This is a genomic window from Micromonospora trifolii (assembly GCF_022229005.1).
In the GTDB taxonomy this organism is placed as follows: Bacteria; Actinomycetota; Actinomycetes; order Mycobacteriales; family Micromonosporaceae; genus Micromonospora; species Micromonospora trifolii.
On sequence record NZ_JAKKFD010000077.1, the window covers coordinates 1 to 57,116 of the forward strand.

A 57,116-nucleotide genomic window follows, 5' to 3' on the forward strand; every position below is an offset into this window, starting at 1 on the left:
CACGACGTTGCCGCCGTCGGCGGTGGAGGCACCCTGCACCTCGACGGCCTTGTTGCTGTTGCGGTTGATCAGCCGCACGTAACCACCGTCGGAGTCGGCCAACCGGAACTGCTGGTTCGTCCCGTTGAGATCGGCCCACTGCACTATCGCACCGCCGTCAGCGGTGGAGAAACCGCTGACGTCGAGCACCTTGCCCGAGTGCCGCGACTTGACCCGGTAGTAACCACCCCCGGAATCCACGAACTGCCACTGCTGGTTGACGCCGTTGTTCCGCGTCCACTGGCTGATCCGCGCCCCGTCATTGGTGGCCGACGCGTACAGGTCCAACGCCTTACCACTGTTACGGTTCACCAGCACGTACCAGGCGTTGGTGTCGACAGTCGCCGCTGACGCGGCGGTCGGCGCGACAGCCGCCAGAGCGCCGCCGACCACCACCGCGATCGCGGCGGCGACGAGTCGCGACAGCCGACCACGCCCCCGCGCTGGTCTCGTCCAGGGAACCCGACCGATGGCAACCATGATCCTCCTCTGACAATGCGTTCCGAACGGCCCGGGTCGTCATCCACGGCACTGGGCGGTGTGCCGAGCTGGCCCGATCGCACAATGTGATCGCTAACATCACTCACCGTGGTCCAGGGCACTGATTTACCGAACACGGGGAGAGAGATGATCGCGGCCGGGCCAGCCACAGACATCGACCGTCTTGGTTATAGACTGTGAGCGATAACACGGCCTTAGTCAAGACGTAACCCAATCAGCTCGTGACCGTGCTAACGGATACGCAAACGGGCGGCCCGCCCCTGCCCGAGGGATGTCAGGCAGGGACGGGCCACCCGTCCGAGGTGCGGCAGAGCCGCGCGAATCAGAAGCCGCGGGCCAGCCGGTAGTAGGCCTGGTTCCAGCGCAGTTCGTCGGCGAAGCGGCGAGGCTCAGTGGCGGCGTCGATGACGACGAGCTCGGTGCGGCTCATCTCCGCGAGGTCGTGCAGCTCCTCCACGCCCACCGCCTGCGACAGCACCGTGTGGTGCGGGGCGCCCGCGGTGATCCACGCCTCGGCCGAGACCGGCAGGTCGGGACGCGGACGCCAGACGGCCCGGGCGACCGGCAACCGGCGCAGCGGTTGCGGCGGGGCCACCACGTCGATCTCGTTGGCCACCAGCCGGAAACGCTCCCCCATGTCGGACAGCCCGAGCACCACCGCCGGGCCGGGCGCGGCGTCGAACACCAGCCGGACCGGGTCCTCCCGGCCACCGATGCTCAGCGGGTGGATCTCCACGTTGGGCACGTCGGAGGCGATGGTCGGGCAGACCTCCAGCATGTGGGCGCCGAGGACCAACTCGTTGCCCGGGGTGAGGTCGTAGGTGTAGTCCTCCATGAACGACGTGCCGCCGCTCACGCCCACCGACATCGCCTTGAGGGTGCGGACCAGGACCGAGGTCTTCCAGTCGCCCTCGCCGCCGAAGCCGTAGCCGTCCGCCATCAGCCGCTGCACGGCGATGCCCGGCAGCTGACGCAGCCCCCCGAGGTCCTCGAAGTTCGTCGTGAAGGCCCGGAACCCGCCCGCGTCCAGGAAGGCACGCATGCCCAACTCCACGCGCGCGGCGTACCGCAGCGAGTCGTGCTGCTCACCGCCGGGCAGCAGCTCGCCGACGATGCGGTAGGTGTCCTCGTACTCCTTGACCAGGTCATCCACCTGCGCGTCGGTGACCTCGCCGACCACCTCGACCAGGTCGTTGACGCCGTAGGTGTTGACCGAGACCCCGAACCGCAGCTCGGCCTCGACCTTGTCGCCCTCGGTCACCGCGACGTCGCGCATGTTGTCACCGAAGCGGGCCAGGCGCAGCGACCGCATCGCCGACCAGCCCAGCGCGGCGCGGGCCCACGCCCCGATCCGAGTCGTCACCCGCGGGTCGCTGACGTGCCCGGCCACCGTCTTACGGGCCACACCGAGACGCGTCTGGATGTACCCGAACTCACGGTCGCCGTGGGCGGCCTGGTTCAGGTTCATGAAGTCCATGTCGATGTCGTTCCACGGCAGCAGAACGTTGGCCTGGGTGTGCAGGTGCAGCAGCGGCGTCTGCAACGCGTCCAGACCGGAGATCCACATCTTGGCCGGCGAGAACGTGTGCATCCAGGCGATGACCCCGACGGCACCCTGAGCGGCAGCGTCCCGGCAGACCTGCAGAATCTCACCGCTGTTGGTCAGGACGGGCTTCCAGACCACGCGGGCGGGAATCTGCGGCGAGTCGTCGAGCGCGGCCGCGATCTGGCGAGACTGCTCGGCCACCTGGCGGAGCGTCTCCTCGCCGTACATGCCTTGGCTGCCGGTGAGGAACCAGATCTCGGGTTCGGTGTGTGGTGCCATGGAGTTGCCTTCCGCGAGAGGGGCGGTCACTTGTAACGGATTCCGATGAGGCGCTGAAGAAGGATGAACGCGAAGAGCAGACCGCCAATCACGATCTTGGTCCACCAGGAGCTGAGGCTCCCGTCGAAGGTGATGAGAGTCTGGATCACGCCGAGAACCAGCACGCCGAGCACCGTGCCGAAAACGTAACCCGCGCCACCGGTGAGCACCGTGCCACCGATGACGACGGCGGCGATGACGTCCAGCTCCATCCCCACGGCGATCAGCGGCGCGCCGGAGAGGGTGTAGAACGACAGCAGGATCCCGCCGATGGCCGAGCACAGACCACTGATCGTGTAGACGGCGATCCGGGTCCGCCCCACCGGCAGGCCCATCAGCAGTGCCGACTGCGGGTTACCGCCGATGGCGTACACGTTGCGTCCCAGCCGGGTGTAGGCCAGCGTGTACGCGGCGATGCAGACCACCACGAAGGCGATCAGCACGCTGATCGACACGAAGTTGCCCTGCGGATTACCGATCCGTTCCTGCGACATCCTCGTCCAGAAACCGTCGGTGATCGGAATCGACGCACCCGAGATGAACGTGCACATACCCCGGGCGAAGAACATTCCGGCGAGCGTGACGATGAACGGCTGGATCTCGAAGAAGTGGATGGCGCAGCCCATCAGCAGGCCGAGCGTCGGACCGATGAGCAGGGCGATGACGAGCACCAGTGGCGCCGGCATCCCGTCCTGGAGCAGCGCGGCCGACACCATCGCCGTCATGGCGACAACGGACCCGACCGAGAGGTCGATGCCGCCGGTGAGGATCACGAAGGTCATGCCCACAGCGACGACGAGCAGGAAGCCGTTGTCGATGAAGACGTTGAAGATGACCTGCACGTTGGAGAACGCCGTGTACTGCGAGACGCCGATGGCGTACATGACGAGCAGCAGGGCGAGCGTCGCCAGGACCGGTATCTGCTTTCGCGGCAGCCGGAACCGGGTACGACCGGCGGTCAGCGATCCAGTGGTCATGCCGGCACCTGCTCCTTCGGCTTGTCGGCGATGGTGGCGGGCGGCGGGACGTTGCGCCTACGCCGGCGGAACCGAGCCCGGAAGGCCGGTGCCTGGATGAGGCAGACGGCGATGACGACGACCGCTTTGAACAGCAGCGAGGTCTGCGGTGAGATGTCCATGGCGTACACAGTGGTGGTCAGGGTCTGGATGATCAGCGCGCCGATGATCGTGCCACCGAGGAAGAACCGGCCGCCCGCGAGCGACGTACCGCCGATGACGACCGCGAGGATCGCGTCCAGTTCCACCCAGAGGCCGACCGCGTTGCCGTCGGCGCTGGAGACGTTGGCCGTCATCATGAAACCCGCGATCGCGGCGCAACCGGCGCTGAGCACGTAGGTGAGGAAGACGACCCGGCCGGACCGGATGCCCGCGAGCCGGCTCGCCTCGGCGTTACCGCCCACCGACTCGACGATCATGCCGAGCGCGGTGCGACGGGTGAACGCGGCTACGAGCAGGGCCGCGGCGAGCGCGATGAAGATGGCCAGTGGCAGGGTCAACAGGTGACCCAGCCCGATCGCGCGGAACGGCTCCGAGTTGATGGTGATGATCTGCCCCTGGGTGATCAGCTGGGCGAGGCCCCGGCCGGCCACCATCAGGATCAGGGTGGCGATGATCGGTTGAATGCCGATCACGGCCACCAGCACCCCGTTCCAGGCACCGAGCACCAGCGCGATCCCCATCGCCATCGCGAGGGCGGTCAGCACCACGCCGAGGCTGTTCTGGTCGGGCTGCTTGCTGATGTACATGCAGGCGATCGCGCCGCTGATCGCGCAGAGCGAACCGACCGACAGGTCGATGCCGCCGGTCGAGATGACCAGGGTCATGCCCAACGCGACGAGGATCAGCGGTGCGCTCAGCCGCAGGATGTCGATCGGCGTGCCGTACAGGTGCCCGTCCTTGAGCTCGATGGACAGGAACCCGGGCCGGTAGATCGTGTTCGCCGCGAGCATGACGAACAGCACGGCGGCGGGCCAGAACAGCCGGTGACCGATCATCGTCCGGTAGCGGCTCGTGGTGTCGTTCATCGGTCTGCCTCCTCCCGGTGAGATCCGCTGGCGATGGTCTGCATGATGCGGTCGGCGTCGAGGCTCTCGTCGTTGGCGAGCTGCGCGACCATCTGTCGGTCCCGCATCACGGCCACCTTGTGGCTGAGACGCAGCACCTCCTCCAGCTCGGCGGAGATGAACAGCACCGCCATGCCACCGTCGGACAGCTGCGCGACGAGCTTCTGGATCTCGGTCTTCGCGCCGATGTCGATGCCCCGGGTCGGCTCGTCGAGGATCAACAGACGTGGCTCAGTGATCAGCCACCGGGCCAGGAGCACCTTCTGCTGGTTGCCACCGGAGAGGTTGCGGACCGGCACCTCCGGGTCCGCGGGCCGGATGTTGAGTGCCTTGACGTACTTGTCGACCAGCTCGTCCTGGCGGCGACGCGGAATGGGCCGCAGCCAGCCACGGGCCGCCTGCATGGCGAGGATCATGTTCTCGCGGACCGACAGGTCGGCGACGATACCCTCGGCCCGCCGGTTCTCGGAACAGAAGCCGACGCCGTGGTCGATGGCCTGGGCGGGGGTCCGCAGACTGCTCGCCGTGCCGTCGACGGCGACCTCACCGCCGTCGGCCCGGTCGGCCCCGAACAGCAACCGCGCGACCTCGGTACGCCCCGAGCCCAGCAGACCGGCCAGGCCCACCACCTCGCCGGAGTGGATGGTCAGGCTGAACGGCTCGACGGCGCCCGACCGACCGAAGTTCGACACCGCCACCAGAGGGGTGCCCTCCTCCAGCGCGGTCAGGTCCCGCCGGGAGTGCTCCTCGATGCCCTCAAGGACGTCGAGTTCCTTGCCGATCATCCTCTCGACCAGGGAGAGCTGGGGCAGCTCGGTGGTGAGGTACTCGCCGACGAGTCCGCCGTTGCGCAGCACTGTGATCCGGTCGGCGATCTCGTAGACCTGGTCGAGGAAGTGGGTCACGAACAGGATCGCGATGCCCTCGTCGCGTAGTTGCCGCATGATGCGGAACAGCTGCGCCACCTCGCCGGCGTCGAGGCTGGACGTCGGCTCGTCCAGGATCAGCACCCGGGCCTTGATGTCGATCGCACGGGCGATGGCGACCATCTGCTGGATCGCCAGCGAGTACGAGCCGAGCGGCGCGCTGACGTCGAGGTCGAGGTCGAGGCGGGCCAGCAGGGCTCGGGCGCGGCGGCGGACCTCACCCCAGCGGACGGCGCCGAAGACCCGAGGCTCACGGCCGATGAAGATGTTCTCCGCCACCGAGAGGTTGGTACAGAGGTTGACTTCCTGGAAAACGGTGCTCACACCGGCGGCGGTCGCCTGCATCGGCCCGGTGAACGACACGGGCTCGCCATCGAGGGTGATCGCGCCCCCGTCGGTGTCGTAGACGCCGGTGAGCACCTTGATGAGGGTCGACTTGCCGGCGCCGTTCTCGCCCATCAGGGCGTGCACCTCGCCGGGGAAGAGCCGGAAGTTGACGTCGTGGAGTGCGCGCACCCCGGGGAAGGACTTGCTGATCCCGGTCATCGTCAGGACCGGACGGCTATCCGTCATCCCATCAGACCTCTTCTGGGTTGTCGACACGGAAGGGCCGCTACGCTCCCGCCACGCCCGCCCGGTCGTCCCTGCGGGTCGCTCGGGCGGGCGTGGTTCGGGGGTCGTCGCGGGCCAAGCCCGGTCCGTTTCGGGTAGGGAAGCGACGCGGCGGGGCCGCCACGCGAACGCGGCGACCCCGTCGTCGATCAGTACTTACGGTTGGGCAGAGCTTCCTTGGCCTGCTCGGTCGTGAAGGTGGTCTCCTCGGTCTCGATCCGAGGCGGCACCTCCTCGCCCGCGTGGACCTTCTTGGCCAGGTCCATCAGCTGCGGGCCGAGCAGCGGGCTGCACTCCGCGATGAAGTTGAACTTTCCGTCGGCGAGAGCCTGCATGCCGTCCTTGACCGCGTCGACGGTGATGATGGTGATGTCCTTGCCGGGCACCTTGCCGGCGGCGGTGATCGCCTCGATCGCACCCAGGCCCATGTCGTCGTTGTGCGCGAACAGCACGTCGATCTTCGGGTTGGCCTTGAGGAACTGCTCCATGACCTGCTTGCCGCCCGCGCGGGTGAAGTCACCCGGCTGGGAAGCGATGATCTTCAGGTTCGGGTTGGCGGCGATCGCCTCGCCGAAGCCCTTCTTCCGGTCGTTGGCCGGCGCCGCACCGGTGTTGCCCTGCAGCTCGACGATGTTCACAGTGCCCGTGGCGCTCTTCTTCTGCTCGACCAGCCACTCACCGGCGAGCTTGCCCTCCTTGACGAAGTCCGAGCCGAGGAAGGTCTTGTACAGCGTCTTGTCGGCCGAGTCCACCGAGCGGTCGGTCAGGATGACCGGGATCTTGGCGTCCTTGGCCTCCTTGAGGACTGTGTCCCACCCGGATTCCACCACCGGCGAGAAGGCGATCACGTCGACCTTCTGCTGGATGTAGTTGCGGATCGCCTTGATCTGGTTTTCCTGCTTCTGCTGGGCGTCGTCGAACTTCAGCTCGACACCCGCCGCAGCCGCGGACTCCTTGATCGAGGTGGTGTTCGCGGTACGCCACCCGCTCTCCGCGCCGACCTGGGAGAAGCCCATCGTGATCTTGCCGTCGTCCTTGGTGCCGCCGCCGCCGCCCGTGTCGCTATTGCCGCAGGCCGCCACGCCGCCGACCAGCAGCACGCTGGCGAGGACCGCGGCAGCGCGCCACGGAGCGGACTGCGTTCGCATCTTTCCCATCGAATCTCCTTGGCTGGATGTGGTGGGTAACCGCGCCAACCGCCGAGGTGCGAAAGAGCGGCGTACGCGGGTGGTGCGTGCTGGTGCGTCGTGGTGCAGACCGACGGGTCTCGGATGATCGGTGCAGGGGTCAGGAACCCGCCGGTGCGACTGGTTGTTGACCGTAGACGTTCTGGTAACGGTCATAAAGAGCATCAATGTCTGCCTGGGCCATCGGGACCGGCTGCCCAAGGGTGTGGGCCAGGTGCGCGGTACGGGCCACGTCCTCGCACATGACCGCCGCCTTGACCGCCGCGCGGGCGTCGCGGCCGATGGTGAACACGCCGTGGTTGCGCATCAGCACCGCGGGCGAGCGGTGCCCGGCGAGCGTGGCGACGATGCCCTTGCCGATGTCGTCACCGCCGATCAGCGCGAACGGGCCGATGGGGATCTCCCCACCGAACTCGTCGGCCTGCGCGGTGAGGTGGCAGGGGATCGACTCCCCACACGCGGCCCAGGCGGTCGCGTACGAGCTGTGCGTGTGCACGACCCCGCCGACCTCGGGCATGGCCCGGTAGACGTAGGCGTGGGCCGCGGTGTCGCTGGACGGGGCGAAGTCGCCCTCGACGAGAACGCCGTCGAGGTCGCACACCACCATCGTGGCCGCGGTGAGATCGTCGTAGCTCACCCCGCTCGGCTTGATCACCATCAGATCCTGGCCGGGGACCCGCGCGGAGACGTTGCCCGACGTCCAGGCGACCAGGTTGTACCGGGTCAGCTCGGCGTGCAGGCGGGCGACGGTCTCGCGCAGCTCGCCGATCTGTCGGGTCACCTCGGCGTTCACGCCACCACCTCCAGCGGGGCCTCGTGGGTGGTCGCGGCGGTCTCGACCGCCGCGTTGCGGATCGCCCGCAGGCGGAGCATGACGTCGTTGCCGCCACGACCGAAGTGGTCGTGCAGCGTCCGGTACTCGGCGTAGAGGGCGTCGTAGGCGCGGGCCCGCTCGGGGTCCGGACGGTAGACGGCCTCGTGCACCCGGCCCATCGCCTGCGACGCCTCGTGGATCGAGGGGAACTCACCGGCGGCGACGGCGGCGTGGATCGCCGAGCCCAGCGCCGGCCCCTGCGCCGAGGCGATGATGTTCAGCGGTCGCCTGGTCACGTCGGCGTAGATCTGCATCAGGAGCGCGTTGTTGGTGAGACCACCGGCGATCACCAGGTCGTTCACCGGGACTCCGGCGTCGACGAACGCCTCGATGATCATCCGGGTGCCGTACGCGGTGGACTCCAGCAGGGCCCGGTAGATGTCCGCCGGCCGGGTGGCCAGCGTCATGCCGACGATCATCCCGCTGAGGTCGTGGTTGACCAGCAGGGAACGGTTGCCGTTCCACCAGTCCAGCGCGATCAGGCCGTGCGCGCCGACGGGCTGACTCGCGGCCAGCTCGGTGAGGCGTTCGTGCGAGTCGACGCCGGCCGGGGCCGCGTGGTCGACGAACCAGCCGAAGATGTCGCCGACGCCGCTCTGCCCAGCCTCGTAACCCCACGCGCCGGGGCTGATGCCGCCGTCCACCACACCGCACATGCCGGCCACCTCGGCGACCTCCGCGCCGTTGACGACGTGGCAGGTCGAGGTGCCCATGATGGCGACCAGCCGACCGGGCTGCACCGCCTGCGCGGACGCCGCGGTGACGTGCGCGTCGACGTTGCCGACGGCCACCGCGATCCCCTCCGGCAGGCCGGTCCAGGCGGCGGCCTGGGCGGTGAGCGAGCCGGCCCGGGCGCCGAGGGGCAGCAACGGGCCGTCCAGCTTGGCCACGAAGTCGCCGAAGTCGGGGTTGAGCGCGGTCAGGAAGCCCTCGGAGGGGTAGTGACCGTCCTGAAGGATGCCCTTGTAGCCGGCCGTGCAGACGTTGCGGGTCTCGGTGCCGCAGAGCTGCCAGACGATCCAGTCGGCCGCCTCGATGAAGCGCTCGGCCCGGTCGTAGACCTCCGGATCCTCCTCCAGGATCTGCAGGCCCTTGGCGTACTGCCACTCGGCGGAGATCTTGCCGCCGTACCGGCCGATCCACGGCTCGGCCCGCTCGTGGGCCAGCGCGTTGATCCGGTCGGCGTGCGGCTGCGCGGCGTGGTGCTTCCACAGCTTGACCCAGGCGTGCGGTCGGTCGCGCAGCTCGGGGGTCTCGCACAGCGGGGTGCCGTCGGCGAGCGTCGGCAGCACGGTGCAGGCGGTGAAGTCGATGCCGATGCCGACCACCGCCGCCGGGTCCACCCCCGCGGCGGACACCGCCGCCGGGACGGCGTACCGCAGCACGTCGCGGTAGTCCTGTGGGTTCTGCAGGGCCCAGTCCGGGGGCAGGGTTCGACCTCCCGGAAGCGCCGTGCTGATCACGCCATCGCCGTACTCGTGCACCGCGGTCCCCAACTCGGCACCATCGCCGACACGGACCACCAGAGCTCGCCCGGACAGGGTGCCGTAGTCGACACCGACGACGTAGCGGTCGTCAGCTCCGTCCACACGGTTCATGTTCACCTCCACCGTTAACGGGGATAGTGTTAACGCTCACATCCAGGCTCGTCAAGACATCTAGCCGCAACAGCTCCGTAACGGAACGCGGAAGGCGGACCGACTCGGGAGGGTAGATAGCGGACCGGGGCAAACAGTCTTATTCCGGCGTCAACTGCGGCAGCCATCCGACGAATGGGGCCGGCGTCCGGAACGAGAACCGCCCGGAGAGCCGTCGACAGGCGGCGCGGCGGGTCCAGTGCGTCGCACATTGCGGCATCACCGTCCGATACCGACCACTTCTCCCCTCGGCGATGATGGCAGCGATAACATTCCCGGGGCGTCGCGGTCGCGTGCTCGACTCCGCCCGACAGCCATCGACGACCATGCGGGCTCATGGGTGAGCGCTCCGGAGGGCGACCCGCCCGGCACGAAGCCGAACGGCCGCCCGGTGTTATCGATAACATTCAACGTCTTGGTGTGCCCGCGTCGTCCGGGCGGCCCGTGCGCCCGACGGCGCGTCGGGCGGCCCCGAAAGCAAGACCCACTCGTGATCCTTGAAGTCGCGGGGTAGGCGGCGGCGTAATCGGCCGACTTCACCAAAGCCGAGTCGATCACGCGCCCGCGCCGGCAATCCGCCGCCCTTTCACGCACTCGCGCCACCGAGCCGCCGCACGACCACGCACTCGCGCCACCGAGCCGCCGCACGACCACGCGCTCGCGCCGCCGGTCCCACGACGTCACGAGCCGGCGGCCCGACCCCTGTGGGCCGAGCCGCCGGCTCTTTGCCTTGCGATGGCGAGACCGAGCGCGCCGGTCGGATCAGGCCGTCCGGTTGCGGTTGTACAGGGCCTTGGCCCAGAAGAAGCAGCCCACGCTGATCACGGCGCACCAGATGACCGCGATGATCCCGTTGGCGCCGATCCCGGTGCCCAGCAGCAGGCCGCGAAGGGTCTCCATGACGGGCGTGAAGGGCTGGTAGTCCGCGAACAGCCGCACGGCGGTCGGCATGGAGTCGGTGGGGACGAACCCGCTGCCGAGGAACGGCAGGAGGATCAGCGGCATGGGCAGGTTGCTGGCCGTCTCGACACTGTCACTGACCAGACCGAGGGCGACGGACAGCCAGGTCAGCGCAAAGGTGATCATGGCGAGGACGCCGACCGCCGCGAGCCACTCGACCGCGTTGGCAGTGGGCCGGAACCCGACCAGCAGCGCCACGACGGTGACGGCCGCGAGGCTGAGCATGGTCTGGACCAGGCTGCCCAGTACGTGACCCGTCAGGACCGACGGTCGGAAGATCGACATCGTGCGGAACCGGGCGATGATCCCCTCGGTCATGTCCATCGCGACCGAGATGGCGGTGCCCTGCGCGGCGCTGACCACTGTGATGAGCAGGATGCCGGGGGTGACGTAGTTGGCGTACTGGGAGCGGTCGCCGGACGGGCCGAGGCCGGCGCCGAGCGTGCCGCCGAAGACGTAGACGAAGAGCAGCAGGATGATGATCGGGATGCCGATGAGCAGGAACGTCATCGACGGGTACCGCCGCATGTGCAGCAGGTTGCGCCGCAGCATGGTGCTCGAGTCGCGGACGGCGAGGGAGAGGGTGCTCATCGCGCGGGAGCCCTTTCGTGGTCGGGTCGGCTGGCCCGGGTGTCGGGCTGACCGGTGAGGGTGAGGAAGACGTCGTCGAGGTCGGGGGTGTGTACGGAGAGCGCCGCCACGCTGATCGAGGCGCTGTCGAGCTGGTCGAGCAGGGATCGCAGCGACCCGACCCCGCCGTCACTCGGCACCTGGAGGGTGAGCGCCGCGTCGTCCCGGGTGGCGGCGTCGAACGTCCGGGCCGCCAGGTCGAGCCCCTCCTGGTCGGCGAACTGCAACACGACGTGGCCACCCGGGATGAGCCGCTTGAGCTCGCGCGGCGTCCCCTCGGCGATCAGCCGGCCGTGGTCGAGGAACGCCACCCGGTCGGCGAGTTGGTCGGCCTCCTCCAGGTACTGCGTGGTGAGCAGGATGGTCACGCCCTCGGCGGCGAGTGCGCGGATGATGTGCCACATGGCCCGGCGGCTGCGCGGGTCGAGGCCGGTGGTCGGCTCGTCGAGGAAGATGACGCGGGGCTCGCCGACCAGGGTCATCGCGAGGTCGAGCCGCCGGCGCATGCCGCCGGAGTACGTCGACACCGGCTTGCCCGCCGCGTCGGTCAGGTCGAACTGGTCGAGCAGGTCGGCGATCCGCCGCCGACCGGCGGCCTTGTCCAGGTGGCACAGGTCGGCCATGAGGGTCAGGTTCTCCCGACCGGTGAGCAGGTTGTCGACGGCGGAGAACTGGCCGGTGACGCCGATGAGCGCGCGTACCGCGTCGGGTTCCCGGGCCAGGTCGTGGCCGAAGACGCGGGCGTTGCCGCCGTCGGCGTCGATCAGGGTGGAGAGGATCTGCACCGTGGTGGTCTTGCCGGCGCCGTTCGGACCGAGCAACGCGAAGATGGTGCCCTCGGTGATCATCAGGTCGATGCCGTCCAGCACGACCTTGTCGCCGTAGGACTTGCGCAGATCGGTGGCGACGATCGCGGGGTTCATGGAGCTGGTCATGGTCTCCTCATTTGTGGTCGGCGGGGCGGTGGGTCAGGCGCGGCGGATCATGATGTCGCCGTAGGAGGTGTTCGCCCGGACCTCGACCGTCTCGTCGGTCTGCGCCGGGCTGTCGGTCGACTCCAGCGCGTTGTGCACGCGGCCGTGCCTGGAACTGACGTCGAGCCAGGCGGCTGTCCCGCGACGGATGCCGACCTCGATCGCGCCGAAGGAGGTCTGGACGTCGACCGCGCCGCGGGTGACCTCACCCAACCGGAGGTTGCCGTAGGCGGTGCGCGCCGTCACCGAGGCCTGCGACGCGTCCACTGTGATGTCGCCGTAGGCCGTGTTGATCCGGACGTCGCCAGCGCTGCGGCCGATCCAGCAGTCGCCGGACGAGTTCTTGATCTCGGCGGTGCCGTCGACAGCGCCGATGCGCACCTTGCCGGACGAGGCCTTCACCCGGGCGGAGCCCAGCACACGCTCCACAGCGACCTCGCCGTGACTACTATCGATCTCCAACGGCCCGGTCTCGTCGAGTCGGATGCCGCTGCCGGTCTTGATCCGGCACTCGCCGAGCCGGCCCTCGCAGCGGAACGCCGCCCACGCCGCCTCGGCGTACACCCGTGACCCGGTCGGCACCTCGATCTGGACGTCGACCGAGGGCCCGGAGCCGAACCCGTAGCGGCGCCAGGTCTTCGGCACCCGGATCACCAGTCGCCCGGCGGCGAACTCGACGGTGCTCTGTTCGGCGGCGCTCACGTCGGCCTTGCTCGACGGGTCGCGGGGCCGCACCGTCACCACCGTGTCGGTGCGGTCGCTCGCGGCGATCCAGGCGTCGCCGATCGGCAGCTCGATCTGGACGGTGATCGGTTCCGGCGTTTCGAAAACAGGCATGGTGGTCTCCCGAAATGTGGTCGGCGAAGGTCGCCGCTGGTCAGCGGCGTGGTGGAAGGGGTACGGGAAGTTAGCGGGCCCAGCCGGTGAAGTGCTGGCCGGAGCGCGGCTCCGGCCTGCGGGGTGGACGACGTTCCGTATCGCCCGCCCCGATGGCACTGGCGACGGCGCGCACCAGCCAGGCGTTGACCGAGAGCCCGGCGCGGCCGGCGGCGTCCTCGACGCTGGCCTTCAGGTGGTCGGGGAGCCGCAGGTTGATCCGCGAGGTGCCGCCCTCGTCACCGTCGGGCGCGGACACCGGCACCGACAGCGGCGGCGGCCCGCTGGGCTCACTCGCCACCTCGACCGGCAGGCTGGCCGGCGTCACCACGAAGTCGGGCTCACGCCCGCGCAACCGAACGTGCACCGAACCCGGTGCGAGGTCGCGGGTGATCTCGTCGGCCGCGTCCGACAACGCTTCGAGCAGAGTGAGACGGGTGGCCGCCTCCAGCTGCGCGAAGAGTCGTTCGGCCAGCGCCCGGGCCTCCGGGTCCACGCCCTCCGCGGCCACGGCGAACTCGTTACGCAGGTTCTCGACGTATGACCTCAGCTCCATGGCACCATCATGGCACCACTTTGGCTCAGAGTGCAACAGCCATGGCTCAAGAAGATGCCGTCGGGTGGCTCACGCCGAGGGTCAGTTGGCTCTCAGACCTCGCCGAAACCCCTTCGGACCAGGTGATTCGCGTCCTCCTGACTCAGCCCGGAGGCGACCAGGAGGTCACTGACTGTCGTCCGGACCTGTGCCACCACCACCGCACCGGAGAAGCCGACGCCATCCCGATAGGCGTGCCCGGCCGTCCGAACCGCCCGTAGCGCCTGCTCCCGGGCCCGGTTCGGCTCGGCGCCGGCGGCGAACTGCCGCTTCAGCAGACGGACCGCCCCGGCGAGGTCGGCCACCGCCGTCGGCAACGACTCCGGCACCGGTTCGCCGTCCTCGATGAGCGTCACCGATCGTCGGATCAGGGTGCCGCTGTTGCGCATCGCCCGGTCGATCGGCTCGGCCGCCTGCGCGTAGCGGCCCACCGGCCCGTGCCGTTGATGCCAGTACACCGGTGACAGGGTGCTCGCCTCCCGGGCACCCTGGGTCGCCTCGACGAACGCCTTCAAGCGGCCCGCGCTCTGCCGCAGCTCACCTCGGGCGGTACGGGCCCGAGCGGCATCGCGCTCGGTCAGTGCCTCGGCGGTGGCGTCGAGCTGGGACGCGAGGAGATCCAACGCCGGCCGCGCGGCCCGGTTGAGCACCCGCAGCGGGTTCAGCGGCAGCAACACGGCGGTGACCAACAGCGCCACCCCTCCCCCGACGAGCGCGTCCACGAACCGGGGGATCTCCAGATCCCGGACCGCCGGGCTGAGCGTGGCGATGAGCACCGCCGTCGCCCCGGCCTGGATCACCACCGCCGCGCTACCCGCGAGGAAGAGGGCGACGACGATCGCCAGCACGACGATCAGGGCGAGCTGCCACCACCCGGTGCCGATCACCAGGAGGAGCAGGTCGCCGATCAGCACCCCGACGGTGACACCGATGATCAGCTCGACGGTGCGACGCAACCGCTGGCCGACGGACGCGGCGAGCGTCGAGACCGCGGAGATCGGCGCGAAGACCGGCTGCGACACCTGCAGCAGCGAATGCGCCACCAGCCAGGACAGCGCCGCGGCCAGGCCGGCCTGGAGGGCCAGGCCGCCGATGGTTCGTACCCGACGCACCCGCTCGCGCAACGCGGCCACCACGCGGTCCCACCACCGGGCGACGGTCGACGGGCCCGCGTCCGCTCCGCGCCGACCGGCAGCGACCATGGCGGCACCTACCCCGCCACGACCGGCTCAATCCTCGCCGGCACAGCCCGGCCGTCCCCAGCGCGAGGCGAGCGCCTTCTCGGCGTACGCCCGGAGCCGCTCGGCCGTGGCCGGGTCCAGCGCGTGGGCGAAGACCGCGCGGACCGACGTACCCGAAGCGGCGGTGACCGCCGGTCCGACCCTGCCTGAGGGGTAGCGCACCTGCCGGTCGAGATTGAGCGGGTCCGGTTCGGGTAGAACCGCTCGGCCGTCACCGCGGTCGGCGCCCCGGCACGTGCCGTCGAGGTCTGGGGCGCGGGACAGACGGCGGGACGCCTCGGGGGGACGTTGGATGGACCAGAGCGGTTGAGCGGGCCGGACAGCTCCGGAAACGTCGTGGAGCTACGGGTGCACGGAGTCTCCGGCGCAAGTGCCGCACAGGTGCTGAACCTGCAACAGATCGGGCAGGTCGCCGGCGACCGCAGTGGGGGGTTCTACCGGGTGCGCCACCGGTCGGAAAGCACTGGCGCGCACGGGGTGACGCTTGAGGCGTACCGCTGGGGTGACCTGCCCTCCGGGACCGTGGCCCGCACCCTGGCGCTGGTCTTCCTGCTGCCCTTCATGCTTGTCAACGTCGCGATCTGGATGCGCCCGGCGAACCCCGGCGCCGAGGCGGTGGTCAAGTCCCTCTGCCGGCTGCTGGCACTCACGCTCACCGTGCTGTACGTGCTCGCCGTCGCCGGCGTCGCACTGGACCTCGTCGGCTGGAAATGTCTGGCGTCGCCCGACTGCCTGTCCGGACGCAGTTGGTTGTCCTGGTTGGGCGGACGGCCGGTCGGACTGCGGCTGGCGGTGCTCGCGCTGGTCCCGGCCGCCGCGATCGGCCTGATCTGGCGGGTCAGCTGCCGTCCGGGGCGGACCTTCGAGGCGTTTCGGGCACCCGATCAGGGCAGCTCCGTGTCTCGGCTCGGCACCGTCGGCCAGTGGGACGCCGAACCACTGGTGGGCCGGTTGCGGGCCATCCACGTCGCCGCGGCCTTCGCGACGCTGGACCTCGTCCTGCTGCTGGCCCAGGGCGCCAGTGACGCCTCGGCGGCCACAATCGTGCTGACGGCGATCACGGGGGTGATCCTGGCGGGCTGCGTGGGGCTGCTCTGCACACCGCCGCTGATGGACCGGGCCGCCGGCGACCAACGGCTCGACCGGGTCACCCGCACCCTCCGGACCGCTGCCATCGTCCTGACCGTGGTCGTCGTGGCGCACGTGCCGACCAGCTCGCAGCCGTGGCCGCAGGGGCATGGGCTCCCCGGCTACGACCCGACACTGGCCGGTCTGTTCCTGGCTCAGACGACGCTGATGGCCGCCCTGGGCGTGGTGCTGCTGTGGCACCGGCGCCGGGAGCACGACGCCACCCCGCTGTTCGGGCTGGGCGCTCTCGTTGTCGCCGCCGCCGGGATCAGCATGGCGGTGGCATACTCCGCCGAACTGGTCTACCGGGTGGCGGACTTCCTGGACCGCGACGTGCCGACCGGGGAGGGCATCGCCAACGGCCCGCCTCGCGCCTACACCTGGGCGATCTTCGGCTTCTTCCGCGCGGTGCTGGTCACCGCGATGGTCGCCGTCCTCGTCATCCTGATCTCCCGCCGGAGTCGACGCCGGGCCGCAGCGGCGATAGTGGCGCGCGATTTCCCGGACCCGCCGGCCGAGGCAGCGCCCCGACTGCGGCAGGTCCGAGACGCGATAGCCAGGGCTCGCTTCACCGAGAAACTGGTGCCGTTGGCAGTGGTCTACGGCTGCCTCGCCGGACTCGGCACGGCCACCACCACCATCGGCCTGCTCGGGCAGGTCCCGAGCGACGTCATCGAGCGGAACATCGGACTGCCTGCGGGCGCGATCACCTTCGCCATCGCGTTCGGCAGCTGGGTGATCGCGGCGATCATCCTCGGCCTGATCATCGGCGGCATCTTCGCGTACCGGACCGAGCCGTACCGCCGGCACATCGGTGTCCTCTGGGACCTTGGCACGTTCTGGCCCCGGGCCGCCCACCCGTTCGCACCGCCCTGCTACGCCGAGCGGGCCGTGCCGGAGCTGGTCCGCCGGATCACCTACCTCGTCGAGCGCGGCGACGCGGTGCTGCTCACCGGGCACAGCCACGGCTCGGTTCTGCTCGCCGCCACTGTGCTCCAACTGCCCCCGCAGGTCGGCGACCGGGTCGCCCTGCTCACCCACGGGTCACCGCTGCGCCGCCTCTACGCACGACTCTTCCCCGCCTACGTCGACGAAGCGACACTGCACGAGATCGGCCGGCGGGTGGGTTGGCGCTGGGTGAACCTGTGGCGCGACACCGACCCCATAGGTGGCTGGATCTTCTCGCCGCATCCCGCACCCGCGCCGGCCACCACCGGTGACCCGGCCGCCGCTGTGGATCGTCGACTGCGTGACCCCTGTGACGTGGTGACACCCCCCGGGGACAGCGTCGCCCCACCCATCCACGGGCACTGGCCGGGCGAGTCGGACGAGCCGTTCACCGAGGCGGTACAGGAGTTGGTGCAGCGCCTCGGTGGGCGGGCCGGCCCGCCCGGGACGTCGAGGTAGCGGTCCGGCTCAGTGTCCCCGGCCCGCCCGGGTACGCCAGTCCTCCAGGCCGGTGCCGGCGAGGCGGGCACCGTCGGCCGGGACGAGGGAGCGTTCGCCCAGCTTGGCACCGAAGTACCGGGCGTCGGGGTCGGCCACCACCGAACGACGGTCCTGTTGGTCGGCGAGGAGGGTTCGGCCCAGTTCGTCGAGGCGGAACTGCTCCGGGCCGGCGACCTCGACGACGGAGTTCGTCGGCGCGCCGAGCGCGACCTCGGCCACCGCGGCCGCGACGTCGTCCGCGGCCATCGGCTGAATGAGCACCGGCGCGAGGTGCACGGTGTCGCCGTCCGTGGCGGTGTCGATGATGCCCTGGAGGAACTCGAAGAACTGGGTGGCGTGCACCACCGAGTACGCGAGTCCGGACGCGACGATGAGCTTCTCCTGGGCGACCTTCGCGCGCATGTACCCGCTGTCCGGGATCCGGTCGCACCCCACGATGGAGAGCGCCACGTAGTGGTTCACCCCGGCGTCCGACGCGGTGGCGAGGAGGGTCCGGGTCGAGGTCTCGAAGAACTCCAGTACGGCGGCGTCCTCGAACGACGGCGAGTTCGACACGTCGACGACGACCTCGGCGTCGGTGAGCGCACCGGCCACTCCCTCGCCGGTCAGGGTGTTCACGCCGGTCTTCGGCGAGGCCGGCACCGCCTCGTGGCCCTGGGCACCGAGGCGGTCCACGAGCTTGGAGCCGACGAGGCCGCTGCCCCCGATGACGACGATCTTCATGGCCGAACCACGTCCTGTCTGCACTGGGTTGAATCGTGCTGCCAACCAGTAAGACGGAAAGCGTGCGCGGATGCAGGACAATCGCCGGAGAACAGTTCGACGGAGATCAGGAGGTCGACGTGGCCACGGTGTCCCACCCGGTGTTCGCTCGGGTTTACGAGCGACTCAGCGTCGCCATGGACCGCGCCGGCACGGCGGCGTTCCGACGGGACCTGGTCGCCGGCCTGTCCGGCCGGGTGATCGAGATCGGTGCGGGCAACGGGCGAATGTTCGCCCACTACCCGGCGGGGGTGACCCAGGTCCTCGCGGTCGAGCCGGAGCGGCGTCTGCGTGCCGCTGCCGAGCGCGCCGCGTCGACCGCGCCGGTTCCGGTCACTGTCGTCGACGGTCTGGCCGAGGCGCTGCCCGCCGGGGACGGCGAGTTCGACGCGGTGGTGGTCGCGTTGGTGTTGTGCACAGTGCCCGATCAGGCGAGCGCGTTGGCCGAGATCAGCCGGGTGCTGCGACCCGGGGGGCAGGTGCGGTTCTTCGAACACGTGGCCGCCGAGGAGGCCAGCGGCCTGCACCGCGCCCAACGACTCGTCGACGCCACACTGTGGCCGAAGCTGTTCGCCGGTTGCCACACCAACCGCGACACCGTCGCCGCCATCGGCGCGGCCGGCTTCGAGGTGGAGGAGCTGCGCCGGTTCCGTTTCCCGGCCACCAGCAACAGTCCCTCCTCCCCCTGCGTCCTCGGCCGCTCGATCAAGCCGGTTCCGACGGTGCAGCGGTAGGCCGAGGTTCGAGCGGCGAACGCGAAAGCGAAGGTCGCTCCAGTTCAGACAGATGCACCTTACTCATTGTCCCAATTTGCCCTCATTTGAACACCTGACGTGATGTGGTGGTCAGCGCGCTTATCGGCGCCATACAGGCCGTATCACGCAGGGCGCCACTCGCTGGCCGTCTCCTGCGAGTAGTACCCACGGAGGGTGTTCTGTGACAGCTAAACCCAAGAATTGGCTCCGGCGGCGAGTTGTCCTGCCGTCGCTCGCGGCTGGCGCAGCCGCCACGGTGGCAGCCAGCCTGCTGCTCTTCAGCTCGACCGCCGCCAACGCGCAGGAAGCACCGGTCAACCTGGGGACGGCAGCCGACTTCTCCGTCCTGGCCGGAGCGGAGCCCACAAACACCGGCTCCAGCTTCCTGGCCCAGAGTCTCGGGCGGTACCCCGGAAACACCTCGTCCGGCTTCGGAACGGCAACCATCGGCGGGGAGGTGCACCTCGGCGACGCGGTCGCACTCCAGGCTCAGAGCGACCTGACCATCGCCTTCAACGACGCCGCCGGCCGGACCCCGTTCACCAACCTTCCGGCAGAGTTGGGTGGCAACACGCTCAACGAAGGGGTCTACCGGATCGGGGCCGCCCAACTGACCGGAGCGTTGACGCTCAACGGCCAGGGCGACCCGTCGTCCGTGTTCATCTTCCAGATCGACTCCTCGCTGACGACGGCGTCGAACAGCAGCGTCGTCCTGACCAACGGGGCGTCGGCCTGCAACGTCTTCTGGAAGATCGGCAGCTCGGCGACGATCGGCACCGGCACCACCTTCGTGGGCACCATCATGGCTCAGGCCGCGATCACGATGGCCACGGGCGCGACCCTCCAGGGCCGCGCGCTGGCGCGCACCGAGGCCGTAACCCTGCAGACCAACACCATCACCGCACCGATCTGCGCCGGGCCGACGGGCCCGCCCGGACCGACCGGCCCACCGGGGCCCACCGGTCCGCCCGGCAGCCCCGGAGCGCCTGGCAGCCCCGGAGCACCCGGCAGTCCAGGAGCGCCCGGCAGTCCGGGAGCGCCTGGTAGCCCCGGAGCACCCGGTAGCCCGGGAGCCCCTGGCGCACCCGGTAGCCCCGGAGCACCCGGAGCGCCCGGCAGCCCTGGCGCGCCTGGTCCGTCCGGGCCTGCCGGAGCACCCGGAGCGCCCGGCAGCCCTGGCGCGCCTGGTAGCCCGGGAGCACCCGGCAGTCCTGGCGCACCCGGTCGACCTGGTGGTGGCGGCAAGCACCCCATCCTGCCGGTCACCGGCAGCGGTGCGGTCCCGGCTATGACCGGCGTCGGAAGTGTCATGGTCGTGCTGGGCGCTGTCGCGTTCTTCCTGGCCCGGCGTCGACGCCTGGAGTCCTGATCGGTGGCCCGGTCGGTGTGATCCCGGCCGGGCCACGTCAAGTCGTCGGCCCGCTCCCCACCGGGGGCGGGCCGACGACGCATTCGCCATCGACTCTCAGCCGGTGAGTCCCAACCCGCGCATGGCTTCGTCCTCCCGCTCGTGGGACAGGTAGAGCAGGATCTGTGGCCGGGGGTCGCCGAGGCGCACCACGTAGGTCTGCGCGAACTGCGCGCTGCCGGCCTCGCCCCGGGGCGGCGCGAAGTCCAACGTCCACCTGGTCGGCACGAGGACGTACCCCGGCGCGACATCGAGAACGTCCAGGACCGTCACCCGGGCTCCGGTCAGGCCGAACTGCTCGGTCATCGCCGTGTGGCGTTCGTCGAGAGCGGCCCGGTACCCGGCGTCGTTGGTGACGGCCGCCGCCCCACCCGGGTCACCCTCGATGTACGTCTCGGCGTAGCTCGCGGCAACGGCGTCGTTGTCACCGGCCTCGACGGCCCGCGCGTAGTCGTGCAGGAAGGCGATGATCCCGTCGCGTACCGGTGTCTCCGTCGACTTCATCCTCGGTCCTCTCAGTTCGGCGAGTGATCGCGCGGCCTCACCGGCGGGGCAGCCCGGCCAGCCAGACGTCCAGCTCCGCTGGGGAGCGCAGCAACACCACTGGCGGCGCGGACGGGTCGGCCTGCCAGGCCCGCATCCGCCGTCGGGCGCGGCCGAACGCGGTGACGTGCCACACCAGGATCGAGTCCGGGGACAGCACGCTGCTCAGCGACTCGCGGTTGCCGTTGCAGATCACCTCGCCGGTGACCACCCGGCGGACGGTGCGGCGGAGCAACCGCCCGAACGAACGCCATCGTGGATAGTCCAGGCCGACCACCAGGTCGGCGCGGGCCAGCGGGACGTCCCGCCAGCCGTGGTACGCCCCGTCGATGATCCAGCGGTCGCGTCGGCAGACCTCCTCGATCCGGCTGCGCTGCTGGGCGACCGGCACCTCGACCCAGCCCGGTTGCCAGAGCAGATCGTCCACCGGATACCAGGGCAGTCCGAGGTGTTCGGCCAGTCGCGCCGCGAGGGTGGACTTGCCGGAGCCGTACACCCCGTAGACCAGGATGCGACGCGGTGCGCTCATCGCGGCAGCGTACGTCGTGAAGGAAAATCAGTTGTCGTGCCTGGCGCGCCTCGGCCAGAGTGTCATCCATGACGTACTGACGGACTACACCCCCCTGCTCCGCGCCACCGGTGACGCCTCCCGGGGGCCGTGACGCCGTCCGCTTTCACGTTCGCAGCCAGAGATGAGCCTCCTTGTCCCAGCACCACCTCCCTCGGGAGCCCCTGCCCCCGTCCGCCCCGGCCACCGTCACGGTGTTCGCCTCGCCCGCGAGTTGGATCGAGTCCGATGCGCTCGCACAGTGCCAACAGGTCGCCGCCCTGGACGGCATGCGGCACGTCGCCGCGATGCCAGATCTGCATCCGGGCAAGGGTGCGCCCATCGGCGCGGCCATGGCGTCGACAGTGCTGTACCCGTTCCTGGTGGGTTCCGACATCGGCTGCGGCATCGCCGTGTTTCCGATCAAGCTCAAGCGGGCCGTACCGGAACGGCTCGCCGCCCGGTTCCCCGACCTCGACCAGGCGCTCGACCCGGTGCGCGACGCCGACGACCCCGCCTGGGCCGCCGTCGACTGTGACGTTCCGGCCGGTCACCTGGACGGTCTCGGGACGGTGGGCCGGGGCAACCACTTCGTGGAGCTGGCCCGCGTCGACACCGTCTTCGACGTACGGCACGCGGGCCGGCTCGGGCTCGACACGGGTGATCTGGTGCTCATCGTGCACAGCGGTTCCCGTGGCCTGGGCGAGCGGATCCTGCGGGCGCACACCGAGGTCCACGGCGCCGGGGCGGCGCCCGACCCCGCCGCCTACCTGGGCAGGCACGACGACGCCGTGCGTTGGGGTTCACTCAACCGCCGGGTGCTGGCCGCCCGGGTGGCGCACGCGTTGGGGGCCGAGCCCACAGCGCCGATCGTCGACCAGTGTCACAACCTGGTCGAGGTCCGGGACGGGGTCTACCTGCACCGCAAGGGCGCGGCGCCGGGCGACGGGCGCGATGTTCTGATCGCCGGTACCCGGGGGACGGCGTCCTACCTGGTGGCCGCGCACGCCGGGCCGGAGGCCAACCATTCGGTGGCTCACGGCGCTGGCCGCAAGATGTCGCGCGCCGACGCCCTGCGGCGGGGCCGGGCCAAGCACACGGTCGAGGAGCTACGCCGTACCCCGGTGGGATCGCTGGTGGTGTGCGGTGACCGGCAGTTGCTCTTCGAGGAGGCGCCCACGGCGTACAAGCGCATCGAGCAGGTGATCGCCGACCTGGTCGAGCACCAGCTGGCCACGCCGGTGGTCAGCACGACGCCAGTGGTCACCTACAAGACTCCCGACCTCGGGTCCGCCGCACGGCCGGACCGGCGGGGCCACCGCGACCGGCGAGGCCGGTCATGACCGCGTTCCTGTTGTTGTCGGCCGGGCGTGGGCCACAGGAGTGTGCCTGGGCACTGAGTCAACTGCTGCACCGGCTGCGCGGCGAGGGCGTCCGCCGAGGTCTGACGATCCAGCAGGTTGAGGCGGTGCCCGGTGACCGCGCCGGCACCTACCGGTCGGTGCTGATCCGGATCTCCGGCGTCGACGCCGAGGCGTTCGCGGCCTCGTGGACCGGCACGCTGTGCTGGCAGGCACCCAGCCCGTACCGGTCGGGCGTCGGCCGGAAGAACTGGTACGTGACCGCTCAGCCGCCCGAAAGCGACGCCCGGCCGACGACGTTCCGCGAGGCGGACGTCGACATCGTCGCCTGCCGCACCGGCGGGCCGGGTGGTCAGCACCGGAACAAGGCCAGCACGGCGGTACGCGCGACGCACCGCCCCTCGGGCCTGGTGGTGGTGGTGGACGAGGAACGTCAGTTCAGCCTCAACCGCCGCGTCGCCCTGGACCTGCTGCGCCAACGCATCGAGCAGGGCGACGAGGCGGCGCGACGTGCCGTCACCACCGCCCGGTGGCGCATCCACGACGAGTTGGTCCGCGGCGATCCGGTGCGGGTGGAACGTCCGACGCCCCGGTGACCGGGAGGCCAGCGGCTCAGACCTCCAGCACCGCGTCCGCGAATGCCTGCGGCGCCTCCTGCGGCAGGTTGTGCCCGACGCCGCCCCCGATGGTCCGGTGCTCGTACGGGCCGGCGAACTGCTTGCCGTAGACGGTGGGCTCCAGATGCGGCGCACCGTTGGCGTCCCCCTCCATCGAGATGCTGGGCACCGTGATCTTCGGCTTCGCGGCCAGGCGCTCCTCGATCTCCTCGTACTGCGGCTCGCCGTCGGCGAGGGCCAGCCGCCAGCGGTAGTTGTGGATGACGATGTCGACGTGGTCGGGGTTGTCGAACGCCGCCGCGCTGCGGTCGAACGTCGCGTCGTCGAACGTCCATTTGGGCGACGCGGTGTGCCAGATCAGCTTGGCGAAGTCGCGCCGGTTCTTGTCGTACCCTTTCCGGCCGCGCTCGGTGGCGAAGTAGTACTGGTACCACCACGCGAACTCCGCCTTCGGCGGCAGCGGCACGGTGCCCGACTTCTGCCCGTCGATCAGGTAACCGCTGACCGAGACCAGCCCTCGACAGCGTTCGGGCCACAGCGCGGCGACGACGTCGGCGGTCCGCGCGCCCCAGTCGAATCCGGCGAGCTTCGCAGTGTCGATCTTCAGGGCGTCCATCAGGGCGATGAGGTCGAGCCCCATGGCCGCCGGTTCGCCGTTTCGCATGGTGTCGTCGGAGAGGAACCGGGTCGTGCCGAAGCCCCGAAGGTACGGGACGACGACCCGCTGACCGGCGGCGGTGAGCAGCGGTACGACGTCGGCGAAGCTGTGGATGTCGTAGGGCCACCCGTGCAGGAGGATCACCGCGTCGCCGTCGGGCGGCCCGGCGTCCACGTAGCCGACGTTCAGCACTCCGGCCTCGACCTGTCGCAGGTCGGTGAACCCGTCAGCGGCCCTTGCCATCGACTTCTCCCCGCGTCCGGACCTGCTCGGTTGTGCTGATCACGCCCGAATCTAACGACCTGTCCGGAGTCTGAGCACCGTTCACACAAGGACCGCTCGACGGATGCCGGACTGGGTAAGATGCCCGCTCCCGCGGACGTTCCTGGTGGAGGTCGTGGGGCCGTAGCCGGATGACCGTAGGGTGATGGCATGGCTGAGCGACCTCTGACCCTGATGGCGGTGCACGCCCACCCCGACGACGAGGCGACGAGCACCGGCGGCGTCCTTGCCCGCTATGCCGCCGAGGGGGTCACCACAGTGCTCGTGACCTGCACCGACGGGCGATGCGGGGACGGCCCGGGTGGGGTCAAGCCGGGTGAGGCGGGGCACGACCCGGCCGCCGTGGTGGCGATGCGCCAGGCCGAGCTGGAGGCCAGCTGCGCCACGTTGAACGTCACTCACCTGGAGACCCTCGGCTACGCCGACTCCGGGATGATGGGTTGGCCGACCAACGACCTGCCAGGCGCGTTCTGGACGACACCGGTTGCGGAGGCGGCGGCCCGGCTCGCGGAGCTGATTCGGCAGTACCGGCCGGACGTGATCGTCACGTACGACGAGAACGGTTTCTACGGCCACCCGGACCACATCCAAGCTCATCGGATCACCATGGCCGCTGTCGAGCTGACGGACGTCCCGGCGAAGGTCTACTGGACCACTGTGCCGCGTACGGCGTTCGCGGAGTTCGGTCGGATCATGAAGGAGCTCGGCGTCGAGTGGGCCGAGCCGGACGCGGCGTCGGAGCCGGGGCCGCAGCTCGGCCTGCCCGACGACGAGATCAGCACCTGGGTGGACACGAGCAAGTACGGCGCGCAGAAGTTCGACGCGCTGGCCACGCACGCCAGTCAGACCGAGAACATCTTCTTCCTGCAACTGGGCCAGGAGCGGTTCACCGAGCTGATGGGCGTGGAGACCTTCGTACGGGTCCGGGACCGGACTGGCGCACCGACCCCCGAGGACGACCTCTTCGCCGGTCTGCGCTGACCACTCTTTCGTAGCGCGACCAGGCATCGTCGGCCACCGGGTCGACGATGCCTGGTCGCGTGCGCCTCGGTGACCTCACCACCCGAGCTGGTTTCCGAAAGTTTCGACCGCTAGCCACTCAGCGCTACGCAGGTCATGTGATGAATTTCCGGAAGTTTTCAGCGTTGACGACCAGACATAGATCGGCTTAACGTTTCGAGCGGGTTTCCGGTTTCCGGCCGGAACTACCGGCGTCACCCAACCAGCTCGCGTCTTCACCCGGCCAACACCGGACCCTCACCTCCTAGATCGACATCTATCTATTGATCGTCTGGAAGGGCAGGCAGGCACATGAAGTTAAGACAGTGGTCGACCGTCGGCCTCGTCGCCGTCGCGACCATCGCCACGCTGAACACGGTGCCGGCGACCGCGAGTCGGCCGTACGACCCCACGACGCAGAGCCTCGGCACCCTCGGCCTGCGCCACGGCCTGCACGTCGGCACCGCGGTGAGCATGGATGCCCTCAACGACGCCAGCGACCCGCAGTACCGCAAGCTGGCCTCCTCCGAGTTCGCCTCGGTCACCGCCGAGAACGTGATGAAGTGGGAGAGCCTGGAGCCGACCCGCGGCACCTACAACTGGGGGCCGGCCGACCAGTTCGTCGAGTTCGCCAAGCGCAACCGGCAGAGCGTGCGCGGTCACGTGTTGGTCTGGCACAACCAGTTGCCCGCCTGGTTGACCAGCGGCGTCGCCGACGGTTCCATCAGCAAGCAGGAGTTGCGCGAGCTGCTGCGCAAACACATCACCACAGTCGTCAACCGCTACAAGGGCAAGATCTGGCAGTGGGACGTGGTCAACGAGGCGGTCAGCGACCCGTGGGACACCCCGTCGACCCTGCACTACAAGGGCTTCTGGGCGCAGAACCTCGGGCCCGGCTACATCGCTGACGCGTTCCGCTGGGCGCGGGCCGCCGACCCGAAGGCCCTGCTGTTCTACAACGACTACAACATCGAGGCGTTCGGCTCGGGCAACCCGGCGGACGACAAGACCCAGTTCGTGTACGACATGACCAAGAGCCTGCGTGCCCAGGGTGTCCCGATCGACGGCGTCGGCTCCCAGGGCCACCTGGGCACCCAGTACGGCAACTTCGACACCCTCCAGGTGACCGCCGCGCTGAAGAAGTTCAGCGGACTCGGCGTCGCGACCGCGTTCACCGAGGTCGACGTCCGCAGCCGGCTGACCGACGGCGTCCAGGCGGGCAACTCGGAGGAGATCAACCCCCGGCTACAGGCGTCGGCCGCGAACTTCAGCGTGCTGATGAAGGCGTGCCTCGCCGTGCGGAGCTGCCTGTCGTACACCGTCTGGGGTTTCAGTGACAATCATTCGTGGGTGCCGGGCTGGTTCGACGACCCGCCGGAGGGCCTGGCCACCATCTACGACGAGAACTACCAGCCCAAGCGGGCGTACCAGGAGTTGAAGTCCGACCTGATCTTCGCGGGACCGCCGTACGTCCTGCCCCGCGTCGCACCCAGACCGCGCCGCTGACGTCCACCTCGCACCAGGGCCGTGTGGAGCTTCCCGAAGCTCCACACGGCCCTCGTGCCGCCACGGACGTCGGCGTTCGACTCACGTTCGGTGGTTCCGCTGCGCCATCCGGACGCCATCGGAGGGCTGGTGCCGGATCTGCCGGTTTATTGATGGTGTTGGTGTCACTATGGCAGGCGTGGGAACTGCGAAAACTGCCATGCCTGCGATCTCGCCGCTCACCGGCGATCCCATCAAGCGGGCCGATGCCGAGCGGCTAGCGGGGGTGCTCAAGGCCTTCGCCGATCCGGCGCGACTCCGGTTGCTCAGCCTGATCCAGTCCGCGCCGGAAGGTGAGGCGTCAGTGAGTGACCTCACCGCGGCGCTCAATCTGTCCCAGCCGACGGTGAGTCATCACCTTCGGATCCTCACCGAGGCCGGCCTACTCGAACGCGACAAGCGCGGGGTCTGGGCGTACTACCGCCTGGTGCCCGCCGCGATCGCGCAGATCGCCGACCTGTTGACGCCACCCCGGAAGCGGGCGACGAAGAGGGCCCGCTGACCGGGCCGGGAGGCCGGCTCGTCACATCCGCTCCAGCGGGCGGATGCCGAGCAGGTGCAGCCCCTGCCGCAGGGTCCGGGCGGTCAGCTCGGCCAGCAGCAGCCGGCTCTCCCGCAGCTCGTCCGGGGCACGCAACACCGGGCAGCGCTCGTAGAACGCGTTGAACGCGGTCGCGAGTCGGTGCAGGTACCCGGCGAGCCGGTGAAACTCGAGACTCCGCTCCAGCTCGCCGACCACAGCGGCGAAGCCGAGCAGCTCGACCGCGAGCGCGCGCTCCGCCGGCTGCCCCACCACCATGGGCGCGTCCGGCCGCACGGCGGTCCCGGCCCGCCGCAGCACCGACCGGATCCGGGCGTACGCGTACTGGAGGTAGGGCGCGGTGTTGCCCTCCAGCGCCAGCATCCGCTCCCAGTCCAGGACGTAGTCAGTGGTCCGGTCGACCGACAGGTCGGCGTACTTGACCGCGCCGATGCCCACCGCCCGGCCGATCTCGTCGGCGGCGTCGGCGTCGAGTTCCGGGTTCCTGCTCCGGGCCAGGTCGGTGGCGCGGGCGACCGCCTCCTCCAACAGCCCGACCAGCTTCACCGACTCACCGGTGCGGCTGCGCAGCATCCGCCCGTCGGCACCGAGGATGGACCCGAAGCCCAGGTGCTCGGCCCGGGCCGGCGGGCAGAGCCAACCGGCCGCCTCGGCTACGGCGAACACCATCGCGAAGTGCTGCCGCTGCGGTAGGCCCACGACGTACAGCAGCCGGGTCGCGCCCAACTCGCCGACGCGCTGCCGCAGCGCAGCCAGGTCGGTGGCCGGGTAGCCGTACCCGCCGTCGCTCTTGCGCACGATCAGCGGCAACGGCTCACCGTCCCGACCGGTGAACCCCGGCGGGAAGACGCACTCGGCCCCACCGCTGGGCTGCAGCAACCCCAGCCGATCCAGGTCGTCGACGACGTCCGGCAGCAGGTCGTTGTAGGCGCTCTCACCCCGGAAGTCGGCAGCGGACAAGGTGACGTCGAGCAGGTCGTACACGGTCAGGAAGTACCGCTCGGACTGCGTCACCAGCAGCCGCCACAACCGCCGGGTCCGCTCGTCGCCGCCCTGCAACGCGACCACCCGTAGCCGCGACCGTTCCTGGAACGCCTCGTCGGCGTCGAACTTCACCCGAGCCGCCCGGTAGAAGGTGTCCAGGTTCCCCATCGACAGGTTCTGCGCGGCTTCGGCCTCACCCAGGTCGACCAGATGCTCGATCAACATGCCGAACGGTGTCCCCCAGTCACCCAGGTGGTTGGCCCGCACCACCCGGTGCCCGAGCCAGTCCAGCAGCCGCACCGCCGCGTCGCCGATGACTGTGGAGCGGAGATGCCCGACGTGCATCTCCTTCGCCACGTTGGGCGCCGAGTAGTCGACCACCACGGTCTGCGGCGTCGCTGTCGACGGCACACCGAGCCGGGTATCGCCGGCCAGCCCGGCCACCAGGTCGGCCAGGGCCCGGTCGGCAACCGTCAGGTTGAGGAAACCAGGCCCGGAGACCTCCGCCGACACCCCGACGTCGTCGAGCACCGCGTGCGCCAGCACCTCCGCGGCGATGTCGCGCGGCGGGCGGCCGAGCCGCCGGGCCAGCGCCAGCGCCGCGTCGGACTGGAAGTCCGCACGCGGAGAACGCCGCACGAGCGGGTCGACCGGGCCGCCGGCCACCGCCGCGAACGCCGGCGCCAGCCGGTCGGACAACAACTTTTCAAGATCCATGAGTACGCCGATCTCGCTCGGACCCGCGCCGTCACGCGAGCCGTTGACGGGGAGATACGGGCGGACCGAGGACGACCAGCGAACGACCGGCGGCTCGATCCGCCGGTCGCAGGAAACAGGTCAGCGCGGGCGGGCGACGGATCGCCGGCGTCGCCCCGCACCGACCTGGACGTCACACGACAGTCCGGTGCACTGAGCGATCACGCTGGTCATGCGGGGCAGCCTAGCGGCCCGGCCGACGCGACGACACCGAGATTCCCGTCGTCCGGCCGCTGCCCGAGGCACCACGTGGTCGTTTCAGTCGACACCGGGCAGGGAACTGCCTCGGGACAGACGAGGGGTGATTATGAGCCGATACACACCACTGCCGATGGCCCGTACGCGACGCGCGCTCGCGCTGTTCGGCACCGTCGCACTCGCCGCTGCCTGCACCTCCACCGAGGCTCCGCCCGGCTCGGCCCCGGCGACCACCTCGTCGGCCACCGCGTCGGCGTCGGCGCCCGCCACCGACTCACCGTCCCCGAGCGCGAGCACCCAGGTGACCATTCCGACCTCGGCCTTCGTCGAGTTGCCCGCCGAGCTGCGGAAGTCTCCGCGACGGACGACGCCCGTCGAGGAGGCCCTGCCGAAGCTGTGCGGCAACGAGTTCGGCACCGGCGGCCGGCAGGTCACCGCGAGCGCCGCGATGACAGTCACCTACCAGAAGGCCGGCGAGCCCTCCAGCAACGTGCCGCAGGGGATGATCCACCAGACCATCTTCACCTTCGACGGCGACGGCGCCTCGGGTTACCTGGGCCGTCTCCGCACCGCCGTGCAGGCGTGCCCCTCGTACGACCAGTCCGGAAACCGCGTCGCGGTCAAGAGCAAGGCGCTGCCCGGGGTCGGCGACGAGGCGATGCTGCTGACCCTCACCTGGCCCGAGACGAGCCTGAACGGCGAACGCACCGGCGGCACCGCGTCCAGCCAGATCGCTGTGGCCCGCGTCGACAGCGCGGTGACGGTCTTCGACGACGAGGGCTGGGAGGGCACCAGCGGCAACCCCGCCATCCTGGACCGGGTCGTCCGCGACGGCGTACGCACCATCGACGCCTGGCAGCGGTAACCCGCACGCCCGGCAGCAGCGCAGGGCTTCCACCGATCGGTTCGATCCTCGGTCGAATCATGGACACCTGGACGCGAGTCACGCTCGCGCCGGAAGACTTGAGGATCACGGTCCACAGTGGCAGACGCGACTACGTTTGGCAGCCACCCGGACCATCAGCGTTGGTCGGTGGAGGGGGTCGTCATGTCAGATGGTCAGGGAACGAAGGCGCCGTGGAATCCGCCGCGGTGGTTCATCCGACTGGCCTGGTCGGTGCACCGGGGCCTGTACCGGGTCACCGGCAGCCGCGTCGGGCTGTGGCGACCGCGCGAGCACCGGTGGGGCACGCTGCGGTTGCTCACGACCGGTCGCCGCACCGGTCAGCAGCGCGGCGTCATTCTCGCGTACTTCGAGGATGGCCCGAACCTGGTCGGGGTGGCGATGAACGGGTGGGGCGAAGGTGCCCCCGCCTGGTGGCTCAACCTCCAGGCACACCCGGACGCGTCGGTCGAGCTGGCCGACGGGCGGCGGCTGGTCCGCGGCCGGGCCGCCACCGACGACGAGCGGTCGCGACTGTGGCCACGCTGGCGCGAGGCCGACAAGAACTTCGAGGCCCACGCGGCGCGGCGATCGACGGAGACAACTGTGGTGGTGCTGGAACCCCGACCGGGTGACGACTCCCCAACGTCGTGATGCGACCGACGGATTCGTCAGCCCTGGATCCGTTGGTGGCTCTCCTTCAGGTTCGCGTCGTAGCCGGCGGCCTGGAGGGCGAACAGTTCGGCGTACCGACCGCCGGTGGCGACGAGGTCGGCGTGCGTGCCGGCCTCGACCAGGCGGCCGTGGTGCAGGACGAAGATCCGGTCGGCGTGCCGGACGTTGGCGAGCCGGTGCGTGATGAGGATGGTGGTGGCACGACCTCTCCGGTCCCGAATGGTCTGGAACAGGGCGTCCTCAGCGCGGGGGTCGAGCGCGGAGGACGGCTCATCCATGATCAGGAGTTCGGCGTCGCGCAGGAAACCACGGGCTGCGGTGATGCGCTGCCACTGCCCACCGGAGAGGTCCTGGCCTCGCGCGAAGGTCCGGTCGAGCAGCGTCTCGTACCCGTGCGGCAGTTCGTTGATCATGTCGTGGGCGACCGCGCGGCCGGCGGCGGCCTCGATGCGATCCTGCCGGGCCTCGCTGTCGACGTCGCCGATGGCGATGTTCGTGGCCGCGGTGAACGGCCACTTGTGGTATTCCTGCGTCACCACCGCGATGCGGGCCCGCAGCCCGTCGACGTCCCAGTCCGACAACGGGCGGCCGTTCCACTCGATACTGCCCTCGGTGGGGGCGCGGAGGCTGGCGATCATCGCGGCGAGGGTCGTCTTGCCCGACCCGTTCTCCCCGACGAATGCGACAGTCTGCCCCGCGGTGATCGTCAACGTGACGCCGTCGACGGCGGGGTCGTCCCGATCGGGGTAGCGCAGGCTCACCTCGTTGACTGTCAACTCCCGCAGCCGATCCGGGTCGGCCGCGGTCACCTGTCCGTCGCTGGCCGGCAGGTAGGCATCGGCGCGGTTCATGAAGCCGGTGTAGTCGCCGAAGTGCTGCCCCTCGGTGTAGACGTGGTCGACCTGGAACGTGGCGATGGCCAGGGACCGTTGCGCGGACTGCACCGCGATGACGCAGGTCGCCGCCGCGGCGAGCGGGATCTGCCCGTCGAGGAGCAGCAACCCGAGCAGTGCGTAGACGGTGCCGGTCGCGAGGCCACCGACGATGGCCCCGACGGTGGTGGTCGTGGTCACCCGCCGGGCCAGGGCGAGTTGGATGTCGGTCTCCACCTGCATCACCCGGTCGTACTGGTCGAGCAGGAACCGGCGTAGCCCGTAGGAGCGCAACTCCGGGGCCGAGGCGCGTTCGGCCATCAACTTGTGCAGCAGCCACAGTCGACGTCGGCGCACCGATCCGGCGGTGTACGTCCGGTAGCGCAGATGCCCGGCTCGCAACGACGCCCAGGCGTTGGGCACCGTGGCGACCAGCAGCGCCAGCAGCAGCAGCGGATGGATGACGATGACGGCGGCCGCCACGGCGAGCAACCCGGCCAGCCCGGCGAGCAGGTTCATCGACGACTGCACAAGGCCGATCGTCGACTCGGTGCCGCGGGAGGCGCGTTCCATGTCATCGGCGAACGCGTCGGCGTCGAACGCCTCCAACCGGACCGCTGTGGACACCTCGAACAGGCCCCGTTCGACCTCACGGCTCACCCGAGGCGTCAAGCCGTTCTGCGCGTACCCGGTGGCGATGCCCATCCCCGCGCGGAGCGCGACAGTCGCCGCCAGCACGGCCAGCGCGGGCAGCGCCGCCCGCACCTTGTCGGCGGTCGGTCCGCCGGCGAACAGCTCCACCAACACCCGCTGCGTGGCCAACAGGCCGAAGGCCGCCATCACCCCCGCACCGACAGTGGCAGCGGCCACCACACCGGTACGGAGCCGGTCCGCGCGCCAACTGATACCGAGGGCCGTCCAGACGAGCCGGGGCAACTCCGCGAAGACGGCGAAGACGCCGGCCTCCGCGCGCGCCCGCACCCCCGTCTCCCACCACATCTCCCGCAGTTCCGGCAGCACCGACTCCGTGCGCCCGGGGTGAGGCTTGCCGGGATCGAAGCGGTGGGCCTCTGCGGTGGCGGTCTCGCTCATCGACGTACCTCCGGGCGCAGCCGTCGCCTTTCCCTGCCGGGCCGGCGGGGTGGCGGCTTTCTGGAGGATTGGACCACCCGAACATAGCTCTCGGCAATCGTCCGAACACTAGCCGTTATGGATGCGATATTGCGGGGCAGGCGCCCTGGCGCCTCACTGCGCGCGCGGAACGTCGAGGCGCGCTCGCAACGCCGTGGCGATCTCGCCCGCCGCGACGATCTGCTCCGGGGTGAGGGCGTCGACGAAGAGCTCCCGGATGGCGCGCAGGTGGGGGAAGGTGGCTCCCCTGAACGCCTCGGCGCCGGCCGTCGTGAGCAGCACCTCCGCCCCGCGGGGAACCGTGGCGGACTCCTGGCGACGAATCAGGCCGCGCCGCTCCATCCGCCCGAGATGGTGGGAGAGCCGGCTGCGCTCCCACCCGATGTGCGAGGCGAGTTCGGACGACCGCATGGCCTGACCCTCCGCCTCACTGAGGGCGAGGAGCACCGAGTAGTCCCCGGTCGAGAGCGAGGAGTCGCCCTGTAGGCGGGACTCGAGCCGGGAGCCGAGCGCTGCAGTGGTCTCGATGAAGTCCCGCCAGATCCGCAGCTCGTCGGCGGTCGGGAGCTGGCGTCCGCCCCGCCGGCCGGGTGTGGCCTCCGTCATCTCACTCTCCCGGGAATTGACGTGTCAATCGCCAAGTTAGCATCATTGACACGTCAACCGGTAGGTCCACTCCAGTGGATCGCCGGCGGATTGCACCGAGGAGGAGACGATGGCAGCTGCAGACTTCGAGCTGGGGCTCAACTCGTTCGGGGAGGTGGCCACCGACGGCGACCGGGTCCTCAGCGACGCCGAGACCGTACGGCTACTCGTGGACGAGGCACGGCTCGCCGAGTCGGCCGGGATCGACGTGTTCAGCGTCGGTGAGCACTACCGCGAGGGCCACAACGACTCGGCGACACCCGTGTTGCTGGCGGCGGTCGCGACGGCGACCGAGCGAATTCGCCTCGGCACCTCGGTCACAGTGCTCAGCACCAACGACCCGGTACGGCTCTACCACGAGTTCTCCACCCTCGACGCCGTCTCCAACGGCCGCGCCCAGATTGTCCTCGGACGCGCATCGGCGACCGAATCGTTTCCGCTGTTCGGTTACGACCTGACCGACTACGAGAGGTTGTTCGAGGAGAAGCTGGACCTCTTCCTGCGGCTTCAGCAGGACGAACCCGTCACCTGGTCCGGCACGGTACGAACCCCGCTGACCGCGCAGCGGCTGCACCCCCGGATGCGGGCCGGTGGCATCCCGACCTGGATCGGCGTCGGGGGAAGCCCGAACTCTGTGGTCCGCGCCGCCCGGCACGGACTTCCGCTCATGCTCGCGATCATCGGCGGGCGGCCGCAGCGCTTCGCCGGCCACGTCGACCTCTACACCCGGGCGCTCGAACAATTCGGGCATACCCTGCAGCCAATCGGGCAGCACTCACTCGGCCTTGTCGCAGACACCGACGAGGAGGCGGTGGAGACGTGGTGGCGATACTGGCAGCCGGTCGTGGCGGCCCTGGCCGCCGAACGCGGCTTCTACAAACCGGACCGCGTGCGCTACGAGGCCGAGATCGACCACGGGGCGCTCTTCGTCGGTTCACCCGAGACGGTGGCGCAGAAGATCGCCACTGTCGCTCGCGACCTGCGGCTGAGCCGCTTCGACCTGAAGTACGACATCATGCACCTGCCCCGCGAGGCACGCGCGCGCACCATCCAACTGCTGGGCAGTGAGGTCGCGCCGCGGGTCCGGGAGCTGCTGGCTAAGGAGCCCAACAATGTCTGATCTGCTGTTCGGCCTGGACACCTTCGGCGACGTACCGGAGGACGACAACGGCAAGCTCGTCTCCCACGCGGCGGCGATCCGGCAGGTCGTCGACGAAGCCGTGCTCGCCGACCAACTCGGGGTCGACGTCATCGCCCTGGGCGAGCACCACCGGCCGGAGTACTCGGTCTCCACACCGGAGACGGTGCTGGCCGGAATCGCCACCCGCACCTCGCGGATCCGGTTGGCCTCCGGAGTGACAGTGCTGAGTTCGGACGACCCGGTACGGGTGTTCCAGCGCTTCGCCACAGTGGACGCGCTGTCGAACGGCCGAGCCGAGGTCATCCTCGGTCGCGGCTCGTTCACCGAGTCGTTCCCGCTGTTCGGTTACGACCTACGCGACTACGACACGCTGTTCGAGGAGAAGATCGAGCTGTTCGTCAAGTTGCTGGACGAGAAGCCGGTCACCTGGAGCGGCACCCTGCGTGCCCCGCTGGAGAACGCCGACGTGTTCCCGAAGACCGAATCGGGTCACCTGGACACCTGGGTCGGTGTGGGTGGCTCGCCGCAGTCGGTCGTCCGCACCGCCCAGTACGGGCTCCCCCTCATGCTCGCCATCATCGGCGGCGCCCCCGAGCGCTTCGCGCCCTACATCGACCTGTACCGCCGGGCCGCCGACCAGCTCGGTACGACCGCGCACCCGGTCGGCATGCACTCGCCGGGCTTCATCGCCGACACCGACGAGCAGGCCAAGGAGATCTACTGGCCGCACTACCGGATCATGCGGGACCGGATCGGCAAACTGCGAGGCTGGCCACCGATCCGCCGTCAGGAGTTCGACTCCGAGGTGGAGAACGGCTCCCTCTACATCGGTTCACCGGAGACGGTGGCCCGCCGGATGGCCACTGCGATCCGCAGCCTCGGCGTCGGCCGGTTCGACCTCATCTACTCGGCCGGAGCGCAACCGGCCAGTGCCCGGATGCGCGCCGTGGAACTCTACGGCTCGAAGGTGATCCCCATGGTCCGCGAACTGCTGGCCTGATCAACACCTCCCCAGCGAGAGGACGACCATGTTCGACAACGACCGGAGCCGGCCCGTGACCCTCGGCATCCTCGGGGCCGGCAAGGTGGGCACTGTGCTCGCCCGGCTCGCCGTCGCCGCCGGCTACCGGGTACTGGTGGCCGGCTCCGGTGACCCGGCGAAGATCGCCCTCACCGTCGAGGTCCTCGCCCCGGGGGCCGAGGCCACCACGGCGGCCGACGCGGCGGCCGACGCCGACGTCGTCATCCTCGCCCTGCCCCTGGGCAAGTACCGCAGCGTTCCCGCCGAAGCGTTGCGCGGCAAGCTGGTCGTCGATTCCATGAACTACTGGTGGGAGATCGACGGCATCCGCGACGACCTCACCAACCCGCGTACCTCGTCGAGCGAGACCGTCCAGGCGTTCCTGGCCGGCTCACGCGTCGTGAAGGCGTTCAACCACATGGGCTACCACGACCTGGAGGACGAGGCCCGGCCGACGGGGGCGACCGGCCGCAAGGCCATCGCGATCGCCGGCGACGACGACGCCGACCTCACCGAGGTCGCGGCCCTGGTGGACGCGCTCGGCTTCGATCCGGTCGTCGCCGGGCCGCTGGCCGAGGGGGTACGACTCGAACCGGGCAGCGAGTTGTTCGGCGCCAATGTGAGCGCCGACGAGGTGCGCGCCATGCTCGACCGCTTCGAAGAGTCGGAGCGGGGACGGACCATCACCGCTGCCCGAGCCTCGACCTCGACCTAGACGCCGAAGGCCGCCCTCGGTTCGAGGTGCTGGCCCACGGCGTACTCCTGGTCGAAGTCGGTCGGGCCGAGCGCCTCGGTCGCGGCGGCGCGCATCCTGGCGAGGTCCGCGGCGTCGTCCGGGTCCGGCACCTGACCGAGCGCCGCGAACGCGGCGTCCGCGACACCGATCATCCGGGCCGCGCGGGAGTGGTCCCCCTCGGCGGTCGCGAGCGCGGCGCCCGCAACGCAGACGTACGGCACGAAGTCGGCCCAGCCGTTGTGGAACACCCGCTCGCGGTTCTCGGCGAAGAGTGTCCGGGCCACGTCGAGGTTGCCCAGCCCCAACTCGCAGAACGCGAGGTTGTGAAATTCGGAGTTGACAGTCTGGGGTTGGCCGAGTGCCTCGTTGAGCGCGATGCTCTCCCGGTACAGGTCCCGGGCGCGGAGCAGGTCGCCGGACATCCTCGCCACGCCGGCCAGCACGTGCCGCGGTCGCTCCTCCAGGGCCCGGTCGCCGGAGCGCAGCGCGACCGCGAGAGCCTCCCGGGCCCGTGCCTCTCCGCCGGGCAGGTCGCCGCCGCGAATGGCGACCCGCGCGAGGCTGTACCGGGCCTCCACCTCGCCCGCCGGGTCACCGGCCGCCTGGGCCCGCTGGATCTCGGCCTCGCTCATCCGCACCACGGCGTCGGTCTCTCCTCGGCGGAAAGCCGAGCGCACGTTCTCACTGAAGGTCATGGCCCTCTCCCCCATCACTGACACCGCCCGGCCGAAATCGTCAGTCACCGCGCGTGGAACATGGTCCAGGTCTCCACGAGCGTGAAGCCCATCGACTCGTAGAGCGGCCGTCCCATCACGCTGGTGTGCAGGTAGGCGGCGTCCGCGCCGGCCGCGATGCCGTCCCGCAGAACCGTCTCGGTGATCACCCGACCCAGGCCACGACCCCTGGCGGACGGAACGACGGCAATGTTGAACACGCCGACCACCGCGGAGGTCCGCATCCCGAGCCCGGTGCCGACGGGCCGGCCGGACTCCTCGGCCAGGTAGCCGGTGATGGGGTCGGCGTCGAGCACCGCACCACCCATCAGTGATCCGAAGAGGCCCTCGGGAACCTCGAAGCTCCGGGTGAGGGCGTCGGTGTAGAGGTCGTTCTCGGCGGCGCCGACCTGACGGACCGGAGGGCGCTCTGCCGAGGTGGCACGGAAGGTGAGGTCGTCCGCCGCGCAGGCCAGCAGGGGCAGCTCACTGCGTTCGAGGAGGCCGTGCCGGCCAGCGAGGTCAGCGACCTGGTCGCCCGCCTCCCCGCGAACGATGATCGACCAGTGCGCGGCCTGCCTGCCGACCTCGGTCGCCATCTCGTCGAGCGACCCGAGGTCGGGCTCGATGGACCTGTCGTAGGCCGCGTTGAGCGTCGCGACGCCGGCCTGGGTCACCCCCGCACGGGCGGTGCCCCGCTCGGCGTACCCACCCTTCGGGGTCACCCTGCACAGGGTCTCGAAGGCGTCGAAGTACGCCGCCGCCATCCGATCGGCGGTGATGTTCATGACGGGACTCCCTAGACCGGTCGTTCTGCTTCGGTCGACAACCTAGTCACCGATCACGCTGACCGGCAAATCACGGGCACGAGGCCCGCCACCTGCGGTCCCGGCCTCGAACCGATCAGGAATCGAGAAGCCCGACAGCGCCGAGCGGCCTAGCCTTTCCCCAGGTGAACGGCAGCACGCCGACCTGAACGACGAGAGGGAGCCCGAGAATGTCCGCGAAGACCACGACAAAGTCCGACGGCTTCAGCCCCGAGGAGCGGGCCGCGATGAAGGAGCGCGCCGACGAGTTGCGCGCCGAGGGCAAGAAGGGCGCCAAAAAGGCGGACGGGCTGCAAGCGGTCCTCGACCGGATCGCGCAGATGGAGCCGGAGGACCGCGCGCTCGCCGAGCGCGTGCACGTGACGGTGACCGCCGCCGCCCCGGGCCTGATGCCGAAGACGTGGTACGGGATGCCCGCCTACGCGAACGAGGACGGCAAGATCGTCGTCTTCTTCCAGGACTCGGGCAAGTTCAACTACCGGTACTCGACACTGGGCTTCCAGGACCCGGCCAACCTCGACGACGGGGATCTCTGGCCGGTGGCGTACGCGTTGCAGCAGTGGAGTCCAGCCGTGGAGAAGAAGATCACCGAGCTGATGCAGACGGCGGTGGGGCGCGGGCTCGGTCAACCAGAGTGACGGCGACGCCCCCATGATCATGACGGTGGTTGTCAGTCACCTACCGATCATCGAACTGTCGGACTGACCCGCCCCTGCTCCCACGGCCCGGTGCGGGACGGGGCGGTCAACGACGTTGCCCACAGCTCCTATGGTTCGTGCATGTCGATCACAGACCATGCGCTGGCCATCGAGGCGGCGGAAGCTGGAGCCGCAGTTGTGCGCTCCCGGTACGGCTCAACATTGACGCGCGTCATGAAGACCGCCGGTGACTTCGCCACCGCCGCCGATGTCGAGGCCGAGCAGGCCATCCTGGACGTCCTGGGTAGGGCGCGTCCGGGCGACGCCGTGGTGGCCGAGGAGAGCGGGCGCACGGGTACTGGCGACAACGGACGGACCTGGCTGGTCGATCCGTTGTGCGGCACGTTGAACTTTGCCGCGCGGACCATGCTGGCTTCGGTCAACGTCGCCCTGCGCACCGGGCCGGACGTCACAGTGGCGGCCTCGGTGGACCCGTTCGCCGATGAGGTGTTCTGGACCGACGGCACCGCCGCGTACGTCCGGGGCTCGGGGACGAACGAGCGTCTCGTCCCGTCGGCCGACTCGACGCTGGTCGACCTCAATCTCGACCCGCCCTTCCCCAACCGGGACGTCTTCCTGGCCGCCCGCATGCTCGCGGACGAGGGCTTCCTCGAACAGTTCCGGCCTCGGGTGGTCTCCACCAGCCTCGCCGTGGCCTGGGTCGCCGCCGGTCGCCGCGCCGCCTATGTGACCGACCGCCACGACCTGCGGAACAGCGTCCACTTCGCGGCCGGAATCGCGCTCTGCCAGGCTGCGGGCTGCGTGGTCACCGGGCTCGACGGCCAGCCGCTGCACGCCGGTGGGGACGGTCTCGTCGCGGCTGCGGACGAGCGGACGCACACCGCCCTGCTGACGCTCATCCGGAAACAGGGCTCGTGATCGACTCTGCCTTGACATGAAGTGCGGTTGAGGTTCTAGCGTCCCTAGATGATCACGTCGGGGCCGCCGCGCCCGGACGCATGTCAGCCGAACGCCCACCGTCGAAGGGATTCCGATGTTCCTGTCCCGCCTTCTCCGCCCGCGTACCGTCGCGAGCGCGCACTGCGACCTCCCCTGCGGCGTGTACGACCCGGCGCAGGCCCGCATCGAGGCCGAGTCGATCAAGGCGATCTCCGAGAAGTACCAGGCCAGCGACGACCCGGAGTTTCGCACCCGCTCGCTGCTCATCAAGGAGCAGCGGGCCGAGCTGGTGAAGCACCACCTCTGGGTGCTGTGGACCGACTACTTCAAGCAGCCGCACTTCGAGAAGTACCCCCAGCTGCACAGCCTCTTCAACGAGGCGACGAAGCTGGCAGGTGCCGGCGGTGCGAAGGGCGCCGCCGACCCGGCAGTCGCCGAGCAGCTCCTCGGCAAGATCGAGGAGATCTCGAAGATCTTCTGGGAGACCAAGCAGAGCTGATCAGCCGGCGCCGGGTGGCACCGGCCACCCGGTTCGGCGTACCGCGTTCGGGAGGAACCGCATGACGTCGCGCACCGACCTCGTCGAAGAGTTGATGGGCCGTTTTCCACACGTGCCGCGGGAGGCGGTCCTCAAGGAGGACCTGCTGCGGGGCGGACTCGCCTTCGACGACGCGGCACTGACCGACAACGAGCACGGCGACGTGAAGCCGAAGTCGTACTTCATCTTCTCCTTCGATCACCGGACACTGCCGGAGTTGGGGACGGCCGCGCTGCGCCGACCACCGGAGGAGATCGTGCTCACCGGAGGTCCGTACGAGCTGCGCCGTACCGTCGTGTCGGTTCGCACCAACCCCAGCTCGCCGTACCGCGTCGGCACCGACAGCGACGGTCGACTGCGCCTCTTCCTGGACGGACGGCCGATCGCCGATGTCGGGCTGCCCCCCATGCCGGCGTATTACCGCCACACGCTCGCCAACGGCAAGCAGGTGATGGAGGTCGCCCCGACGATCCAGTGGGGCTACCTCATCTACCTCACCGCGTTCCGGGTCTGCCAGTACTTCGGTGCCAAGGAGGAGTGCCAGTACTGCGACATCAACCACAACTGGCGGCAGCACAAGCAGGCCGGCCGGCCCTACACCGGGGTCAAGCCCGTCGACGAGGTCCTCGAGGCCTTGGAGATCATCAACCGGCACGACGTCGACCGTGCGTCGCAGGCGTACACGTTGACCGGTGGCAGCATCACCTCGCAGGTCAACGGGCTGGCCGAGGCCGACTTCTACGGCCAGTACGCGCAGGCGATCGAGGAGCGGTTTCCGGGACGGTGGATCGGCAAGGTCGTGGCCCAGGCGCTGCCCCGAGCCGATGTGCAGCGGTTCCACGACTACGGGATCCGCATCTACCACCCGAACTACGAGGTGTGGGACAAGCGGCTGTTCGAGTTGTACTGCCCGGGCAAGGAGCGGTACGTCGGTCGGGAGGAGTGGCACCGGCGCATCCTCGACTCCGCCGAGGTGTTCGGCCCGCGCAACGTGATCCCGAACTTCGTGGCGGGCGTCGAGATGGCCGCCCCGCACGGCTTCACGAGCGTCGATGAGGCGATCGCCTCCACCACCGAGGGGCTTGACTACTTCATGTCCCGGGGGATCACGCCCCGGTTCACCACCTGGTGCCCGGAGCCCACCACACCGCTGGGCCGGACGAACCCGCAGGGCGCGCCGCTCGAATACCACGTCCGCCTGCTGGAGGCCTACCGAGCGACAATGGACGCCCACGGCCTGTCCAGCCCGCCCGGGTACGGCCCCGCCGGGCCGGGGCGAGCGGTCTTCTCGGTCAGCTCCTTCATGGACACCCTGCCGTCCACGGACTCGTGACAGGCGCGTAGAGGCGGGAGCGACCTGGCCAGCCGCTCCCGCCCGCGCATGCTGCTAGCTGGCGTACGTCTCGAACTCGCCCACCCGCGGCGTACCGCCGGAGCTGTTGATCTTGAAGTTGATCTTGGTCATGGCGGCCGCCGAGAAGGTGATCGAACCGGCCCCACTGCCGGAGGCCAGGACGGCTCCGTTGTCGTTGTTGATCAGCTGCCAGGCCCCGATCGAACCCTGGGTACCGGACGGCTCACGGATCACCACTCGGGACACCTGGGTGGCCGAACCCCACTTGATCGAGATCGTGCCGGTCGACCCGGCCGGCGACCAGTAGGTGCTCAGGTTGCCGTCGCGCACGTTGCCGTAGCTGGTCCCACTCGCCTTGCTGGAGCCGTCGGCGCCGGCGCCCAGGCTGAGGTTGGTCCCGCTGGTGGGCGGCGGAGTGGTGGGCGGGGGCGTCGTGGGCGGAGGCGTGGTCGGCGGCGGGGTGGTGGGCGGCGGCGTCTGCGGCGAGCAACTGCCGTTGGACACCTTCAGGCCGGTGTTGGCGCCGACCGTCTGACGGACGATGTCCGGCACGCAGCTCGCCCCGTCGAGGCTGTACGAATACGGGATGCTGACAGTGGTGTTGGAGGTCGGGTTGGGGCCGGCGGGGTAGTTCTCGCTGCCGGCGCTGGACCAGGTCACGTTGTCGAAGACGTTGCCGGCGACCTGCCAGTAGCCGCGCTCGTTGGTGTAGAAGGTGCCCAGGACGTCCTTGGAGTCGCGGAAGTAGTTGTTCTCCACTTTGGCCCTGGCTCCGGCGCGGGAGTTGATCCCGGACTCGTGCAGGCTCACGTAGTGGTTGTTGTAGATGTGGGCGACACCACCGCGCAGCAGCGGCGTCCGAGAGTCGATGTTCTCGTAGAGGTTGTGGTGGTACGTGATGAAGCCGTTCGACAGGTCGCTCTCGCTGGACCCGACGAGGCCGCCGCGACCGGAGTTGCGCAGGATGCTGTAGGACAGCGTCACGTACTGGGTGTTGTCCTTCATGTCGAAGAGGCCGTCGTACCCCTCGGACTCTCCGCCCGAGGCCTCCAGGGTCACGTGGTCGACCCAGACGTTGCGGACCGTGCTCTCCATGCCGATGGCGTCCCCACCGTTGGAGGTGGGCGAGCCCGACTTCTTCACGTTCCGCACTGTCACGTTCTGGATGATGATGTTGCTGGAGTCGCGGATGTGGATGCCGAGCTGGTCGAAGACGGCGCCGCTGCCGACCCCGATGATGGTGACGTTGCTGATCTGCTTGAGCTCGATCACGCCCGCCGCGGTGTTGCAGCTCGAACCGGAGACCTTGCTGGTGTTGCCGTGGTTGATGGTCCCGGTGACCTCGATCGTGATCGGGGTACTGCTGCTGGCCCGACCGCACAGCGCGGCGTGGATCGCCGTGCCGGTGCTGGCCCGGACGGTCTGTCCGCCCGCGCCGCCGGTGGTCCCGCCGTTCTGGGTGGCGTAGCCGGTGGCGTTGCCGACTGCCGCCGATGCCTGCGGGGTCGGCAGGGCCACCCCGGCCGCGATCACCACCGCCGCCGTGGCCAGCGCTGCCTGACGTCGCAGCACGACTGGTCGTCTCATGTCGTCTCACCTTCGCATTCGTCTCGTTCCAGGCTGCGCCTCGACGGACATCGCGACCGCGCCTGCCGACGGACAATTAAGAGATTGGCGGCAGTCAATCGCGGAGATTTCATCGAGGTCTCGGGTGCCCTGGTAGAAGCAGGGATGTGCCGTGCGAACGGGGCGTTCCCGGTGACGCCGCTCGCTCGACGGGTAAAGGAAACATCGATGTAACGCAATCGTAGGAAAGCGGTTTCCCTGAAGGCAATAGCTGGCGCTTGCAGGTTTGTTGCAGTGCCCGCAGGAGGGGTCGCGGGCGCGCCGGTCGGTGTCCTCCGGGCCGTCGACGGCGCGGGTCCCCGGCTTGTTGCCCGCTCGGTATTGACACCGCCAGGCCTGCCATCGATGCTCTGCTAAATCAGTTTAGCGACCGGCTCGCTCCGACCCGTCCCACTCCCGGTGCCCGGCCGGGCTCGCTGACTGAGCGCACCACCCCCGAGAAAGGACCCGCATGAGACTGCGAAAAGGGCTGATCCCGCTCGCCGCCACCCTCGTCCTGGCCGGCGCCTCCGGCACGGCGTACGGCAGCGCGAGCGACAGCCGGGGCGCCACTGACGGAATCCGCAGCATCACCCCGATCACCACCGTCTACACGTACGGCCAGAAGGTCTCCGCGGTGGCGATCGAGTACGCGGCCACAGTCAACCCCCGCACCCTCGACACCGCCACGTTCTCGGTGACCGACACCATCTACAACTTCCGCTTCAACCCCATCGAGGACCTGCCGAAGCTCGCCGGCCGGACCGTCACCCACACCTACACCAACGGGACACCGGGCACCCGTGCCGACCACCGATCGGCGCCGGGCAGATACGTCATCGTCGAGCTCGACCCCGCCGACACCGGCGGCTCGACGGTCATCGTCTCCAAGTGCCCGACCTTCCTCTGCACGGTGAAGGTCAATCCGGAGCTGCCGACCCGGGTCGTGCAGCGCAAGGACGTGCACGGCCAGCCCGGCCGCGGGGCCGGCAAGGGGCCGGTGCTCGCCCGGGCCACCCCGCGCGAGTCCCGACCGGTCACCGAGAAGCCGGTCAACCAACTGGTCGACGAGTTCACCTACGGCTCGTTCCTGAGTGGCGGAATGGTGCTGCCGTACCACTACCACCTGCCGAAGAACTACCAGCCGGGCCGCAAGTACCCACTGATGGTCGTGCTGCCCGGTCACGGAATGGGCTGGGACGGCGACAACCTCGGCGTCCAACTCGCCGCCGACATCCCGGCGACCGCGTGGCTCCAACCGCAATGGACCGGCACCACCGAGGACGTCATCGTCCTGGCGCCCCAGCACCAGCGGGTCGGTGGGGCCGCCGAGGCGGACCTGCTGGTCAAGCTGCTCGACCAGTTCGTCGGCCAGTTCGCTGTGGACACCCGTCGGGTGTACGCGACCACCGTGTCGTACGGTTCCCAGCTGCTCTGGGAGGCGTTCGCCAAGCGTCCGGACCTGTTCGCCGGCGGGTTGGTGACCGGTGGTTTCCCGGTCAACGCCACCCAGGCGACCGCCATCGCGGCGGCCGAGGTGCCGGTGTGGATCACCCACGGCGAGCACGACCACCTGCTCAACGTCTCGGGCGCGCGCAACTCCACGGCAGTGCTGCGGCAGGCGTACGCCGCCCGGGGTAAGACGCCGGAGCAGACCGCCGACCTGGTGCGCTACACCGAGTACGCCGACGCCGCGTTCTCGTTGCCGGACTACCACGCGGCGTTCGGGCCGACCTACGAGGACGCCAGCATCCTGCGCTGGCTGCTGGGCCGGTCCAAGCCCTGAGGCCCCGGACCGGGCGACGCCTCGCCGCGATCCGGCAGCGCGATTTCGTCGCGTCGACTGGTTACCGGCGGGCGTCGCCCGCGTCGGCCTCGGCAGCAGCGGGGGCGCCCCCGACGAGCACGGACTCCTGACCCTCCTGCCGACCCTCCTGCCTCGCGCGGTCCAGCAGCCCGGCCAGCCGACGCCGCCGGTGCCGGGCCGCCGCCCGCAGCCCCACCAGCAGGCCAGCGAGCAGACCCAGCAGTGCGAGCTGCGCCCACGGCACGACCCAGGTGGTGACGGTGGCGGAGGCCGGCCGGAGGTCGGCCCCGGCCTGGCCGTCGCCGAGCAACGTCGGCGACGTGCTGACTGTCGTGCGGAGGCGCCCCAGGGCCCAGACCCCGTCGGCCCGGGTCTCCACCGTCCGAGCGCCGCCGGGCAGCAACTCCTCGACGGCGCTGGTGGCGTCGTGGCTGCTCCGGCCCAGAAGGTCGGTCATCGCCACCCGACTCGTTCCGCTGACCCAGACATTGCCGTCGTTCTCGACCGTGTAGCGGACCCGCACCGTGCCGCCGGCGAAGGGGTTCCACGACGGGGAGTACGTCGCGCCGAGGCCCCGGACGGCCAGGGCTGCCTGCGCGGAGCCGTTCACCCGCAGCATCACCCGGAAGCCGACACGGCTCTCGACGGTGACAGTGCCTCCGGTGCTGGTGACGGTCGCGGCGATGCCGGCCGGGTGGTCGCCCGGCGTGGCGCCCTGGGGCACCGTGATCCGGAACGGCACCACCCGCGTCTCGTTGGGGCCGACGGTGACCTTCTCCTGCACGTCGATCCAGGTGCCACCGTCGACCGAGGGGCGGTCGGACGACAGCATGTTGAAGCGGCCCTTGTCGGTGAGATAGCCGTCGGCCGCCTTCAGGGAGAAGGCGACGGCGGTGCGGCTGAAGTTCCGTACCGCCAGATGCTCGGTCACCGCCTGCCCCGGGTCGAGGCTGGCGTTGATCCACCGGCGCTGGTCCGGCCCGTTCGCGGTGGCCGGCTGGACCGTCCAGGTCAGAGCCTTCGGGTCCGGTTCCGCCGCCGCCGCGGTCGGCGCTGCCGCAACCGCGAGGGACACGACGGCGAGGACCACGAGCGCCCGGCGCAGCGGGGTGACGGTCATGAATCAGCCCTTCGGCATGAGGCTGGGTGGGGGCCCGGTCCGGGCCCCCACCCAGGCCACTACTCGAACAGTGAGAGCGTGAGTGTGGAGCTGTACTCGCCGGCGGCGACCTCAGCGGGGGTCCGCAGGTACAGGTCGGCGTTCACCGAGTACGAGTCGCTGGCGACGGCCTCGGAGTCGAAGGCCGAAACCAACAACTCCTGGTCGACGAGGCCGACATTGTTGCCCGGCTGGGTCGGCTCGTCGAGGCTGGTCACCACCTCCTCGCCCTCGGTGACCAGGCCGGTCTCCCCGCCGTCGAGCAGACGCGGCTTCCAGCCGAAGTGGTCGGCGGTGATCGGCGCCTGGCCTGCGGCACCGGCGAAGTCGGTCGCGCTGCCGAGCACCGCCCAGTTGGCGCCGTCGGGCACCTCGTCGGCGACGCGGGTGTCGGTGACCGTCACCGTCGGCAGCGTGCCGACGAACTGGCGGACCAGCAGGGTCGAGCCGTCCTCGGACAGCGCGACGGCGTCGCCGGCGATCGACAGGGCGAGCACGCCCGGTTCCCTGATCTCGTCGATGTCGACGGTGACCCGCACGCTGGCGTCGTCACCGGGCTCGGCCAGTGCGGGCGACGGCAGCACCGCCGCCCCGGTCAGCACGGCGCCGACGACGCCGGCCGCGAGCGCCTGCCGCCGTTTGTCTGTGTTCATGTGATCTCCGTTCTCCGCCATGAGGGGTTATCCGCCGCAGGTGCCGGCGGGGTGTTGCACGGTGCGGACGGTTGTCACGTCCTGTCCGCCGATCGCCCCGGTCACCCGGACGGTCGCCGAACCCGCCGGCACCGACGCGGCACGGGTGTTGAAGGACTGATAGGCGTTCGCGCCCGGCGCGACGGCCGTGAACGACCGCTCGCCGTACGGCGTCTCCAGGCTGATGCCCACCGGCGCGTCATGGTCGTTGCGCGCCTGCACCGCCACGTACGCCTTGCCGCTCACGCACCGCGTGGACGCGGTGAGCGTGACGGGCAGGTCGACGGCGTCCGCCGCGAACGACCAGTTGTCGATCTCGAAGAGGTCGACGCCGGCCGGGCCGGTGTAGGTGAAGTAGACGTCGTGCACGCCGCTGACGCCGTCGAGTTCGGCGGTCACCTCGGCCCACTGTCCGACCGGGGTGTCCACGGCGACCGTGCCGACGACGGGACCGTTGACGTCGTCCAGCCGGACCTGGACCTGACCGCCGGCGGCGAGCGCACGCACCCGCGCCGTCAGACTCTGCGCGCCGCTGTCCCCGAAGTTCACCGAGGACAGCGCCGTCCAGTCGCCATTGTCGATGTCGCGGATCACGAGGTTGGGTGCCGCGCCACCGAACTGGGCGGAGCTGCCGTCGACAGTCGTGGTCGCGACGCCCTTGCTCCAGCCGAAGGTCTCGGCCTCGAAGACGCGGTACGGGTCGAAGTCGCGGACCTGGTCCACGCCGGCGTAGGTGCCGACGACCTGCTGGATGGTGCCGTCCGGGTTGAAGGTCAGTTCCTGGATGTGCGGGCTGCGGTACCCCTGGGTGGTGTTGCCGTTGATGCGCTTGTTCAGCGTCGGGGCGTGGTAGGTGAAGTAGTACTTGCCGCCGAACTCGAACACCGACTGGTGGTTGTTGCCACCGGTGCCGGCCCCGAAGAACTGCGACTGGTTCGGGAAGAGCACACCGGCGTAGGTCTCCTTCGGCCACGACATCGGGCCGTCGGAGATCATGTAGCCGATCTGGCCACCCCCGGGGTAACCCGGAAGCGGCTGCTGGCTGCCACCGAAGTCGTTCCCGCCGAAGTGCGAGGAGTACGAGAAGTAGTACCTGCCCTGGCGCTTGAAGACGTGGCCCGCTTCGAAGGCGACCGGAGCGTCCACGACCGCTGCCGTTCCCTCGGTCGAGACCATGTCGTCGCCGAGCTCGATCGACCGGATGTTCTTCGGGTTGTTGAAGCGCTCGGCCGGCGGCATGCTCGTCGACGCGGGACCACCACCGAAGTAGAGGTACGGCTGGCCGTCGTCGTCGACGAACGGGGCCGGGTCGAACTTCCACGCGACGGCCTCGGCGCCGGGGGTACGGCCGTCGATCAGCGTGCTCGTGCGCTCGCTGGTCCACGGGCCGAGTGGCGACGCACCCGTGATCACGTTGCTGGAGCCACCACCGTTGGCGTAGTAGAGGAAGAACTTCTCCACTCCGTTCACCACCTTCTTGGTGATGCCCGGAGCCCACGAGTTGGCGGTGAACGGGGCCACCCCGTTGGGGCCGGCGACCTGGATCTCACCGTGGTCGGTCCAGTTCACGAGGTCTTCCGAGGAGATCACGGTGATCTGGTTGATGTCGCCGTAGTTGATCCCCGGCGAGACGCCAGTGGTCGGGTTCGGGGCGTAACCCTGGGTGTCGTTTGTCATGTACATGTAGACCCGGCCGTCGTGCACGAGGCCGAACCCGTCGGCGCCGAACTTGTGCCCGATCAACGGGTTGTGTTCCCCGGGCAGCTTGCCGACGACCTCGATGGTCTTCGACGCGGGCGGGGGCGGCGCGGCGCCGATCACCGACACGTCGTCGAGTTTGAAGTCCATCAGGTGCAGGGCCGGGTCGGTTGACGGTGTGCTCGTCCAGGGGGTCTCGAAGAACAGGCGCGCCGTCGACACGCTCTGCGTCGTCGGGATCGTGAACGTGCCGTTGAACTGTGCCCACTGGCCCTTCGTCGCCGTCACGCTGACGAGGTTGGTGTAGGTGCCACCCCCGTAGTGCATGGTGGCGAAGAACTGCTTCGTCGCCGGTCCGCTCTCGTTCTCGTACTTGATGCGGGCCGTCAGGGTGTAGGCCTGGCCGGCCTGCACCTTGCCGCTGAGGTCCTGCATCGGGCCGGACCCGGTGGTCGTCCGGCTGGTGACGAGCGCCGCGTTCGCGCCGGAGTGGGCGTCCGGCGTGGCCGACAACTGGGCGCCGTCGGAGGCGTTTCCGTTGTTGACGAACCAGTTGGTCAGGCCGTCCTCGAACCCGCCGTTGACGACGAGGTTCGTGTCGGCGGCCTGGACCGGCGACGCCGGGGCGACGAACCCCGTGGCCAGCATCAGGCCGACAGTCGCGAGCGCTGCGACCCGTCCTCGGGTCGCCCGTCGCATTCGTTGTTCCACGAGACATCCTCCTTCATCTCTGACGTGCGGTCATCGGTGTACGGGGGATCGGTGGGTGCGCTTTTCCGTGGGTGGTCCGGACATCAGGTGTCGACTGCCGCCACCGGTCCGAGCGTGGCCGGCGGCGCGGGACAGGTCGGCTGTTCCGCGCCGCCCGGCCGGTCGCCGGTGGTGCTGGTCGCTGAGCCGAGGGCTCGTGGTGGGGTTACCCGCCGCAGGCGTTGGCGGGGTGCTGGGCGAAGTGGTCGGTGGTCACGTCCCGGCCGGCGACCGCCCCGGTGGCCCGGACCGTCGCCGAGCCGGCCGGCACCGACGACGCCCGGGTGGTGAACGACTGGTAGACATTCGCCCCCGGTGCGACGGCGGCAAAGGAGCGGTTTCCGTACGGGGTCTCCACAGTGATGTCGACCGGCTCGTCCGAGTCGTTGCGCGCCTGCACCGCCAGGTACGCCCTGCCGCTCAGGCAGCGCACCTGGGCGGTGACCGTCACGGGCAGCGCCGCCAGCACTCCGAGTCGGGCCACCTGGTAGCTGAGCGCCCGCTCCGGTGCGTCGATCTGGTTCTGGGTGCCGAACTGGCCGGCCCGTGCCGCTGTCGCCGCCGCGAGCGCGGACCGCGTCGCGGCCCAGGCGTCGGCTGGGTAGTGGCGCGGGTCGAGCGTCTGCGCGTGGGCGATGGCCGCGTCGAGGGCTGTGGTGTCCAGTGGCCGGGCCTGCGCGGTCAGTACGTCGCTGAGCAGGTAGTCGTCGAAGTCGACGTGGCCGCCGGTCTGCTGGGTGGCGTAGTTGAACAGGCCCACCCGGTGACCCATGAAGTGCGCGAGGCTGCCGTCGAGTGCCTGCGGGCCCACGCGGTTGCCGAGCCGGGTCCACTGGACCCCGTCCAGGCTGTAGTAGAACGTCGTCCACAGTTGGCCGACCGGGGAGGAGAAGTCGAGGTCCGCCTTCACGTGCACCTCGGTCGCGTCGCCCAGCGACACCGTCGTGCCGGCGACGAAGTTCTCCAGCGTCGACTGGTCGAGGTCGACAGCGAACGGCTGCGACCGGTTCACGACGCCGAGGGTGTTGACGTCACCGACGCGCTTGACCGCCACGTACGAGAATCCGCGGTTGTAGGCCGCCAGGCCCGCGACGTCGCCGTTCTTCATCCCGGAGATGTCCATCCGGGTCTGGACCGACTGCCGTGGCCCGAATGTCCGCTGCGAGAGCGTGTTGCGTGCCTCCTCGAACCACGCCAACTCGGCCCGGTTGGACAGCTTCGTGTAGACATACTGGCCGGTGACCACGGTGCCGGCCGTCAACCGCAGCCAGCCGTCGCGGTCGGTGAGTGACCAGTACCGGTTGTCCGGGGCGTGGTTCCACTCCCAGGCCAGGTCCAGCCGTGAGCCGTTGGGGGCGATCTCCGCCGGGTCGAGCGGCGCGGGGACCGTCCACTGCTCGTCCTGATACGCCTTGTGCGGCGCGTCGTTGGCGAAGTCGTCCGAGGCGACGATGCTCTTCTGCCGCTCGAACAGCTCCTCGGCCGGGCTGAGCCGGATCGGCTTGTCGAACAGGCCGTTGACCGGCACGACCCCGTTGGTGCCGAAGGTCGGCCACCCGTTCTGCCAGGTGGCGGGGATGAGCGCCGGGATCCGGCCGATCGGGAACGTGTCCCGGAAGAACATGCCGTGCCAGTCGGTCGCGCCGCCCACGCGGCTGATCGGCACCAGGCTGCCCTGCGCGAAGCCGTTGGAGTTGAGCACTCCGCGCGCCTCGTAGGTGTTGACCCCGCCGGCCGAGGTGTAGCGCCCGAGCAGGTTCTTCGACCGGAACATCACCACCTGACGTCCCTGCCCGGACGGCCAGGTGATGATGACGGCGTAGTACCAGCCGTCGATGTGGTACACTTGCGCGCCCTCGAACAGTCCGCCGATGAACGGCTGGCCGGCGTAGTTGTTGGCGGTGAAGATGTTCGGGTAGTCCTGCGCGATGGCGGTCAGGTCGGCGTTGAGGCGTACGGCGCTGGTGCCGCCGGATCCGTAGAAGATGTACGGCGTGCCGTCGACGTCGAAGAAGAGCGACGGGTCGTGCAGGCCACGGCCGAGGGCGGTGCGCTGCCACGGGCCGTTCTCGATGTCGTCGGTGCGGTAGAGGTACGCCCCGCTGAGGTTGTTGGTGTTGAAGACGGCGTAGAACGTGCCGTCGTGGTAGCGCAGCGACGACGCCCACTGGCCCTGGCCGTACGAGTTCTGGCCGTTGCGCAGCGAGAAGGAGTCGCCGATGCTCGCCCGGTCGAAGACGTAGTTGACGATCTCCCAGTTGACGAGGTCGTACGACTTCATGATCGGCGCGCCAGGGCTCAGGTGCATTGTCGTGCTGATCATGTAGTAGAGGTCGCGGCCCTCGTCGTTCTCGGCGGCCGGCACCCGCTCGACGCTGATGTCCGGCACGTCGGCGTTGAGCAGTGGCACCGAGTAGGTGCCGGCGCCGGTGTCGGTCGAGGTGTACGACGATCGGGGCGACCATCCGTCGGCCGCGTGCGCGGTGGCGGGGGTGGCCACCAGGCCAGCAGTGACGAGAACGGCCGCCGATGCGAGCGCGCACAGTGAGCGGAAACGATGCGGGCGCACTGTGGACGCCAGTCGGGGCAACGTGTTGGCGGCATGGTGAGCGGCGGCGTTCAGGCTGTTCACAGCGGATGCGCGGGCGATGTTCAGGACACGCGAGCGGACCGACACGACCAAGGCGAGCTCCAAACGCGAGAGCGGCGTGAAGGCCATCGTGTTATCGCTAACAACACCTGTCAAGACTATCTATGAAACGTGCCCGAGATATCCCCGTAACACCGCCCACAGTCCACAGTGGACGGGCACACACCAGGTCGGACCCCGGCGGCTCAGTCGTCCAGGCAGGCGCGGAGGGCGGCCGACAGGCGGTTGGCGCGCTCGTCGCCCATCCCCCGCATCTGGTTGACCACGTAGCCGAACCCCACCTGGTGCTCGGCGTCGGCGAAGGCCAGGTTCCCGCCCGCGCCGTCGTGGCCGAAGCTGCGCTCACCCAGCAGGGGCCGGGCCGGTGGCGAGTGCAGCAGGAAGCCCGTACCCCAGCGCTGCCCGGTGTCCGGCGGGCCGTGCCGCTGCTGACCACGCGAACGCACCACCACCGCGTCGTCCACCGACGCTGCCGTGAGCAGCGGTCCATCCTGGAGTTCCGACACGCAGGCCGCGTAGAGGCGCGCGAGGCCCTCGGCGGTGCTCACCGCGCCCGCGCCGGGAACACCGGCGGACCGGATGGCGTCGTCGTTGAAGCTGACCAGGCCGTCGGCGTCGGCGGGGAAGGCGAAGGCGCCCCCCATCGTGATGCCCCGTTCGGCGACCGGGTCCACGAACGGGTCGGGGTCCGGGGGCGGCGCCAGGCCCCAGGCGACGGTGTCCCTCTCGGCGGCCGGTAGCCCCAGCCAGGTGTGCAGGCCGAGCGGACCCGCGACGGTGTCGGCGAAGAACGCGCCGGGTAGTTGGCCGGTGATGCGGTGGATCACCTCTCCGACCAGCCAGCCGTAGGTCATCGAGTGGTAGCCGTGCGCCGTGCCCGGCTTCCACAGCGGGGCCTGCGCCTCGATCGCCTTGATGACCGGATCCCAGGCCAGGACCTCGTCGAGGGTCAGGGGTCGGTCCACAGCTGGCAGAGCGGCCTGGTGCGTGAGCAGCCAGCGCACCGGGATGTCCGCCTTGCCGTGCTGTCCGAACTCCGGCCAGTAGCGCGTCACGGGAGCGTCGAGGTCGAGCCGGCCCTGCTGGGCCAGCAGGTAGGCGCAGATCGCCAGGATCCCCTTGGTGCAGGAGAAGACGACGACCGGCGTGTGCGCGTCCCAGGGCCGTCCGGTGCGGATGTCGGCCACCCCGCCGTACAGGTCGACGACCTTGCGGCCCCGCACGTAGACGGTGACCGCGGCGCCGACCTCTCCCCGGGAGGTGAAGTTGTCGCGGAAGACGTCGGCGACGCGCCCGAAGCGATCGTCGACGTCGCCGTGGATCTGCGGCTGTGTGACCACTGCCTACCCCTTCACTGACCCTTGGATCAGGGCCTTGATGAACTGTCGCTGGAAGATCAGGAACACGATGAGGGTGGGGGTGAGGATCAGCAGCGACCCGGCGCACAGCAGCACCAGGTCGGTGCCCCACTGGCCCTGGAACGCGCCGAGCGCCCCGGCCATCGTGCGTTTGGTGGCGTCGTCCACGAGGACGATGGCGAGCAGGAACTGGTTCCACGTCCAGAGGAACATCAGGATCGTCAGCGAGGCGATCGCCGGCCGGGCGAGCGGCACCTGGACCCGCCAGAACAACTGCCAGGTGCTGCTGCCGTCCACCCGGGCCGCCTCGGACAACTCGACCGGCACGTTGGTGAAGTGCGCCCGCATCCAGAACACCGCGAACGGCATGTACAGCCCGATCAGCGGCAGGATGATGGCCCAGCGTGTGTTGAGCAGACCGAGATCCTGCATCTGGTAGTAGAGCGGCGTGACCACTGCCTCGAACGGCAGGGTCAGGCCCAGCAGGAAGAGACCGAAGACGAGCCGGCCACCGGGCACCCGCAGCTGACCGAGCCCGAAGCCGGCCATTGTCGCGATGAGCACCGACACGGGTACGACACCGGCCACGATGAGCAGGCTGGAACGGAGCAGGGCGCCCATGTTCGCGGCGGTGAAGGCGTCCGCGAAGTTCCCCCACTGCGGGTCGGACGGCCACTCGAGCCCGCTGGGCACTGTGCCACGGGGCTGCAACGCCGCCGAGAGCATGCTCACGAACGGCAGCAGTGTGACGACGATCAGGGCGATCAGGAAGACCCGGCCGGTCAGCTGTTCGCGTCGGCTCAGGTTCACGGCTTCTCCCCTCGGCTCAGGCGCTGGATCGGCAGCACACACGCCAGCACGAGCAGCATCAGTACGACAGCCAGCGCCGAGGCGAGCCCCACCTGCCGCTGCGAGAAGGCCAGCCGGTAGATCTCCAGGCCCGGCACCGTGGTCTGGAGGCCGGGGCCGCCACTGGTGGAGATGTAGACGATGTCGAAGCTCGCCAGAGCCGCGATGATCGTCACGGTGAGGCAGACGCCGATCTCCTGACGCAGGCTGGGCAGGGTCACGGCGAGGAACTCACGGACCGGACCGGCACCGTCCAGGCGGGCGGCCTCGTACAGCGCCGGATCGATCTTGCTCATACCGGTGACCAGCAGGATCGTGCAGAGGCCGAGCAGGACCCAGGCCCCGATGACGCCGACGGCAGGCAACGCCGTGTCGAAGTCACCGAGCCAGGCACGGGCGACCCCACCCAGCCCGACCGCCCGCAGTGCCTGGTTGACCAGACCGTTCGACGAGAGCAGCCAGCTCCACGCGATGCCCGCCGCCACCAGGGGGATGACCTGCGGCATGAACAGGATGGTCCGGACGACGGTGCCGAACGCGCCGGTGGTGATCCGGCGAACCATGCTCGCCACCAACAGCCCGAGCGCGACGGGGATGAAGCTGAAGAAGACGATCAGAACGATCGCATTGCCGATGATCTTCAGCAGGTCGCTGTCGGTGAAGACGGTGAGGTAGTTGTCCAGTCCCACCCAGCGGGCCACCCCGATGCCGTTCCAGTCGTAGAGCGAGTACTGGAGCGTCAGGACGAGCGGGCGCAGGACGAACACCGCGTACATCACCAGGGCGGGCAGGACGTACAACCAGCCGGTCCCGGCCGCGCGGGCCCACCGGAATCGGTGGGCCCGCGTGGGGGTGGGACGGGCGCGACTGTCGTCGCGCCCGGTTGGTGCGCTGCCGAGGGCAGACGTCATCGGGACAGTTCCTTCTGGTACTCGGCCTGGACCGCCTTCACGTACCCCTCGGGCGTCTGCTGGCCGGCGATCAGCTTCTGCATCTCCGGCGTGATGGCGGCGGCGAAGATGCCGCCGGTCGCGTTCGCTGTGAAGTCCACCGCGCCGTTCTCCGCGCCGAGCTGCTGCGACGCCTTCAGGGTCTCGGCCAGCACGGTGTTCGGGGCGGCGCTCGGCACCGGCAGGTCACTCGGGCCGCCGGGGCTGGAGCCACCGACCGTCACCGAGATCTCGCGGGCCTTGGCGTTGGTGTGGACCCAGTTCAGGAAGTACGCGGCGGCGTCCGGGTTCTTGGCCTTGGCGGAGACGCCGAAGGTGTTGGGGGCGGACATCGCCACGTGCTTCCCGCCGGGAGACTCGGTGGGGAAGAGGAAGAAGCCCACGTTGCCGGGCATCGACTTGTCGAGGTTGGCCGACTCCCAGTCGCCGTTGAACATGAACAGGCCGTTGCCCTTCTGGAACTCCCCCACCATGCCCGCGTAGTCCAGGGCGTTGGCGTCCTTGGTGAAGTAGCCGGCCTGGGCCCACTTCTGGATGGTCTGGGTGGCCTTCAGGGCGGCCGGGGTGTCGAACGTGGCCCCCGGTTTCTGGAAGATCCAGTCGGCGACCTGGGTCGGGTCGCCGAACTGGTTCTGCAGTGCCTGGTGCGGGAAGTTGATGCCCGCGGTGTTCTTGTTGAACTGCATGATCGGCTGGACCCCGCCGGTCTTCGCCTTGGCCAGCAGCTCCTCGAACTCGGCGACAGTGGCCGGCGGCTGGGTCATGCCGATCTGGCTGGCCAGCTTCTTGTTGTAGAAGACGCCGGTCACGCTGTAGCCGAGCCCCATCCCGTACAGCGAGCCGGTGCCCCGGGTGTTCTCGCCGACGCGCAGCTGCATGAGCTGCGAGGCGGGGAACTTGTCCCAGCCGTACGCGGTGAAGTACGGGTCGAGGTTCTTGAGCAGGTCGTCCTTGACCAGGTCGACCATGGTCGGGAGCCGGATGATGTCGGGCGAGTTGTCCGAGGCCATCACCCGGGGCGCGTTCTCCACGATCACCGTGAACTGGTCCTCGCGGATGTTGAACGTGACGTTCGAGTGCTGCTTGGAGAACTCGTCGGCCAACGCCTTGGCCAGCGGGAAGCCGGTCTCCGCGTACATCTCCAGTGTGACCGGGCCGGTGCCCAACTCCGTCTTGACGGCGGCATCGGACTTCTGGGTCGACGACCGGTCCTCGCCCGGCGCGCTACAGGCCGTCGCGGTCATCCCGACCGCGAGCAGCGACGCGAGGAGCACAGTTCTCCGTCGCGGAAACTTTGTCAGCAATTCTGCCATTTCATGACTCCTTGACATCTCCACGCGTCCCGCGACCCATGGCCGCGCGACGGCTCCACCGGGACCACCGCGACCGGGTGGCCGCCACGACACGTACGCCGTGACCTGTCCCCCGGGCGCAGCACCCGTACCGTCAGCAGAAAAGAACCCGGCACGGCCACCGAAGGCGCCTCTGGATGCACCAGAAGTGGTCGCTAAACTGATTTAGCAGAGCATGCGCGCGGCACGGGAAGCTGTCAAGGACAACTTGGCAACGGTGCGGAAACGTCGGGGTTCACACCACGCCGACGTGACCGGCGCTCGATCCCGGCCGGCGACGCATCATGATGGGCGGGAGCGGCGCCTGTGGCACCGCGCCTGATTCGGAGGACTGATGGGCCGCAACAGAGCAACACTCGCCGACGTCGCGCAGAGAGCCGGGCTGTCCAAGACCGCCGCGTCGATGGTGCTCAACGGCAGGGAGGGCACCCGGCTCTCGGCCGAGGCGCACCAGCGGGTGTTCGCCGCCGCCGAGGAACTCGGCTACCGGCCCAACCTCGCCGCGCGCAGCCTGCGCACCCGCAAGACGGCCACCATCGCGTTCGTCTCCGACATCGTGGCCACCACCCGGTTCGCCGGC

51 protein-coding genes (1 of these 51 running past the window's edge) are annotated in these 57,116 nt (G+C 69.7%); 19 read left to right on the forward strand and 32 right to left on the reverse strand.

Features of this window, described 5'->3' with window-relative positions; genetic code table 11:
* From NIE79_RS32600 to NIE79_RS32665, 14 genes are all read right to left on the reverse strand, one after another.
* Positions 1 to 519 (reverse strand): RICIN domain-containing protein (locus NIE79_RS32600; protein ID WP_238682216.1); only part of this gene is annotated, 519 nt, incomplete at its 3' end.
* A gap of 343 nt (positions 520 to 862) precedes the next feature.
* A complete protein-coding gene (araA, locus tag NIE79_RS32605; protein WP_091401160.1) occupies positions 863 to 2,365 on the reverse strand; it encodes an L-arabinose isomerase in 1,503 nt (500 codons plus the stop codon).
* 26 nt (positions 2,366 to 2,391) lie between these two features.
* Complete coding sequence (gene yjfF / locus NIE79_RS32610; RefSeq protein ID WP_238682217.1) at positions 2,392 to 3,381, reverse strand: galactofuranose ABC transporter, permease protein YjfF; 990 nt, start codon at positions 3,379 to 3,381, stop codon at positions 2,392 to 2,394.
* Positions 3,378 to 4,448 carry an ABC transporter permease gene (locus tag NIE79_RS32615; RefSeq protein ID WP_238682218.1) on the reverse strand — a complete coding sequence of 357 codons (1,071 nt, stop codon included), beginning with the start codon at positions 4,446 to 4,448 and terminating at the stop codon, positions 3,378 to 3,380. Before NIE79_RS32615 ends, yjfF begins: the two co-directional genes overlap by 4 nt.
* Complete coding sequence (locus NIE79_RS32620) at positions 4,445 to 5,986, reverse strand: sugar ABC transporter ATP-binding protein (protein ID WP_238682219.1); 1,542 nt, start codon at positions 5,984 to 5,986, stop codon at positions 4,445 to 4,447. Before NIE79_RS32620 ends, NIE79_RS32615 begins: the two co-directional genes overlap by 4 nt.
* Before the next feature lie 188 nt (positions 5,987 to 6,174).
* Positions 6,175 to 7,182 (reverse strand): ABC transporter substrate-binding protein, encoded by a 1,008-nt coding sequence (locus NIE79_RS32625; RefSeq protein WP_238682220.1) that lies wholly within the window; start codon positions 7,180 to 7,182, stop codon positions 6,175 to 6,177.
* A 130-nt stretch (positions 7,183 to 7,312) separates the two neighbouring features.
* Positions 7,313 to 8,005 carry an L-ribulose-5-phosphate 4-epimerase gene (locus NIE79_RS32630; protein WP_238682221.1) on the reverse strand — a complete coding sequence of 231 codons (693 nt, stop codon included), beginning with the start codon at positions 8,003 to 8,005 and terminating at the stop codon, positions 7,313 to 7,315.
* Positions 8,002 to 9,684: a ribulokinase gene (araB, locus tag NIE79_RS32635; protein WP_238682222.1), complete on the reverse strand. Its 1,683-nt coding sequence runs from the start codon at positions 9,682 to 9,684 to the stop codon at positions 8,002 to 8,004. Before araB ends, NIE79_RS32630 begins: the two co-directional genes overlap by 4 nt.
* Positions 9,685 to 10,485: 801 nt before the next feature.
* Complete coding sequence (locus NIE79_RS32640) at positions 10,486 to 11,274, reverse strand: ABC transporter permease (RefSeq protein ID WP_238682223.1); 789 nt, start codon at positions 11,272 to 11,274, stop codon at positions 10,486 to 10,488.
* Positions 11,271 to 12,248: an ATP-binding cassette domain-containing protein gene (locus NIE79_RS32645; RefSeq protein WP_238682224.1), complete on the reverse strand. Its 978-nt coding sequence runs from the start codon at positions 12,246 to 12,248 to the stop codon at positions 11,271 to 11,273. Before NIE79_RS32645 ends, NIE79_RS32640 begins: the two co-directional genes overlap by 4 nt.
* A 33-nt stretch (positions 12,249 to 12,281) precedes the next feature.
* Positions 12,282 to 13,124 (reverse strand): DUF4097 family beta strand repeat-containing protein, encoded by an 843-nt coding sequence (locus NIE79_RS32650; RefSeq protein ID WP_238682225.1) that lies wholly within the window; start codon positions 13,122 to 13,124, stop codon positions 12,282 to 12,284.
* Positions 13,125 to 13,194: 70 nt separating this feature from the next.
* Complete coding sequence (locus NIE79_RS32655) at positions 13,195 to 13,719, reverse strand: hypothetical protein (RefSeq protein ID WP_238682226.1); 525 nt, start codon at positions 13,717 to 13,719, stop codon at positions 13,195 to 13,197.
* 92 nt (positions 13,720 to 13,811) lie between these two features.
* On the reverse strand, positions 13,812 to 14,960 hold the full coding sequence (locus tag NIE79_RS32660) for an FUSC family protein (RefSeq protein ID WP_238682227.1): 1,149 nt from the start codon (positions 14,958 to 14,960) through the stop codon (positions 13,812 to 13,814).
* 27 nt (positions 14,961 to 14,987) lie between these two features.
* Positions 14,988 to 15,161 (reverse strand): hypothetical protein, encoded by a 174-nt coding sequence (locus NIE79_RS32665; RefSeq protein WP_238682228.1) that lies wholly within the window; start codon positions 15,159 to 15,161, stop codon positions 14,988 to 14,990.
* Between the two features lie 126 nt (positions 15,162 to 15,287).
* Here NIE79_RS32665 and NIE79_RS32670 point away from each other — a divergent pair, with 126 nt between their 5' ends.
* A complete protein-coding gene (locus NIE79_RS32670; protein WP_238682229.1) occupies positions 15,288 to 17,534 on the forward strand; it encodes a hypothetical protein in 2,247 nt (748 codons plus the stop codon).
* 9 nt (positions 17,535 to 17,543) lie between these two features.
* Here the strand turns inward: NIE79_RS32670 and NIE79_RS32675 are convergent, their stop codons facing one another.
* Positions 17,544 to 18,299 (reverse strand): SDR family oxidoreductase, encoded by a 756-nt coding sequence (locus NIE79_RS32675; protein WP_238682230.1) that lies wholly within the window; start codon positions 18,297 to 18,299, stop codon positions 17,544 to 17,546.
* A gap of 119 nt (positions 18,300 to 18,418) precedes the next feature.
* Between NIE79_RS32675 and NIE79_RS32680 the strand changes: the two genes are divergently transcribed.
* On the forward strand, positions 18,419 to 19,072 hold the full coding sequence (locus NIE79_RS32680) for a class I SAM-dependent methyltransferase (protein WP_238682231.1): 654 nt from the start codon (positions 18,419 to 18,421) through the stop codon (positions 19,070 to 19,072).
* Positions 19,073 to 19,349: 277 nt separating this feature from the next.
* Positions 19,350 to 20,462 (forward strand): ice-binding family protein, encoded by a 1,113-nt coding sequence (locus NIE79_RS32685; RefSeq protein ID WP_238682232.1) that lies wholly within the window; start codon positions 19,350 to 19,352, stop codon positions 20,460 to 20,462.
* A gap of 96 nt (positions 20,463 to 20,558) precedes the next feature.
* Here NIE79_RS32685 and NIE79_RS32690 read toward each other — a convergent pair whose 3' ends face one another.
* Positions 20,559 to 21,005, reverse strand: a complete 447-nt coding sequence (locus NIE79_RS32690; RefSeq protein WP_238682233.1) for a Cif family virulence factor — start codon at positions 21,003 to 21,005, stop codon at positions 20,559 to 20,561.
* Between the two features lie 37 nt (positions 21,006 to 21,042).
* Positions 21,043 to 21,573: a P-loop NTPase family protein gene (locus NIE79_RS32695; RefSeq protein WP_238682234.1), complete on the reverse strand. Its 531-nt coding sequence runs from the start codon at positions 21,571 to 21,573 to the stop codon at positions 21,043 to 21,045.
* A 173-nt stretch (positions 21,574 to 21,746) separates the two neighbouring features.
* Between NIE79_RS32695 and NIE79_RS32700 the strand changes: the two genes are divergently transcribed.
* A complete protein-coding gene (locus NIE79_RS32700) occupies positions 21,747 to 22,934 on the forward strand; it encodes an RNA ligase RtcB family protein (protein ID WP_238682235.1) in 1,188 nt (395 codons plus the stop codon).
* Positions 22,931 to 23,548: a peptide chain release factor H gene (gene prfH, locus NIE79_RS32705; RefSeq protein WP_238682236.1), complete on the forward strand. Its 618-nt coding sequence runs from the start codon at positions 22,931 to 22,933 to the stop codon at positions 23,546 to 23,548. The genes NIE79_RS32700 and prfH overlap by 4 nt, the downstream gene beginning before the upstream one ends.
* Before the next feature lie 16 nt (positions 23,549 to 23,564).
* On the opposite strand, the gene NIE79_RS32710 is transcribed toward prfH, so the two are convergent.
* Positions 23,565 to 24,470 (reverse strand): alpha/beta fold hydrolase, encoded by a 906-nt coding sequence (locus NIE79_RS32710; protein ID WP_238682237.1) that lies wholly within the window; start codon positions 24,468 to 24,470, stop codon positions 23,565 to 23,567.
* Positions 24,471 to 24,659: 189 nt separating this feature from the next.
* Here NIE79_RS32710 and NIE79_RS32715 point away from each other — a divergent pair, with 189 nt between their 5' ends.
* From NIE79_RS32715 to NIE79_RS32725, 3 genes are all read left to right on the forward strand, one after another.
* Positions 24,660 to 25,490, forward strand: a complete 831-nt coding sequence (locus tag NIE79_RS32715; RefSeq protein ID WP_238682238.1) for a PIG-L family deacetylase — start codon at positions 24,660 to 24,662, stop codon at positions 25,488 to 25,490.
* A gap of 330 nt (positions 25,491 to 25,820) precedes the next feature.
* The gene (locus NIE79_RS32720; protein ID WP_238682239.1) at positions 25,821 to 27,014 is read left to right on the forward strand and encodes an endo-1,4-beta-xylanase; all 1,194 of its coding nucleotides are present in this window, start codon (positions 25,821 to 25,823) and stop codon (positions 27,012 to 27,014) included.
* A 199-nt stretch (positions 27,015 to 27,213) separates the two neighbouring features.
* Complete coding sequence (locus tag NIE79_RS32725; protein WP_112585316.1) at positions 27,214 to 27,555, forward strand: ArsR/SmtB family transcription factor; 342 nt, start codon at positions 27,214 to 27,216, stop codon at positions 27,553 to 27,555.
* A gap of 21 nt (positions 27,556 to 27,576) precedes the next feature.
* Here NIE79_RS32725 and argS read toward each other — a convergent pair whose 3' ends face one another.
* Entirely contained in the window at positions 27,577 to 29,295 is a 1,719-nt protein-coding gene (argS, locus tag NIE79_RS32730) for an arginine--tRNA ligase (protein ID WP_238682240.1), read from the reverse strand.
* Positions 29,296 to 29,641: 346 nt separating this feature from the next.
* Between argS and NIE79_RS32735 the strand changes: the two genes are divergently transcribed.
* On the forward strand, positions 29,642 to 30,397 hold the full coding sequence (locus NIE79_RS32735; protein ID WP_238682241.1) for a hypothetical protein: 756 nt from the start codon (positions 29,642 to 29,644) through the stop codon (positions 30,395 to 30,397).
* A 183-nt stretch (positions 30,398 to 30,580) separates the two neighbouring features.
* Positions 30,581 to 31,069, forward strand: a complete 489-nt coding sequence (locus NIE79_RS32740; protein ID WP_238682242.1) for a nitroreductase/quinone reductase family protein — start codon at positions 30,581 to 30,583, stop codon at positions 31,067 to 31,069.
* 17 nt (positions 31,070 to 31,086) lie between these two features.
* Here NIE79_RS32740 and NIE79_RS32745 read toward each other — a convergent pair whose 3' ends face one another.
* Complete coding sequence (locus NIE79_RS32745; RefSeq protein WP_238682280.1) at positions 31,087 to 32,961, reverse strand: ABC transporter ATP-binding protein; 1,875 nt, start codon at positions 32,959 to 32,961, stop codon at positions 31,087 to 31,089.
* A gap of 246 nt (positions 32,962 to 33,207) precedes the next feature.
* Positions 33,208 to 33,699 (reverse strand): MarR family winged helix-turn-helix transcriptional regulator, encoded by a 492-nt coding sequence (locus NIE79_RS32750; protein ID WP_238682243.1) that lies wholly within the window; start codon positions 33,697 to 33,699, stop codon positions 33,208 to 33,210.
* Between the two features lie 109 nt (positions 33,700 to 33,808).
* Here NIE79_RS32750 and NIE79_RS32755 point away from each other — a divergent pair, with 109 nt between their 5' ends.
* The 3 genes from NIE79_RS32755 to NIE79_RS32765 are packed head-to-tail and all read left to right on the forward strand — an operon-like array spanning position 33,809 to position 36,615.
* Positions 33,809 to 34,858 (forward strand): LLM class flavin-dependent oxidoreductase, encoded by a 1,050-nt coding sequence (locus tag NIE79_RS32755; protein WP_238682244.1) that lies wholly within the window; start codon positions 33,809 to 33,811, stop codon positions 34,856 to 34,858.
* Positions 34,851 to 35,879 carry an LLM class flavin-dependent oxidoreductase gene (locus NIE79_RS32760; protein ID WP_238682245.1) on the forward strand — a complete coding sequence of 343 codons (1,029 nt, stop codon included), beginning with the start codon at positions 34,851 to 34,853 and terminating at the stop codon, positions 35,877 to 35,879. Before NIE79_RS32755 ends, NIE79_RS32760 begins: the two co-directional genes overlap by 8 nt.
* Before the next feature lie 28 nt (positions 35,880 to 35,907).
* Positions 35,908 to 36,615: an NADPH-dependent F420 reductase gene (locus tag NIE79_RS32765; protein WP_238682246.1), complete on the forward strand. Its 708-nt coding sequence runs from the start codon at positions 35,908 to 35,910 to the stop codon at positions 36,613 to 36,615.
* Here NIE79_RS32765 and NIE79_RS32770 read toward each other — a convergent pair.
* Both NIE79_RS32770 and NIE79_RS32775 read right to left on the reverse strand, forming a co-directional pair.
* Entirely contained in the window at positions 36,612 to 37,331 is a 720-nt protein-coding gene (locus NIE79_RS32770) for a tetratricopeptide repeat protein (RefSeq protein WP_238682247.1), read from the reverse strand. The genes NIE79_RS32765 and NIE79_RS32770 overlap by 4 nt on opposite strands.
* A gap of 44 nt (positions 37,332 to 37,375) precedes the next feature.
* On the reverse strand, positions 37,376 to 38,137 hold the full coding sequence (locus NIE79_RS32775) for a GNAT family N-acetyltransferase (protein ID WP_238682248.1): 762 nt from the start codon (positions 38,135 to 38,137) through the stop codon (positions 37,376 to 37,378).
* A 209-nt stretch (positions 38,138 to 38,346) separates the two neighbouring features.
* Between NIE79_RS32775 and NIE79_RS32780 the strand changes: the two genes are divergently transcribed.
* The 4 genes from NIE79_RS32780 (at position 38,347) to NIE79_RS32795 (ending at position 41,645) form a co-directional block, all read left to right on the forward strand.
* A complete protein-coding gene (locus NIE79_RS32780; RefSeq protein WP_238682249.1) occupies positions 38,347 to 38,814 on the forward strand; it encodes an iron chaperone in 468 nt (155 codons plus the stop codon).
* A 141-nt stretch (positions 38,815 to 38,955) separates the two neighbouring features.
* Entirely contained in the window at positions 38,956 to 39,753 is a 798-nt protein-coding gene (locus tag NIE79_RS32785; protein ID WP_238682250.1) for an inositol monophosphatase family protein, read from the forward strand.
* Between the two features lie 115 nt (positions 39,754 to 39,868).
* The gene (gene sodN / locus NIE79_RS32790) at positions 39,869 to 40,273 is read left to right on the forward strand and encodes a superoxide dismutase, Ni (RefSeq protein WP_238682251.1); all 405 of its coding nucleotides are present in this window, start codon (positions 39,869 to 39,871) and stop codon (positions 40,271 to 40,273) included.
* A gap of 61 nt (positions 40,274 to 40,334) precedes the next feature.
* Positions 40,335 to 41,645 carry a radical SAM protein gene (locus NIE79_RS32795; RefSeq protein WP_238682252.1) on the forward strand — a complete coding sequence of 437 codons (1,311 nt, stop codon included), beginning with the start codon at positions 40,335 to 40,337 and terminating at the stop codon, positions 41,643 to 41,645.
* 54 nt (positions 41,646 to 41,699) lie between these two features.
* On the opposite strand, the gene NIE79_RS32800 is transcribed toward NIE79_RS32795, so the two are convergent.
* Positions 41,700 to 43,253, reverse strand: a complete 1,554-nt coding sequence (locus NIE79_RS32800) for a pectate lyase family protein (RefSeq protein ID WP_238682253.1) — start codon at positions 43,251 to 43,253, stop codon at positions 41,700 to 41,702.
* A gap of 490 nt (positions 43,254 to 43,743) precedes the next feature.
* On the opposite strand from NIE79_RS32800, the gene NIE79_RS32805 reads away from it, so the two are divergent.
* Positions 43,744 to 45,057 carry a hypothetical protein gene (locus tag NIE79_RS32805; RefSeq protein ID WP_238682254.1) on the forward strand — a complete coding sequence of 438 codons (1,314 nt, stop codon included), beginning with the start codon at positions 43,744 to 43,746 and terminating at the stop codon, positions 45,055 to 45,057.
* Positions 45,058 to 45,118: 61 nt separating this feature from the next.
* Here NIE79_RS32805 and NIE79_RS32810 read toward each other — a convergent pair whose 3' ends face one another.
* The 8 genes from NIE79_RS32810 to NIE79_RS32845 all read right to left on the reverse strand — a co-directional run bounded on the left by NIE79_RS32810 (position 45,119) and on the right by NIE79_RS32845 (position 56,497).
* Positions 45,119 to 46,198 carry a DUF916 domain-containing protein gene (locus NIE79_RS32810; protein WP_238682255.1) on the reverse strand — a complete coding sequence of 360 codons (1,080 nt, stop codon included), beginning with the start codon at positions 46,196 to 46,198 and terminating at the stop codon, positions 45,119 to 45,121.
* A 59-nt stretch (positions 46,199 to 46,257) separates the two neighbouring features.
* Positions 46,258 to 46,890, reverse strand: a complete 633-nt coding sequence (locus NIE79_RS32815; RefSeq protein ID WP_238682256.1) for a hypothetical protein — start codon at positions 46,888 to 46,890, stop codon at positions 46,258 to 46,260.
* A gap of 27 nt (positions 46,891 to 46,917) precedes the next feature.
* Positions 46,918 to 49,338: a family 43 glycosylhydrolase gene (locus NIE79_RS32820; protein ID WP_238682257.1), complete on the reverse strand. Its 2,421-nt coding sequence runs from the start codon at positions 49,336 to 49,338 to the stop codon at positions 46,918 to 46,920.
* A gap of 205 nt (positions 49,339 to 49,543) precedes the next feature.
* Positions 49,544 to 52,009, reverse strand: coding sequence for a glycoside hydrolase family 43 protein (locus NIE79_RS32825; RefSeq protein ID WP_238682258.1), 2,466 nt, complete (start codon positions 52,007 to 52,009; stop codon positions 49,544 to 49,546).
* A 203-nt stretch (positions 52,010 to 52,212) separates the two neighbouring features.
* Positions 52,213 to 53,367, reverse strand: coding sequence for a serine hydrolase domain-containing protein (locus tag NIE79_RS32830; protein WP_238682259.1), 1,155 nt, complete (start codon positions 53,365 to 53,367; stop codon positions 52,213 to 52,215).
* Positions 53,368 to 53,370: 3 nt separating this feature from the next.
* Positions 53,371 to 54,195, reverse strand: coding sequence for a carbohydrate ABC transporter permease (locus NIE79_RS32835; RefSeq protein ID WP_124860646.1), 825 nt, complete (start codon positions 54,193 to 54,195; stop codon positions 53,371 to 53,373).
* Positions 54,192 to 55,145 (reverse strand): carbohydrate ABC transporter permease, encoded by a 954-nt coding sequence (locus tag NIE79_RS32840; RefSeq protein WP_238682260.1) that lies wholly within the window; start codon positions 55,143 to 55,145, stop codon positions 54,192 to 54,194. Before NIE79_RS32840 ends, NIE79_RS32835 begins: the two co-directional genes overlap by 4 nt.
* On the reverse strand, positions 55,142 to 56,497 hold the full coding sequence (locus NIE79_RS32845) for an ABC transporter substrate-binding protein (protein ID WP_238682261.1): 1,356 nt from the start codon (positions 56,495 to 56,497) through the stop codon (positions 55,142 to 55,144). Before NIE79_RS32845 ends, NIE79_RS32840 begins: the two co-directional genes overlap by 4 nt.
* A gap of 373 nt (positions 56,498 to 56,870) precedes the next feature.
* On the opposite strand from NIE79_RS32845, the gene NIE79_RS32850 reads away from it, so the two are divergent.
* Positions 56,871 to 57,116, forward strand: partial view of a LacI family DNA-binding transcriptional regulator gene (locus tag NIE79_RS32850; protein ID WP_238682262.1) — the 5' portion only. The gene runs 780 nt beyond the window's last position; 246 of the gene's 1,026 nt are visible here — the first part of the coding sequence; the start codon lies at positions 56,871 to 56,873; the stop codon falls past the right edge of the window.

Bases quoted from the DNA above. Each gene is read 5' to 3' on its own strand.
- araA (WP_091401160.1), bottom strand. From the start codon at position 2,365: ATGGCACCACACACCGAACCCGAGATCTGGTTCCTCACCGGCAGCCAA.
- yjfF (WP_238682217.1), bottom strand. From the start codon at position 3,381: ATGACCACTGGATCGCTGACCGCCGGTCGTACCCGGTTCCGGCTGCCG.
- NIE79_RS32615 (WP_238682218.1), bottom strand. From the start codon at position 4,448: ATGAACGACACCACGAGCCGCTACCGGACGATGATCGGTCACCGGCTG.
- NIE79_RS32620 (WP_238682219.1), bottom strand. From the start codon at position 5,986: ATGACGGATAGCCGTCCGGTCCTGACGATGACCGGGATCAGCAAGTCC.
- NIE79_RS32625 (WP_238682220.1), bottom strand. From the start codon at position 7,182: ATGGGAAAGATGCGAACGCAGTCCGCTCCGTGGCGCGCTGCCGCGGTC.
- araB (WP_238682222.1), bottom strand. From the start codon at position 9,684: ATGAACCGTGTGGACGGAGCTGACGACCGCTACGTCGTCGGTGTCGAC.
- NIE79_RS32640 (WP_238682223.1), bottom strand. From the start codon at position 11,274: ATGAGCACCCTCTCCCTCGCCGTCCGCGACTCGAGCACCATGCTGCGG.
- NIE79_RS32645 (WP_238682224.1), bottom strand. From the start codon at position 12,248: ATGACCAGCTCCATGAACCCCGCGATCGTCGCCACCGATCTGCGCAAG.
- NIE79_RS32650 (WP_238682225.1), bottom strand. From the start codon at position 13,124: ATGCCTGTTTTCGAAACGCCGGAACCGATCACCGTCCAGATCGAGCTG.
- NIE79_RS32655 (WP_238682226.1), bottom strand. From the start codon at position 13,719: ATGGAGCTGAGGTCATACGTCGAGAACCTGCGTAACGAGTTCGCCGTG.
- NIE79_RS32660 (WP_238682227.1), bottom strand. From the start codon at position 14,960: ATGGTCGCTGCCGGTCGGCGCGGAGCGGACGCGGGCCCGTCGACCGTC.
- NIE79_RS32675 (WP_238682230.1), bottom strand. From the start codon at position 18,299: ATGAAGATCGTCGTCATCGGGGGCAGCGGCCTCGTCGGCTCCAAGCTC.
- NIE79_RS32690 (WP_238682233.1), bottom strand. From the start codon at position 21,005: ATGAAGTCGACGGAGACACCGGTACGCGACGGGATCATCGCCTTCCTG.
- NIE79_RS32695 (WP_238682234.1), bottom strand. From the start codon at position 21,573: ATGAGCGCACCGCGTCGCATCCTGGTCTACGGGGTGTACGGCTCCGGC.
- prfH (WP_238682236.1), top strand. From the start codon at position 22,931: ATGACCGCGTTCCTGTTGTTGTCGGCCGGGCGTGGGCCACAGGAGTGT.
- NIE79_RS32710 (WP_238682237.1), bottom strand. From the start codon at position 24,470: ATGGCAAGGGCCGCTGACGGGTTCACCGACCTGCGACAGGTCGAGGCC.
- NIE79_RS32715 (WP_238682238.1), top strand. From the start codon at position 24,660: ATGGCTGAGCGACCTCTGACCCTGATGGCGGTGCACGCCCACCCCGAC.
- NIE79_RS32720 (WP_238682239.1), top strand. From the start codon at position 25,821: ATGAAGTTAAGACAGTGGTCGACCGTCGGCCTCGTCGCCGTCGCGACC.
- NIE79_RS32725 (WP_112585316.1), top strand. From the start codon at position 27,214: ATGCCTGCGATCTCGCCGCTCACCGGCGATCCCATCAAGCGGGCCGAT.
- argS (WP_238682240.1), bottom strand. From the start codon at position 29,295: ATGGATCTTGAAAAGTTGTTGTCCGACCGGCTGGCGCCGGCGTTCGCG.
- NIE79_RS32735 (WP_238682241.1), top strand. From the start codon at position 29,642: ATGAGCCGATACACACCACTGCCGATGGCCCGTACGCGACGCGCGCTC.
- NIE79_RS32740 (WP_238682242.1), top strand. From the start codon at position 30,581: ATGTCAGATGGTCAGGGAACGAAGGCGCCGTGGAATCCGCCGCGGTGG.
- NIE79_RS32745 (WP_238682280.1), bottom strand. From the start codon at position 32,961: ATGTGGTGGGAGACGGGGGTGCGGGCGCGCGCGGAGGCCGGCGTCTTC.
- NIE79_RS32750 (WP_238682243.1), bottom strand. From the start codon at position 33,699: ATGACGGAGGCCACACCCGGCCGGCGGGGCGGACGCCAGCTCCCGACC.
- NIE79_RS32755 (WP_238682244.1), top strand. From the start codon at position 33,809: ATGGCAGCTGCAGACTTCGAGCTGGGGCTCAACTCGTTCGGGGAGGTG.
- NIE79_RS32760 (WP_238682245.1), top strand. From the start codon at position 34,851: ATGTCTGATCTGCTGTTCGGCCTGGACACCTTCGGCGACGTACCGGAG.
- NIE79_RS32765 (WP_238682246.1), top strand. From the start codon at position 35,908: ATGTTCGACAACGACCGGAGCCGGCCCGTGACCCTCGGCATCCTCGGG.
- NIE79_RS32770 (WP_238682247.1), bottom strand. From the start codon at position 37,331: ATGACCTTCAGTGAGAACGTGCGCTCGGCTTTCCGCCGAGGAGAGACC.
- NIE79_RS32775 (WP_238682248.1), bottom strand. From the start codon at position 38,137: ATGAACATCACCGCCGATCGGATGGCGGCGGCGTACTTCGACGCCTTC.
- NIE79_RS32780 (WP_238682249.1), top strand. From the start codon at position 38,347: ATGTCCGCGAAGACCACGACAAAGTCCGACGGCTTCAGCCCCGAGGAG.
- NIE79_RS32785 (WP_238682250.1), top strand. From the start codon at position 38,956: ATGTCGATCACAGACCATGCGCTGGCCATCGAGGCGGCGGAAGCTGGA.
- sodN (WP_238682251.1), top strand. From the start codon at position 39,869: ATGTTCCTGTCCCGCCTTCTCCGCCCGCGTACCGTCGCGAGCGCGCAC.
- NIE79_RS32795 (WP_238682252.1), top strand. From the start codon at position 40,335: ATGACGTCGCGCACCGACCTCGTCGAAGAGTTGATGGGCCGTTTTCCA.
- NIE79_RS32800 (WP_238682253.1), bottom strand. From the start codon at position 43,253: ATGAGACGACCAGTCGTGCTGCGACGTCAGGCAGCGCTGGCCACGGCG.
- NIE79_RS32805 (WP_238682254.1), top strand. From the start codon at position 43,744: ATGAGACTGCGAAAAGGGCTGATCCCGCTCGCCGCCACCCTCGTCCTG.
- NIE79_RS32810 (WP_238682255.1), bottom strand. From the start codon at position 46,198: ATGACCGTCACCCCGCTGCGCCGGGCGCTCGTGGTCCTCGCCGTCGTG.
- NIE79_RS32815 (WP_238682256.1), bottom strand. From the start codon at position 46,890: ATGAACACAGACAAACGGCGGCAGGCGCTCGCGGCCGGCGTCGTCGGC.
- NIE79_RS32840 (WP_238682260.1), bottom strand. From the start codon at position 55,145: ATGACGTCTGCCCTCGGCAGCGCACCAACCGGGCGCGACGACAGTCGC.
- NIE79_RS32845 (WP_238682261.1), bottom strand. From the start codon at position 56,497: ATGGCAGAATTGCTGACAAAGTTTCCGCGACGGAGAACTGTGCTCCTC.